This is a genomic window from Mumia sp. ZJ430, assembly GCF_011751845.1.
GTDB lineage: Bacteria > Actinomycetota > Actinomycetes > Propionibacteriales > Nocardioidaceae > Mumia.
The window spans coordinates 1,187,349-1,243,532 of record NZ_JAAHFK010000001.1 but is presented as its reverse complement, the minus strand read 5'-3'; the positions used below and the strand labels follow the sequence as shown (position 1 = coordinate 1,243,532).

At 70.9% G+C, this 56,184-nt stretch carries 55 protein-coding genes (2 of these 55 running past the window's edge); 23 read left to right on the top strand and 32 right to left on the bottom strand.

The window, feature by feature from the left end; all coding sequences use genetic code 11:
- Positions 1-851 carry the 3' portion of a sulfotransferase gene (locus HCT63_RS06045; RefSeq protein ID WP_167002000.1) on the top strand. Its footprint begins 118 nt before the window's first position, so only the last 851 of its 969 coding nucleotides appear in the window; its start codon lies beyond the left edge, outside the window; the stop codon is at positions 849-851.
- 13 nt (positions 852-864) lie between these two features.
- Here HCT63_RS06045 and HCT63_RS06040 read toward each other — a convergent pair whose 3' ends face one another.
- The 9 genes from HCT63_RS06040 to HCT63_RS06000 form a co-directional block, all read right to left on the bottom strand.
- On the bottom strand, positions 865-1,770 hold the full coding sequence (locus HCT63_RS06040) for a hypothetical protein (RefSeq protein WP_243842902.1): 906 nt from the start codon (positions 1,768-1,770) through the stop codon (positions 865-867).
- Positions 1,771-1,868: 98 nt separating this feature from the next.
- Positions 1,869-2,711 carry a PHP domain-containing protein gene (locus HCT63_RS06035; protein ID WP_167001997.1) on the bottom strand — a complete coding sequence of 281 codons (843 nt, stop codon included), beginning with the start codon at positions 2,709-2,711 and terminating at the stop codon, positions 1,869-1,871.
- A gap of 118 nt (positions 2,712-2,829) precedes the next feature.
- Entirely contained in the window at positions 2,830-4,443 is a 1,614-nt protein-coding gene (locus tag HCT63_RS06030) for a DHA2 family efflux MFS transporter permease subunit (protein ID WP_167001995.1), read from the bottom strand.
- A complete protein-coding gene (locus tag HCT63_RS06025) occupies positions 4,440-4,904 on the bottom strand; it encodes a MarR family transcriptional regulator (protein WP_167001993.1) in 465 nt (154 codons plus the stop codon). The genes HCT63_RS06030 and HCT63_RS06025 overlap by 4 nt, the downstream gene beginning before the upstream one ends.
- A gap of 58 nt (positions 4,905-4,962) precedes the next feature.
- Positions 4,963-5,496, bottom strand: coding sequence for a MaoC family dehydratase (locus tag HCT63_RS06020; protein ID WP_167001991.1), 534 nt, complete (start codon positions 5,494-5,496; stop codon positions 4,963-4,965).
- Positions 5,497-5,536: 40 nt separating this feature from the next.
- Positions 5,537-6,742 carry a cation:proton antiporter gene (locus tag HCT63_RS06015; RefSeq protein WP_243842901.1) on the bottom strand — a complete coding sequence of 402 codons (1,206 nt, stop codon included), beginning with the start codon at positions 6,740-6,742 and terminating at the stop codon, positions 5,537-5,539.
- Between the two features lie 15 nt (positions 6,743-6,757).
- Positions 6,758-7,327, bottom strand: a complete 570-nt coding sequence (locus HCT63_RS06010; RefSeq protein WP_167001989.1) for a histidine phosphatase family protein — start codon at positions 7,325-7,327, stop codon at positions 6,758-6,760.
- Between the two features lie 10 nt (positions 7,328-7,337).
- Entirely contained in the window at positions 7,338-8,393 is a 1,056-nt protein-coding gene (locus HCT63_RS06005) for a DUF2332 domain-containing protein (protein ID WP_167001987.1), read from the bottom strand.
- Positions 8,390-8,944: a general stress protein gene (locus tag HCT63_RS06000; RefSeq protein WP_182397144.1), complete on the bottom strand. Its 555-nt coding sequence runs from the start codon at positions 8,942-8,944 to the stop codon at positions 8,390-8,392. The genes HCT63_RS06005 and HCT63_RS06000 overlap by 4 nt, the downstream gene beginning before the upstream one ends.
- Positions 8,945-9,120: 176 nt before the next feature.
- Here HCT63_RS06000 and HCT63_RS05995 point away from each other — a divergent pair, with 176 nt between their 5' ends.
- From HCT63_RS05995 to HCT63_RS05985, 3 genes are all read left to right on the top strand, one after another.
- The gene (locus tag HCT63_RS05995) at positions 9,121-10,368 is read left to right on the top strand and encodes an acetate kinase (RefSeq protein WP_167001985.1); all 1,248 of its coding nucleotides are present in this window, start codon (positions 9,121-9,123) and stop codon (positions 10,366-10,368) included.
- The gene (locus tag HCT63_RS05990; protein WP_167001983.1) at positions 10,365-12,755 is read left to right on the top strand and encodes a phosphoketolase family protein; all 2,391 of its coding nucleotides are present in this window, start codon (positions 10,365-10,367) and stop codon (positions 12,753-12,755) included. The genes HCT63_RS05995 and HCT63_RS05990 overlap by 4 nt, the downstream gene beginning before the upstream one ends.
- 98 nt (positions 12,756-12,853) lie before the next feature.
- A complete protein-coding gene (locus HCT63_RS05985; protein ID WP_167001981.1) occupies positions 12,854-13,249 on the top strand; it encodes a hypothetical protein in 396 nt (131 codons plus the stop codon).
- 7 nt (positions 13,250-13,256) lie between these two features.
- Here the strand turns inward: HCT63_RS05985 and HCT63_RS05980 are convergent, their stop codons facing one another.
- The 4 genes from HCT63_RS05980 to HCT63_RS05965 form a co-directional block, all read right to left on the bottom strand.
- Positions 13,257-15,449: a DEAD/DEAH box helicase gene (locus HCT63_RS05980; protein ID WP_243842900.1), complete on the bottom strand. Its 2,193-nt coding sequence runs from the start codon at positions 15,447-15,449 to the stop codon at positions 13,257-13,259.
- Between the two features lie 122 nt (positions 15,450-15,571).
- Positions 15,572-16,768: an acyl-CoA dehydrogenase family protein gene (locus tag HCT63_RS05975; protein ID WP_167001979.1), complete on the bottom strand. Its 1,197-nt coding sequence runs from the start codon at positions 16,766-16,768 to the stop codon at positions 15,572-15,574.
- Between the two features lie 52 nt (positions 16,769-16,820).
- Complete coding sequence (locus HCT63_RS05970) at positions 16,821-17,789, bottom strand: CoA ester lyase (protein ID WP_167001977.1); 969 nt, start codon at positions 17,787-17,789, stop codon at positions 16,821-16,823.
- Between the two features lie 106 nt (positions 17,790-17,895).
- Positions 17,896-18,774, bottom strand: coding sequence for a DMT family transporter (locus HCT63_RS05965; protein WP_167001975.1), 879 nt, complete (start codon positions 18,772-18,774; stop codon positions 17,896-17,898).
- Between the two features lie 78 nt (positions 18,775-18,852).
- Here HCT63_RS05965 and HCT63_RS05960 point away from each other — a divergent pair, with 78 nt between their 5' ends.
- The 7 genes from HCT63_RS05960 (at position 18,853) to HCT63_RS05930 (ending at position 26,020) form a co-directional block, all read left to right on the top strand.
- Positions 18,853-19,407 carry a hypothetical protein gene (locus HCT63_RS05960; protein WP_167001973.1) on the top strand — a complete coding sequence of 185 codons (555 nt, stop codon included), beginning with the start codon at positions 18,853-18,855 and terminating at the stop codon, positions 19,405-19,407.
- Positions 19,404-21,689, top strand: coding sequence for an FdhF/YdeP family oxidoreductase (locus tag HCT63_RS05955; RefSeq protein ID WP_167001971.1), 2,286 nt, complete (start codon positions 19,404-19,406; stop codon positions 21,687-21,689). The genes HCT63_RS05960 and HCT63_RS05955 overlap by 4 nt, the downstream gene beginning before the upstream one ends.
- A 94-nt stretch (positions 21,690-21,783) precedes the next feature.
- Positions 21,784-22,575, top strand: a complete 792-nt coding sequence (locus HCT63_RS05950) for a hypothetical protein (protein ID WP_167001969.1) — start codon at positions 21,784-21,786, stop codon at positions 22,573-22,575.
- Between the two features lie 102 nt (positions 22,576-22,677).
- A complete protein-coding gene (locus HCT63_RS05945) occupies positions 22,678-23,925 on the top strand; it encodes a CBS domain-containing protein (RefSeq protein ID WP_243842899.1) in 1,248 nt (415 codons plus the stop codon).
- On the top strand, positions 23,922-24,467 hold the full coding sequence (locus tag HCT63_RS05940) for a DUF1003 domain-containing protein (protein WP_167001967.1): 546 nt from the start codon (positions 23,922-23,924) through the stop codon (positions 24,465-24,467). Before HCT63_RS05945 ends, HCT63_RS05940 begins: the two co-directional genes overlap by 4 nt.
- A 28-nt stretch (positions 24,468-24,495) precedes the next feature.
- Positions 24,496-25,641 (top strand): Mrp/NBP35 family ATP-binding protein, encoded by a 1,146-nt coding sequence (locus HCT63_RS05935; RefSeq protein WP_167001965.1) that lies wholly within the window; start codon positions 24,496-24,498, stop codon positions 25,639-25,641.
- A 31-nt stretch (positions 25,642-25,672) separates the two neighbouring features.
- Positions 25,673-26,020, top strand: a complete 348-nt coding sequence (locus tag HCT63_RS05930; protein ID WP_167001963.1) for a sec-independent translocase — start codon at positions 25,673-25,675, stop codon at positions 26,018-26,020.
- On the opposite strand, the gene HCT63_RS20215 is transcribed toward HCT63_RS05930, so the two are convergent.
- Together HCT63_RS20215 and sigE are read right to left on the bottom strand one after the other, a co-directional pair.
- A complete protein-coding gene (locus tag HCT63_RS20215; RefSeq protein WP_208322278.1) occupies positions 26,021-27,373 on the bottom strand; it encodes a zf-HC2 domain-containing protein in 1,353 nt (450 codons plus the stop codon). It abuts the gene before it with no gap.
- Complete coding sequence (gene sigE / locus HCT63_RS05920; RefSeq protein ID WP_208322277.1) at positions 27,373-27,978, bottom strand: RNA polymerase sigma factor SigE; 606 nt, start codon at positions 27,976-27,978, stop codon at positions 27,373-27,375. Before sigE ends, HCT63_RS20215 begins: the two co-directional genes overlap by 1 nt.
- A gap of 262 nt (positions 27,979-28,240) precedes the next feature.
- Between sigE and HCT63_RS05915 the strand changes: the two genes are divergently transcribed.
- Positions 28,241-28,870, top strand: coding sequence for an O-methyltransferase (locus tag HCT63_RS05915; RefSeq protein ID WP_167002409.1), 630 nt, complete (start codon positions 28,241-28,243; stop codon positions 28,868-28,870).
- A gap of 7 nt (positions 28,871-28,877) precedes the next feature.
- Here the strand turns inward: HCT63_RS05915 and HCT63_RS05910 are convergent, their stop codons facing one another.
- A complete protein-coding gene (locus HCT63_RS05910) occupies positions 28,878-31,628 on the bottom strand; it encodes a helix-turn-helix transcriptional regulator (protein ID WP_167001959.1) in 2,751 nt (916 codons plus the stop codon).
- A 126-nt stretch (positions 31,629-31,754) separates the two neighbouring features.
- On the opposite strand from HCT63_RS05910, the gene HCT63_RS05905 reads away from it, so the two are divergent.
- The gene (locus HCT63_RS05905) at positions 31,755-32,831 is read left to right on the top strand and encodes a class I SAM-dependent methyltransferase (protein WP_167001957.1); all 1,077 of its coding nucleotides are present in this window, start codon (positions 31,755-31,757) and stop codon (positions 32,829-32,831) included.
- 89 nt (positions 32,832-32,920) lie between these two features.
- Positions 32,921-35,056 (top strand): alpha/beta hydrolase, encoded by a 2,136-nt coding sequence (locus tag HCT63_RS05900; protein WP_167001955.1) that lies wholly within the window; start codon positions 32,921-32,923, stop codon positions 35,054-35,056.
- Positions 35,057-35,149: 93 nt separating this feature from the next.
- On the opposite strand, the gene HCT63_RS05895 is transcribed toward HCT63_RS05900, so the two are convergent.
- Both HCT63_RS05895 and HCT63_RS05890 read right to left on the bottom strand, forming a co-directional pair.
- Positions 35,150-35,500 carry a hypothetical protein gene (locus HCT63_RS05895; RefSeq protein ID WP_167001953.1) on the bottom strand — a complete coding sequence of 117 codons (351 nt, stop codon included), beginning with the start codon at positions 35,498-35,500 and terminating at the stop codon, positions 35,150-35,152.
- Positions 35,501-35,662, bottom strand: a complete 162-nt coding sequence (locus tag HCT63_RS05890; RefSeq protein WP_167001951.1) for a DUF3117 domain-containing protein — start codon at positions 35,660-35,662, stop codon at positions 35,501-35,503.
- Between the two features lie 100 nt (positions 35,663-35,762).
- On the opposite strand from HCT63_RS05890, the gene HCT63_RS05885 reads away from it, so the two are divergent.
- A complete protein-coding gene (locus tag HCT63_RS05885; protein ID WP_167001949.1) occupies positions 35,763-36,560 on the top strand; it encodes an enoyl-CoA hydratase-related protein in 798 nt (265 codons plus the stop codon).
- 18 nt (positions 36,561-36,578) lie between these two features.
- On the opposite strand, the gene HCT63_RS05880 is transcribed toward HCT63_RS05885, so the two are convergent.
- The 3 genes from HCT63_RS05880 to HCT63_RS05870 are packed head-to-tail and all read right to left on the bottom strand — an operon-like array spanning position 36,579 to position 38,274.
- Positions 36,579-37,388, bottom strand: coding sequence for a M14 family zinc carboxypeptidase (locus tag HCT63_RS05880; protein WP_167001947.1), 810 nt, complete (start codon positions 37,386-37,388; stop codon positions 36,579-36,581).
- Between the two features lie 15 nt (positions 37,389-37,403).
- Positions 37,404-37,979 (bottom strand): DNA-3-methyladenine glycosylase I, encoded by a 576-nt coding sequence (locus tag HCT63_RS05875; RefSeq protein WP_167001946.1) that lies wholly within the window; start codon positions 37,977-37,979, stop codon positions 37,404-37,406.
- A complete protein-coding gene (locus tag HCT63_RS05870; RefSeq protein ID WP_243842898.1) occupies positions 37,972-38,274 on the bottom strand; it encodes a DivIVA domain-containing protein in 303 nt (100 codons plus the stop codon). Before HCT63_RS05870 ends, HCT63_RS05875 begins: the two co-directional genes overlap by 8 nt.
- A gap of 15 nt (positions 38,275-38,289) precedes the next feature.
- On the opposite strand from HCT63_RS05870, the gene folP reads away from it, so the two are divergent.
- On the top strand, positions 38,290-39,153 hold the full coding sequence (gene folP / locus HCT63_RS05865; protein ID WP_167001944.1) for a dihydropteroate synthase: 864 nt from the start codon (positions 38,290-38,292) through the stop codon (positions 39,151-39,153).
- On the opposite strand, the gene HCT63_RS05860 is transcribed toward folP, so the two are convergent.
- The 4 genes from HCT63_RS05860 to HCT63_RS05845 all read right to left on the bottom strand — a co-directional run bounded on the left by HCT63_RS05860 (position 39,120) and on the right by HCT63_RS05845 (position 42,418).
- Entirely contained in the window at positions 39,120-39,731 is a 612-nt protein-coding gene (locus HCT63_RS05860; RefSeq protein ID WP_167001942.1) for a TetR/AcrR family transcriptional regulator, read from the bottom strand. The two genes, folP and HCT63_RS05860, sit on opposite strands and share 34 nt — an antisense overlap.
- Before the next feature lie 97 nt (positions 39,732-39,828).
- Positions 39,829-40,590, bottom strand: coding sequence for a TIGR00730 family Rossman fold protein (locus HCT63_RS05855; RefSeq protein ID WP_167001940.1), 762 nt, complete (start codon positions 40,588-40,590; stop codon positions 39,829-39,831).
- Positions 40,587-41,663: a succinyl-diaminopimelate desuccinylase gene (gene dapE / locus HCT63_RS05850; protein WP_167002405.1), complete on the bottom strand. Its 1,077-nt coding sequence runs from the start codon at positions 41,661-41,663 to the stop codon at positions 40,587-40,589. Before dapE ends, HCT63_RS05855 begins: the two co-directional genes overlap by 4 nt.
- Positions 41,664-41,707: 44 nt before the next feature.
- Positions 41,708-42,418, bottom strand: coding sequence for a VOC family protein (locus HCT63_RS05845; RefSeq protein WP_167001938.1), 711 nt, complete (start codon positions 42,416-42,418; stop codon positions 41,708-41,710).
- A 53-nt stretch (positions 42,419-42,471) separates the two neighbouring features.
- On the opposite strand from HCT63_RS05845, the gene dapD reads away from it, so the two are divergent.
- Both dapD and HCT63_RS05835 read left to right on the top strand, forming a co-directional pair.
- A complete protein-coding gene (dapD, locus tag HCT63_RS05840; protein WP_167001936.1) occupies positions 42,472-43,407 on the top strand; it encodes a 2,3,4,5-tetrahydropyridine-2,6-dicarboxylate N-succinyltransferase in 936 nt (311 codons plus the stop codon).
- Between the two features lie 95 nt (positions 43,408-43,502).
- The gene (locus HCT63_RS05835) at positions 43,503-44,390 is read left to right on the top strand and encodes a hypothetical protein (RefSeq protein WP_243842926.1); all 888 of its coding nucleotides are present in this window, start codon (positions 43,503-43,505) and stop codon (positions 44,388-44,390) included.
- A gap of 62 nt (positions 44,391-44,452) precedes the next feature.
- Here the strand turns inward: HCT63_RS05835 and HCT63_RS05830 are convergent, their stop codons facing one another.
- The 3 genes from HCT63_RS05830 to fdxA all read right to left on the bottom strand — a co-directional run bounded on the left by HCT63_RS05830 (position 44,453) and on the right by fdxA (position 46,978).
- Positions 44,453-45,364: a hypothetical protein gene (locus HCT63_RS05830; protein WP_167001934.1), complete on the bottom strand. Its 912-nt coding sequence runs from the start codon at positions 45,362-45,364 to the stop codon at positions 44,453-44,455.
- 136 nt (positions 45,365-45,500) lie between these two features.
- Positions 45,501-46,655: a succinyldiaminopimelate transaminase gene (dapC, locus tag HCT63_RS05825; RefSeq protein ID WP_167001928.1), complete on the bottom strand. Its 1,155-nt coding sequence runs from the start codon at positions 46,653-46,655 to the stop codon at positions 45,501-45,503.
- On the bottom strand, positions 46,655-46,978 hold the full coding sequence (gene fdxA / locus HCT63_RS05820) for a ferredoxin (protein ID WP_139086403.1): 324 nt from the start codon (positions 46,976-46,978) through the stop codon (positions 46,655-46,657). Before fdxA ends, dapC begins: the two co-directional genes overlap by 1 nt.
- Before the next feature lie 121 nt (positions 46,979-47,099).
- Between fdxA and HCT63_RS05815 the strand changes: the two genes are divergently transcribed.
- Positions 47,100-48,095, top strand: a complete 996-nt coding sequence (locus tag HCT63_RS05815) for a GNAT family N-acetyltransferase (protein WP_167001926.1) — start codon at positions 47,100-47,102, stop codon at positions 48,093-48,095.
- Positions 48,096-48,110: 15 nt separating this feature from the next.
- On the opposite strand, the gene HCT63_RS05810 is transcribed toward HCT63_RS05815, so the two are convergent.
- The 4 genes from HCT63_RS05810 to mshB are packed head-to-tail and all read right to left on the bottom strand — an operon-like array spanning position 48,111 to position 51,826.
- Entirely contained in the window at positions 48,111-49,877 is a 1,767-nt protein-coding gene (locus HCT63_RS05810; protein WP_167001924.1) for a VanW family protein, read from the bottom strand.
- A gap of 35 nt (positions 49,878-49,912) precedes the next feature.
- Entirely contained in the window at positions 49,913-50,524 is a 612-nt protein-coding gene (locus tag HCT63_RS05805) for a flavin reductase family protein (protein ID WP_167001922.1), read from the bottom strand.
- Positions 50,521-50,934, bottom strand: coding sequence for a DUF6113 family protein (locus HCT63_RS05800; RefSeq protein WP_167001920.1), 414 nt, complete (start codon positions 50,932-50,934; stop codon positions 50,521-50,523). The genes HCT63_RS05805 and HCT63_RS05800 overlap by 4 nt, the downstream gene beginning before the upstream one ends.
- Positions 50,909-51,826, bottom strand: a complete 918-nt coding sequence (gene mshB, locus HCT63_RS05795; protein WP_167001918.1) for an N-acetyl-1-D-myo-inositol-2-amino-2-deoxy-alpha-D-glucopyranoside deacetylase — start codon at positions 51,824-51,826, stop codon at positions 50,909-50,911. Before mshB ends, HCT63_RS05800 begins: the two co-directional genes overlap by 26 nt.
- A gap of 24 nt (positions 51,827-51,850) precedes the next feature.
- On the opposite strand from mshB, the gene HCT63_RS05790 reads away from it, so the two are divergent.
- The 4 genes from HCT63_RS05790 to HCT63_RS05775 all read left to right on the top strand — a co-directional run.
- Positions 51,851-52,855: an AraC family transcriptional regulator gene (locus HCT63_RS05790; protein WP_167001916.1), complete on the top strand. Its 1,005-nt coding sequence runs from the start codon at positions 51,851-51,853 to the stop codon at positions 52,853-52,855.
- A 93-nt stretch (positions 52,856-52,948) separates the two neighbouring features.
- Positions 52,949-54,454 (top strand): NAD(P)/FAD-dependent oxidoreductase, encoded by a 1,506-nt coding sequence (locus tag HCT63_RS05785; RefSeq protein ID WP_167001914.1) that lies wholly within the window; start codon positions 52,949-52,951, stop codon positions 54,452-54,454.
- The gene (locus HCT63_RS05780) at positions 54,451-55,614 is read left to right on the top strand and encodes a zinc-binding dehydrogenase (RefSeq protein ID WP_167001912.1); all 1,164 of its coding nucleotides are present in this window, start codon (positions 54,451-54,453) and stop codon (positions 55,612-55,614) included. Before HCT63_RS05785 ends, HCT63_RS05780 begins: the two co-directional genes overlap by 4 nt.
- A 32-nt stretch (positions 55,615-55,646) precedes the next feature.
- Positions 55,647-56,184: the 5' portion of a prolyl oligopeptidase family serine peptidase gene (locus tag HCT63_RS05775; protein ID WP_167001910.1), read on the top strand. 1,574 nt of this gene lie beyond the right edge of the window; only the first 538 of its 2,112 coding nucleotides appear in the window; the start codon lies at positions 55,647-55,649; the stop codon falls past the right edge of the window.

The window sequence follows — 56,184 nt, the reverse complement described above, 5'->3', positions numbered from 1 at the left end:
AGGAGCCGAAGTACTACATGTGCGCCGACGCCCCGCCGCCTGGCTATCGGGGCCCGGGAGACGCGCACAGCCAGCAGGAGTGGATCTGGCGCCGCGAGGAGTACGAAGCGCTGTTCGCCGAGGCGCCGGGCGACCAGGTCCGCATCGAGAGCACCCCGTTCTACCTCTACCTGCGCAACGCCCGCCGACGGATCGCCGAGGAGCTCCCGAACGTTCGAGTGATCGCCGTCGTCCGCGACCCGGTCGACCGTGCCTACTCCAACTGGATGCACCTGTGGTCCGACGGGCTCGAGCCGGTTGATGACTTCGTCGAGGCGTTCGGCAAGGAGAGCGAGCGGATCGCCGCGGGGTGGGCGCCGTTCTGGCACTACCGCCGGCTCGGCCTGTACGGGGCACAGCTCGACGACCTCTATCGGCACGTCGAGGGCGACCGCGTGCTCGTGCTGCGCTATCGCGAGCTCGTGTCGGAGCCCGTCGAGACTCTCGACCGTATGTGCGTGTTCCTCGGCTTGGAGCCGGGGCTCGTCACCTCGATCCCGCGGGACAACTCGAGGCCGTACGTCGCACCGGGCGCATTCACGCAGGTCGCCTCTCGGGTCTTACGGCTCGGGGCCCGGGCGGGTGCGTACGTCCCGCCGCAGGTATGGCGTGCCGCCAGCAAGCCGCTGATCGCGTCGCTGCACTGGCGCGGTGAGCCGGCACGCCCCAAGCTCGACCGCGCAGCCAGAGCGGGCCTCGTCGAGGGCTACCTCGAGGACATCGAGCTCCTGGAGAAGGTCACCGGCCAGTCCTTCGCGGACTGGCGTACGGACGAAGGGCTCGGCTCCTTCAGCGACCGCGCTGCCTCCTGACCAGCCGCGAGAGTCAGTCGTTGCGCGTCAGCGACGTCATGAGGTCGTGAGCGCCGTCGGGGCGAGCCGCCTCGAAGTAGAACCGGGTCGTGCCGTCGGGCAACGGCACCGCCGAGGCGTACCGCAGCGCTCCGTCGGACTCTGAGGAGTGCGCGACCGGCGCACCGTCGACCGGCTCGAGCTCCCCGTCGATCCCGTGCGCGCGGGCGAGGCCTGTCTGCTCGAACCAGTTGGACGCGGCGTCCGCGCGCCCGTCGTACAGGACGGTGAGCGGCTCGCGGTCGAGCACGGTCGTCACACGAGCGCCGCGCGCATCCCACGAGCCCGCGGTCGGGGCGAGGACGATGCCATGGTCCGCCCACGTCAGACCGTCCGTGCTCGTCGCGTAGCGCGTGGCCATCCGATCCTCGGCTCCACGCACGTCGAGCGGATGACAGCAGACCCACAGGTGCCACCCGTCCTCGTCGAGGAGCACCACGGGATCCTTCACACCGACAGTTTCGTCTCCCGGCAGCACGACCGTACGACGGCCGCGGGGGAGGTCGCGCACGGTCGGAGCGTCGACCGCCTCGATCCACCAGTGCTTCGACCCCGGCGTCGCGCAGCTCAGATAGATCCGCCACCCGGCGTCGCCCATGAAGACCAGCGCGGGGCGCTCGAACGACTCGGCGCCGAAGTCCTCGCGGTGGATCTCCGTGACCTGCTCGAACCGCAGCCCGTCCTCCGAGCGCGCCACGACGACGCTGACCCCGCGTCCGGAGTCGAGCGGACGGCGGACCCGATAGGCGAGCCAGAACGCGCCCTCGGCATAGATCGCTGACGGGGCGCCGGCCCAGTTGCCGGGGCCGGGTGCGGGTGCGGACACGACGACCTCCGCGCCCTCGAAGCGCGGAAGGGTGGGTTCGACAGTGATGCTCACCATTAAAGTCTACTGACCCACTCCAGATGGGTCGTGGGTTTCTCTCACCCAGCGCGCCGGCAGAAAGTGACCCGGCGAGGGCAGAAAGTGACCCGGGGTCAGCGGAAGAGGGTGACCCGGTCGCCGAGGAGCCGTACGGCCTGGTCCGGGCCCGTCGTGTTGATCCCGAGGTCGTACCCGACCTTGCCCGTCCCGTGATAGTCGCTCGACCCCGTGACGACGAGGTCGAGGTCGCCAGCGATCGCCCGCAGCGCCGCACGCGTGTCGGCGTCGTGGTCGTTGTGGTCGATCTCGAGCCCGGCGAGCCCGACGTCGGCGAGCTCGCCGATCGTCTCCGCCGTGAGGACCGAACGGCTCTGTCGCGTCCACGGATGCGCGATCACCGCGCGTCCCCCGGCGGCGACCAGCAGCCGGATCATGTGCTCGAGGTCGGCCGCGTAGCGGTCGACGTACGCCGGGCGCCCCGGCATCAGGAACCTCTCGAACGCCTCGTCGCGGCTCGCGACCACGCCCGCGATCCGCAGCGCGTCGGCGACGTGCGGGCGTCCGGTGGCCGCGGCGTCACCCGAGACGGCGAGGACGTCGTCCTCGGTGATCGGGATGCCGAGCTCGTTGAGCTTGGCGAGGGTCTTGGGGAGGCGGTCCTGCCGCCCCCGCAGCACCTGCTCGAGCTCGGCGAGCAGCGCCGGGTCGGACGGGTCGGGCTCGTAGCCGAGCAGGTGCACCCCGCGGTGACGGAACGTGCACGAGATCTCCAGACCCTTCACGAGGGTGATGCCGACCCGGTCGGCAGCGATCTGCGCCTCGTCCCACCCCGTCATCGCGTCGTGGTCGGTCAGAGCGACCACAGCGAGTCCGGCGCGAGCCGCGTTCTCGACCAGCTCCGTCGGGCTGTCGGTGCCGTCGGACCGGCGCGAGTGGGTGTGGAGGTCGATGAGCACGCGGTCAGGTTACCGGCGACGTCCGGCGCCAGACACACCAACGGCGGTGGGCCCGCTGTCACCGACCCCCGTTCGGTGACAGCAGACCCACCGCCGAAGCAGAGGTGTCAGCTCCTCGTCAGTGCATGACCACCGGAGCCTGCGCAGCACCCTCGTCCTCGCGCTCGATCCGCTTGCGCGGAAGGAAGAACGCGGGAACCATCGTCAGCGCGATCAGCACCGTCGCCAGGACGAACGCGACGCCGAACGCATCAGCAGCCTCGGCGAGCCCCTGGGTGATCAGGTTCGCAGGGATCAGGTCGAGCAGCTCCGGCTTGCTCCACGAGCCGATCGCGGCCTCGGCGAGCGAGGTGTCGGCCAGTTCGGCGGGGGTGTTCGGCGGGAGGGCCAGCAGCTCGCCGAGCGACTTGCCACTCGCCAGCTGGTTGGTCAGCACCACCGAGAACACCGCCGTACCGATGGATGCCGCGACCTGCTGGATGATGTTCATCAGCGTCGAGCCCCGAGCGATCGTGTGGTCGGTGAGCGTGGCGAGCGCCGCCGTCATCGTCGGCATCATCGTCAGACCCATGCCGAGGCCCATCACGAACAGCGCGCCCAGCAGGAACGGGTACGAGGTGTCGGCGCCGACCTGCGTGAAGCCCGCCATGCCAAGCGTCGTCAGCGCGAGACCACCGAGCACGACCTTGCCGGGGCCGATGCGGTCGGTGAGTGCGCCACCGATCGGCATCGTGAGCATTGCTCCGATGCCCTGCGGCGCCAGCAGGAGACCGGCCATGAGGGTCGTCTCTCCGCGGATCTGCAGGAAGTACGCCGCGAACAGGATGCTCGCGCCGAAGAACGCGACCGCGAAGAACGCCATCGTGACCACCGCGACCGTGAGGTTGCGGTGCTTGAAGAGCCGCAGGTCGACCAGCGGGTGCTCGGGACGGAACGCGTGGAAGACGAAGGCCACGATGAGCACGGCTCCGATCGCCGCGGTGACGAGCACCTTGGTCGCCCAGATCGTGCCCTCCTCGGGGATCGAGGAGACACCGAACAGGAACAGCGCGAGGCCCGGCGACAGGAGGATCATGCCGGTCCAGTCGAACGACTCCGATGGCTCCGGCGAGTCCTTCGGCAGCACGCGCCATGCGTAGACGAGCCCGATGATGCCAATCGGCAGGTTGATCAGGAAGATCCAGTGCCAGTTGAGGCTCTCGATGAGCCAGCCGCCGAGGATCGGGCCGGCGATCGGGCCGAGCAGCATCGGGACCCCGAGGACGGCCATCACGCGGCCGATCCGGTGCGGACCGGCGGCGCGGGTCATGATCGTCATGCCCAGCGGCATCAGCATGCCGCCGCCGAGGCCCTGGATCACACGGAAGGCCACGAGCTCGGTGATGCCACCGGCGAGGCTGCAGAGCACGGAGCCGGCGGTGAAGAGCACCAGCGCGGTCATGTAGAGACGCTTCGTGCCAAATCGGTCGGCAGCCCACCCTGTCAGCGGGATGACGGTCGCGAGCGCGAGCGTGTACGCGGTCATCGACCACGCGACCTCGGCGTACGAGGCGTCGAACTCGTTCTGGAAGGTCGGGAGGGCGACGCTGACGACGGTGATGTCGAGGATCGACATGATCGCGCCGAGCACGACCACGCCCGCCACCTTGAGGACGGCGGCGTCGAGCTTGTCACTGCCGTCAGGCGTGCTGTGGGGACCAGGGCCGGGTGGCGTCTGGGTGTCTTGACTCATGAAGAAGGGTCCTTACCCGGGGGTGTGGGTTGGCGTTCGGCGAGGGCGGCTCGTAGCGCGCGATCAAGAAGGCTACGTGTCGGGTCCGACAGATCGCGAACGATTTCTTGGAGGGCCGCCCGCTTGGTCTTCAGCTGACGTCCGACGAGGTCACGCCCCTCGTCGGTGAGGGTGACGACGCGGACACGACGGTCCTTCGCGCACTCCTGCCGGCGGATCAGTCCGAGCCCGACCAGCTGGTCGACGGCGCGGCCGGCCGCGGCCACCGAGATCTCGAGCGCCCGGGCGACGTCGGTGATCTGGGTGTCCTCCGACCGGCTCGCCACGGTCAGCAGCGTGCGTACCTGCGTGGCGGAGAGGTCGGCGGCGCGGAACGCATCGATCCCCTCCTCCTCACAGCACGCGGCCACCTGGAGGAAGAACTCCTCCAGGCGGCCGGCAAGGGATTCGGGTGTCGTCACCCGAAGATGTTAACCCAAATGCAAATGTTTCTGAAAAGCGATTATTGCGTGACGTACATCACTCGGCGTTCGGGCCGGGCCAGTTCTTGTCCGGCACCGGCACGGGACGGCCGGGCTGCTCGCCGCCGCGCTCCTCGAGGTAGCTGTCCTTCGGGACCATCACCTTGCGACGGAAGATGCAGACGACCTTGCCGTCCTGGTTGTAGCCGATCGTCTCGACGTAGACGACTCCGCGATCGTCCTTGCTCTTGCTCTCCCACTTGTCGAGCACGGTCGTCTCGCCATAGATCGTGTCGCCGTGGAAGGTCGGGGCGACGTGGCGCAGCGACTCGATCTCGAGGTTCGCGATGGCCTTGCCCGAGATGTCCGGCACGCTCATGCCGAGCAGCAGCGAGTAGACGTAGTTGCCCACGACCACGTTCTTGCCGAACTGCGTCGTCTTCTCGGCGTAGTTGGCGTCCATGTGGAGCGGGTGGTGGTTCATCGTGAGCAGGCTGAAGAGGTGGTCGTCGTACTCGGTGACCGTCTTCCCTGGCCAGTGCTTGTAGGTCGCGCCGACCTCGAACTCCTCGTAGCTGCGGCCGAACTGCATGGGCACTCCTCACGTCGATGAACCGGCGGTGCGCCTGTCATCATGACCGATCCGGCTCCGGCGTCCCGGGTCGGGTGGCCCCATCCCGGGCGAGCAAAGTCGCCGTCGTCGGCAGCAGTAGGACGGTGATCGCGCCGCCCGCGACGAGGATCGACGCCGTCGTCTGGGTCATCTCCCCCGCGTCGACCGCGACCGTGCTCACCGCGACCATGATCGGTAAGCCGGTCGAGGCCCACAGAGACACCCGTACGGAGTCACGCACGCCGAAGCTGCGGGTGCCGTCGGGCTCGCGCTGCAGCAGCGTCGCCACCAGTACCGGCCCTCCGCGCACCAGCAGGATGAGGAGGACGAAGGCGATGAGGACGACCGGCTCCTTCGACACAGCAGCGGGGTCGATCGCCATTCCGGAGGTCACGAAGAAAACGGGGATGAGGAGGCCGAAGGCGAGCCCGTCGATCTTGGTCTCGAGTCGCTCGTCCCCTCCGGGAAGTGCCCGCCGGAGGATGAAGCCGGCCGCGAAGGCGGCCAGGATGGTGTCGAGCTTGACGGCCAGAGCGAGAGCGCTCAGGGACACCAGGAGCAGCACGGTGAAGCGTACGGTCGTCTGTGCCGTCGTCTCGGCGCCGGCGCGCACGAGGCCCGGGATCACCGACGCCGGCGGCAGGAGTTTCGTCGGTACGACCGCGACCAGGACAGCCGCCACGCCGAAGAGCAGGAGCGACAGCACTGCTCGCTCCGGCCCGTTGACGCCGAGCAGGATGACCATCGCCACGACCGGCCCCAGCTCCCCGAACGTCCCGTGGTTGACGACCGTCCGACCGAACCGCGTCCTCGTCAGCCCCGAGTCCTTGAGGATGGGGAGCAAGGTCCCGAGCGCGGTGGAGGTCAGCGCGATCGCCACGGCCGTCTCGGCGTGCCTCGCCAGCGCGGTCGCCGAAAGGAGCGCGACGGTCGCGAACGCCAGCGCCAGGCAGACGAGCCAGGTCACCAGAGCGCGGCGTCCGCCCCTGCCACGCAGCTCGTCCACCTCGATCTCGTAGCCCGCGAGCAGGAAGAGGAAGCCGAGACCGAGCTCACGCAGGAGGTCGATCGGCGGCTCGACCCCGGCGAGGTCGAGCACGAAGGGGCCGACGACGATCCCTCCGACGAGCAGCAGCACGACCTCCGGCACCAGCCGTCGCGGCATCGCCGCCGCGACGACCGGGGCGATCGCGGCCACCAGCATGATCCAGAAAAGCGACTCCACGCGTCCCCCTCGCGCTCAGCAGTTCCAGCGCTCAATCACCGGATCCGTGTCGTGCTCATACCCGAGCACCGACAGTGTGGCGGTGTCGAGCGCGAGTCGCGCGCCGAACCGGACCGGCTCCCCGAGGTATCGCGCCGCGAGCGCACGCAGCGCGTGGCCGTGCCCGAAGACCAGCACCGGGCCGTCCTCGGCACGGACCCGGGCGACGACCCGGTCGAGGCGCGCCGCCACCTCGTCCGCGGTCTCACCTCCGACCTCTCCCGCGCCGTGCGTCCAGGTCGTCCACCCCGGCACGTCCTCGCGGATCTGTGGCGTCGTCAGTCCCTCGTACGCCCCGTAGTCCCACTCGGCCAGCTCCGGCACGACCACGGCGTCGGGGAAGCCCGCGAGCTCGGCCGTGCGCCGTGCGCGCATCCGCGGGCTCGTCAGGACCAGCGCGAAGGACGTGCCTGCCAGTCGCGGCAGGAGGTCGCGTGCGCGTTCCTCGCCGTCAGGCAGCAGCGGCAGGTCCGTATGGCTCGTGTGGCGTCCGTTTCGCGCCCACTCGGTCGGCCCGTGCCGCACCATCCACAGCTGCGCCGGCATCGCTGACTCCTCAGGCCGTCCACGTGACGGGAAGGCCGTGCGGCGGCGCGGACCCGATCTCCGTCGCCTCGCCGAACGGCCACGTTGTCAGGATGACCGGGTACGGGCCGGCGAGCACGTCAGCGGGCTCGAGCCGGACGTGCGCCAGGACACGATCGACATCTGCGGTCGCACCGAGCGCGTCGAGCCGCTCGACGATGCGCCGCTGCTCGTCGTCGTCGAGGTACGGCCACGTGATCGAGTGCCAGACCACCGTGGCCGTCCCGTCGACGAGCTCGAGCGCGTCGAGTCCGTCGGCGGCGCTGCGCTGCTCGAGCCGTACGGGCACCTCCTGCGCGATCGTCGTCGCGGCGCGCAGGCGGGAGAGTCGTTCGGTCATGTCGGGCCAGGTGTACGCCTCGAGGACACGCCGGTCGTCCGCCTGTCCGATGTCGAGCGGGGTGAGGTCGAAGCCGGTGCGCTCGACGATCTCGAGCGGGGCATCGACGGGTGGCGAGAGCCCTTTCCACGCGCCGCGCATCGCGACGCGGGAGTCGACGGGTCCCCACCAGCCCGAGGGCGATCCGAAGCGGTAGTGGTCGACGCGCAGGTTGAGTCCGGCGCTCGCACCGATCTCGATCAGCCGCACGGGCAGCGCGAACCGGTCGGCGACACGCAGAACGCCGCCGGCGAGGGCGGCGGAGCGGCCGACCTCGTTGGTCTGCAGGGGGTGGTCGAGCGACGCGTGCAGCCGCTCGCGGTGCTCCACGAGCGCCGCGCGTACGTGGGGCCACGCAACGTCGCGATCCCACACGCCGCCGACACTCGGGTACGACGCAGCGAGCGCGGGCACCTCGTCGTCGAGGACGAGGCGGTGAAGCCCGCCCACCAGCCTCAGCGCGAGCAGGACCGGCGGAGCAGCACCGTCGTCCGCGAGGGGGCCGAGCACGTCCTTCGTCGGGCCGCCGCCGGCGAGGTCGTCGGCCAGCGCGCCGATCAGGTCGCCGTACATCGGCGACCCGAGCGACGCGCAGATCTCCGCCTGCCGCCGGAACGCCGTGACGGCTCGGGTGTCGGAGCTGCTCACGCCTCGGGGGGCGCCTGCGCGGGCGGCGGCTGCGGCGGAGCTGTCGGTGCCTGCGGGGCGGACTGCCCCGCGCCAGCCTGGTGGGCGCCTGCCAGCAGGCGCTGCCCGTCCGCGAGGAGCTTGTGCTCGACGAGCAGCTCGTACCGCGACGCCACCACCTGCGTCACCGAGGTGAAGTCACGACGCCCGCCGGTGAACGCGTACCCGATCAAACCCCAGACGACACCGAACACCAGGCCGAAGAGGATCGCCGACAGCACGATCGGGAACCAGTCCCCGGGCTCAGCGAAGATCCCCACGATGAGTCCGAGGAGCAGGCCGAACCACGCTCCGGTGGCCGCGCCGTACCCTGCCGCCTTGCCCCACGTCATCCGGCCGGTCACACGCTCGACCTGCTTGAGGTCGGTGCCGACGATCATGATGTTCTCGACCGGGAACTTCTGGTCGGATAGGTAGTCCACCGCTCGCTGCGCGTCGGCGTACTGGTCGAAGAACGCCAGGTGCTGGGGATACTCCAGCCTGAACCCCTGCCTGCCCTGCTGCTGCGCCATGCGATTCCTCCTCATCGACTGCAGATCACCCTAGTGACTCGGAGCGGCGTGCGCCTTGTGTGACGCGCTCGTGCGGGAGGATCTACTCAGAGTGCGGCGACCAGCCCACGGAGACAGACTGAGCGGGTGGCCCCGCGGATCGCGCCGCAGCAGCTGCCCGTGCGAGGAGGGTAACGATGCCGGACGAGACGGTGCTCGTCATCAATGCGGGCTCGTCGTCACTGAAGTACGAGCTTCGTGACGCGACGTCGGGTACGCGGCTGGGACGAGGGATCGTCTCCCGTATCGGGCACGACGGCACGTCGTTGCGCTATCAGGTCACCGGCGAGGAGCCGACCGAGCGGCCGCTGCCCGGTGCCTCGTACGCCGACGCGATCGCCGCGATGTTCGGACGCTTCGACGAAGCCGGTGCGCGCCTCGACGGGCTGATCGGCGTCGGCCACCGTGTCGTGCACGGCGGCACGACCTTCAGCGCACCTGTCGTGGTCGATGACGACGTGCTCGCGCAGATCGACGCATTGTCGTCGCTCGCGCCGCTGCACAACCCGGTCGCAGTCGAGTGCCTGCGGCTGATGAAGGAGCGCGATCCCGACCTCCCCCAGGTCGCCGTCTTTGACACGGCGTTCCACGCGACGCTGCCGTGGGAGGCCTACACGTTCGCGATCCCGCAGGACCTCGCCCAGACCCACCAGCTGCGCCGGTACGGGTTCCACGGGACGTCGGTCGAGTACGTCACCGGCCGGACCGCGGCGCTGCTCGGGATCCCTGAGGCCGAGGTCAACCTCATCGTCTGCCACCTCGGCAACGGCGCCTCGATCACCGCGGTGCAGGGCGGCCGCAGCGTCGACACGTCGATGGGCTTCACGCCTCTGTCCGGCCTTGTGATGGGGACGCGCTCCGGAGACTTCGACGCGTCGGCGGTGCTGTTCCTCCAGGACTCGGCCGGGATGACGACGCGAGAGGTCGCCGAGCTCCTCGAGCGTCGCAGCGGGCTGCTCGGGCTGACCGGCGACTCCGACATGGCCGTGATCGCCGATCGCGCCGCCGACGGGGACGAGGCCGCCCTTGGCGCCGTACGCCTCGCCGTGTACCGGATCCGTCAGTACGTCGGCGCCTACCTCGCCATCGTCCCCGGTGTCCACGCGCTGGTCTTCACCGCCGGGATCGGCGAGAACGACGCCAACCTTCGTGTCGAGGTCTGCGATCCGCTCGGCCACCTCGGGATCGAGATCGACCACGACCGCAACGTCTCCCCTGTGCCTCCCGAGGGCCTCGTGATCGGCGGTGGACCGATCCGCGTCGCGGTCGTCCCCACCGATGAGGAGGCCGAGATCGCTCAGCACACCGTCGCCCTGGTCCGGACGGGCTCACCCGCCCGCCCGGCGTCGACGGCGGACCACTCCGGAGCAAAGGAGCACGCATGACCGAGTCGTCCTTCGACGTGACCGCGTTCGCGAACCCGTCCGACCAGGAGGTCGCGACGGTCGACGCGTGGTGGCGGGCGAACAACTACCTGACGGTCGCGCAGATCTACCTCAAGAGCAACGTGCTCCTGCAGCGCCCGCTGTCTGCTGACGACATCAAGCCGCGCCTGCTCGGTCACTGGGGCACGAGCCCCGGGCAGTCCTTCATCTACGCCCACATGAACCGGCTGATCCGCCAGACCGGTCAGTCCTCGATCTATCTGTCCGGGCCCGGCCACGGTGGCCCTGCGATCGTCGCTGCGGGCTATCTCGAGGGCACCTACTCCGAGGTCTATCCCGAGGTCTCGCTCGACACCGAGGGCCTCACCCGCCTCTGCCGGCAGTTCTCGACCCCCGGCGGGATCCCCAGCCACGTCTCGGTGACGACGCCGGGCTCGATCCACGAGGGCGGCGAGCTCGGCTACGTCCTCATCCACGCGTTCGGGGCGATCTTCGACAACCCCGACCTGCTGGCGGTGGCGGTCGTCGGTGACGGCGAGGCCGAGACCGGTCCGCTCGAGGGGTCCTGGAAGGGCATCTCCTTCGTCAACCCCGAGCGCGACGGCGCCGTGCTGCCGATCCTGCACCTCAACGACGGCAAGATCGCCAGCCCGACCGTGCTTGGCCGCAAACCTCCCGAGGAGGTACGTGAGCTCTTCACCGGTCACGGCTACGACGTGCTCGAGGTGGAGGGCGAGGACCTGCCGGGCATGCACCTGCGCTTCGCCGCGGTGCTCGCCGAGGCGTACGGCAAGATCAAGGCGATCCAGGATGCGGCACGCGGAGGCACCTGGGACGGTGAGATGCCGCGCTGGCCGATGATCGTGATGCGGACCCCCAAGGGATGGACAGGCCCGCACGAGATCGACGGCGTCGTGGTCGAGGGCACCTGGCGCGCACACCAAGTGCCGTTGTCCGGCGTCCGCGACAACCCCGAGCACCTCGCGATCCTCGAGGCGTGGATGAGGTCGTACGGTCCAGACGAGCTCTTCCCAGACGGCCGGCCGAGTGCCGAGGTCGACGAGAACAACCCCGAGGGCGACCACAGGATGAGCGCCAACCCGGCCGCGAACGGCGGGGTGCTCACTCAGGACCTCGCCCTGCGGCCGTTCTCCGACTACGCGATCGAGGTGCTGAACCCGGCCGCGGAGCGCTTCGAGAACACCCGCGTGCTCGGTGCGATGATGGCCGACATCTATCGCGACAACCCGCACAACTTCCGGCTGTACTGCCCGGACGAGACCAACTCGAACCGGCTCGGTGCCGTCTTCGAGGTCACCGACCGCGCGTTCATGGAGCGCATCACACCGGACGACGTCAAGATCTCGCGCGACGGTCGGGTGATGGAGGTCCTCAGCGAGCACAACTGCCAGGGCTGGCTCGAGGGCTACAACCTGACCGGACGCCACGGCCTCTTCGCGACGTACGAGTCCTTCGGCATGGTGAGCGCGTCGATGACCGTCCAGCACGCGAAGTGGCTCGAGGAGGCCGGCCACCTGCCGTGGCGCGCCACGATCCCCAGCCTCAACGTCCTGCTGACGTCGACGACGTGGCGCAACGACCACAACGGCTTCTCCCACCAGGGACCGGGTCTGATCAACGTGGTGCTCAACATGCGCGGGACAGTGTCGCGGGTCTACCTGCCGCCGGACGCCAACTGCCTGCTCTCCGTGGCCGACCACTGCTTCAGGTCGCGGTCGTACGTGAACCTCATCGCCATCGACAAGCAGCCGCACCTCCAGTACCTGTCGATCGACGAGGCTGCTGCGCACTGCGAAAAGGGTGCGGGGATCTGGGACTGGGCCGGCAACGACGACGGCACGACGGAGCCCGACATCGTGATGGGGTGCGCCGGAGACGTCCCGACCGCGGAGACGGTCGCGGCGGCGCAGCTGCTGAAGGAGTGGGTCCCGGACCTGTCCGTACGGGTCGTCAACGTCGTGGACCTCATGACGCTGCCGCGCCAGAAGGACCACCCGCACGGGATGTCCGAGGCAGAGTTCTCCGCGCTGTTCACCGACGACGTCGACGTGGTGTTCGCGTTCCACGGCTACCACGGAGCGATCCACAAGCTCGTCCACGGCCGACCGGACGCCGACCGGTTCCACGTCCGCGGCTTCATCGAGCAGGGCACCACGACCACGCCATTCGACATGACGGTGCTCAACGGGATGTCGCGCTACCAGCTCGTCGAGGACGTGCTCAACAACACCAGGGTGACTCCGGCCAACTCGCAGGAGCTGCGCGAGCACTGCGCGCAGATGCTCGAGAAGCACTACCACTACGTGCGCGAGCACCTCCAGGACATGCCCGAGGTCCGGGACTGGGTCTTGAACCCGGCCACCTGAGCCCGGCCCCCGTCCGCGTGGCGTCCGCGGAAGAGCGGACGGGGGTTGACGTCCGTTCGTGTGACGCAGATGTAACACACCGCAACTAGCCTCCCCGAATGGACAGCCAGGCACGAGAGAACGTCCAGTCGTTCGTCACCGCCTGCGAGTACCGCCACATCCCCTTCGAGGACGTGTACACGCGGGTCCAGTCGACGCAGGGGCGGCTGCTGACCTACACGACCTCGCGCAAGCCGGTCACCGCCGGCTGGATCCTGCCGACCGCGGTGCCCGTCGACGACGCGACCCACGCGCTCGTCCTGCCGGTGGGGCTGGTCTATGGCGCGACGACCGTACGGCGCAAGCTGGGCCGCAACGACCGCGGCAACGGCACCTCACCCGAGGCGTGGGTCATGCTCGACGTGTGGTGGAGGCCGTCGTCGGCGCACGACCACGGGCTGACGCAGGCGATGTACGACTTCGTCATCGGCTGGGACCAGACGCACCTGCGGTGAGGGGCCGTCACACGCGTCGGTGCAGGAGCAGTGGCAGGACCGCTGACGCCCCCGCGGCCCGCAGCGCACCACCGACGACGGTCACGGGCCACTGCGACGCGGTGGCGTCGATGACCAGGAGCACCGTCCGGCCAGAGATCGCGGCGGCCGTCTCCGCCGGCACCTGCACGGCGTCGCGCCACAGCGCGGCCTCGGCTGCGGACGTCAGGTCGCGGAGGTCGCCTCGGACAGCGGCGGGGTCGACCGGCACCGTCGCCCGCTCGAGCCGTCCGACCTGGGCGAGGTGGTCGGCGACGCTCGCGGTGAGGACGGGGAAGCCTGCGGCCGCGAGGTCGACCGCGACCTCCGGACGGGAACGCCAGTCACCCTTCCAGCGCGACAGCACCCCCACGCACGCGTCTCGCAGCTCCTGCGGTGCCGGTGCGTCCGTCGAGAACGCCTCACGGACGACCTCGCGCCACTCCGGCGCGTCCGCGTGGATCACCGCACGCCCGGGCTCGACCGTACGGTCGGGACCGATGCGTCCGCGCGACCCGAAGGTGCCGCCCGGCCACATCTTGCGCGGCTCGAGCAGGTTGTCCTGGCCGCGCAGCACGCCGGCCACCGCGCGTACGGTCTCGGGCTGCGGGGCCGCGGCCAGTGCGTCCGGGAGCGTGTCTCGGCACACCGAGCACCGCCCGCACGGCGTCGCCTCCGGGTCGTCGAGCGACTCCTGCAGGAGCTGCATCAAGCACCGCTCGCCCCGCGTATAGGCGCGCATGATGTCGGCCTCGCGGCGGCGTACCGCCACCACACCGTCAAAGTGCTCGGCGTCGTACGACCACTCCCGTCCAGTGCGTACCCATCCCCGCTCGACGCGCTCGGTGACCTCGTCGACCGCGAGCTGCTTGAGCATCAGCTCGACACGGCCACGGCGCAGGCCCGTCTCTGCCTCCAGGCTCACGACCGTGGCGGGGGCGTCGGGCGTCGCGTCGCCCATCGCCGCGAGCAGCCGCGCGACCTGGTCGGCGACAGGGATCGTCGCCGTGGCGAAGTAGTCCCAGATGCCGTCGTCCGCGCTCGACGGCAGCAGCACCGCGTGCGCGTGGTCGATGGCGCGTCCGGCACGCCCGACCTGCTGGTAGTAGGAGACCGGCGACGGCGGCGCACCGACGTGGACGACGAACCCGAGGTCAGGCTTGTCGTAGCCCATGCCGAGCGCGGACGTGGCGATAAGCGCCTTGACCTCGTTGCGGCGCAGTGCGTCCTCGAGGCGCTCGCGCTCGGCCGCCTCGAGCTGACCTGTGTAGGCCGCGACCGGCACCGCCTCACCGTGCACGGCGCGGATCGCCGAGGCGAGCCGACCGGCGTCGGCGACCGTGAGGACGTACACGATGCCGGACCCCGGAAGCGTCGGCAGGTGGTCGACCACCCACGCGTAGCGCTCCAGGGGTGACAACCGGTCGACCACGGACAACTCGAGGCTGGAGCGCGCGAGCGGTCCGCGCAGCACGAGCGTCTCCTCTCCGAGCTGTCGCGCCACGTCCTCCGTCACCCGCGCGTTGGCGGTCGCCGTCGTCGCGAGCACGGGGGTGTCCGGGTTGAGCCGCTGGAGAACGTCGGAGACGCGGCGGTAGTCGGGACGGAAGTCGTGGCCCCAGTCGGAGACCGCGTGCGCCTCGTCGACGACGAGCAGGCCGATCTGGCCCGCGAGCGCGTCGAGCACCCGTCGGCCGAAGCCGGGGTTGGCGAGCCGCTCGGGCGACACGAGCAGCACGTCGACGTCGCCGGCGCGCAACGACTCCTCGATGCGGGACCACTCCTCGATGTTGGACGAGTTGAGCGTCTCCGCCCGCAGACCCGCTCGGCCAGCCGCCGCCACCTGGTCGCGCATCAGCGAGAGCAGCGGCGACACGACCAGCGTGGTCCCCGCACCTTCGTCGCGACGGATCGCGGTCGCCGCCCAGTAGACCGCGGACTTGCCCCAGCCGGTGGCCTGGACGACCAGCACGCGCGCCTTCGGCTCGGACAGCGCGGCGACCGCACTGACCTGGTCGTCGCGCAGCGTCGCGCCCGGGCCTGCAAGGGCACCGATCACGCGATCGGCGACCGCAGCGCGGGACGGGGTCAGGGTGGGCGGCGCGGTGGTGGACGGCATGTCGTCCACCGTACGCAGCCGCGCCAGCACCCGTCGTACGGCGTCCACAGGCTCCTCGGCCACGACCCCTCGTTGGGGTACCCCAACGAAACACCACTGCCCCCAGCGTGTGCGCTAGGGGCAGTGGCGTTGGCGTGGGGTACCCGAACGGAGGTACGGCCGGCGGGCCGCACACCGCGACGTGATCAGCGCTGCTTGTAGTCCTTCAGCAGGCTGCGACCGATGATCATCTTCTGGATGTCGCTCGTGCCCTCGCCGATCAGCATGAACGCCGCCTCGCGATAGAGGCGCTCGATCTCGTACTCCTTGGAGTAACCGTAGCCGCCGTGGATCCGGAACGACGCCTCGACGACCTCGTTGCAGTATTCCGAGGCGACCATCTTGGCCATGCCGGCCTCGACGTCGTTGCGCTCGCCGGCGTCCTTCTTGCGGGCGGCCCGCACGACCATCGCGTGCGCGGTCTCGACCTTCGTGCCCATCTCCGCGAGACGGAACAGGATCGCCTGATGCTGCGCGATCGGCTTGCCGAAGGTCTCGCGCTGCTGGGCGTACGCGATGCCGAGCTCGAAGGCACGGTTGGCGATGCCGACCGCACGGGCACCGACGTTCACACGGCCGACCTCGACGCCGTCCATCATCTGGTAGAAGCCCTTGCCGGGCTCGCCGCCGAGGATCTGGTCGGCCGCGATCTCGTGCTTGTCCAAGATCATCTCGGTCGTGTCGATGCCCTTGTAGCCCATCTTGTCGATCTTGCCCGGGATGGTGACACCCTGAGCCGTCTCGCCGAAGCCGGGCTCCTTCTCGATCAGGAACGTCGTCATGTTCTTGTAGACCGAGTCGGCACCTTCGTCGGTCTTGGTCAGCACCGCGACGAGGTTGGACGAGCCGCCGTTGGTGAGCCACATCTTCTGGCCGGTGATCGAGTACGACCCATCGGCCTGCTTGGTCGCCTTCGTCGAGACCGCCGAGACGTCCGAGCCCAGTGCCGGCTCCGACATCGAGAACGCCCCGCGCACCTCGCCCGTGGCCATCCGCGGCAGGTACTTGCTCTTCTGCTCCTCGGTGCCGTGCTGCACGAGCATGTACGCCACGATGAAGTGCGTGTTGATGACGCCCGACACGCTCATCCAGCCGCGGGCGATCTCCTCGACCACCAGCGCGTACGTCAGCAGCGACTCGCCGAGGCCCCCGTACTCCTCGGGGATCGTCAGCCCGAACAGCCCGAGCTCCTTGAGGCCGTCGACGATGGCCTGCGGGTACTCGTCCTTGTGCTCCAGCTCGGTGGCGACCGGGATGATCTCCTTGTCCACGAACTCGCGGACGGTCTTGAGGATCTCCTCCTGGACGTCGGTCAGACCGTCGGTGGTGACCAAGCGACCCATGTTCTTCTCTTCTCTGTCTCTCGTACGACGGCGGCTGAGGTGTCGTACGACCTCAGTCGGTCGGCGCTTCCCACGTGGTGGTGCGCTGCATGCCGGCAGCGCGTCCCTTGGCCGAGATCACGAGGGCCATCTTGCGCGAGGCCTCGTCGATCATCTCGTCGCCGAGCATCGCCGAGCCTTTCTTGCCGCCGGCCTCGGAGGTGAACCAGTCGTATGCGTCGAGGATGTTCTCGGCGTGGTCGTAGTCCTCCTGGCGGGGGCTGAAGACCTCGTTGGCGACGTCGACCTGGCCGGGGTGCAGGACCCACTTGCCGTCGAAGCCGAGCGCAGCCGCGCGCGACGCCACGCGGCGGTAGCCCTCGGTGTCGCGGATCTGGAGGTAAGGCCCGTCGATGGCCTGCTTGTCGTACGCCCGTGCCGCCATGAGGATGCTCATGAGGATGTGGTGGTAGGCGTCGCCGACGTCGTAGCCCGGGGGCTGCTCGCCCACGACGAGCGACTTCATGTTGATGCTCGCCATGAAGTCGGCGGGGCCGAAGATGATGGTCTCGACACGCGGCGACGCGGCGGCGATCGCGTTGACGTTGGTCAGGCCGAGCGCGTTCTCGATCTGCGCCTCGATGCCGATGCGGCCGACCTCGTAGCCCATCGTCTTCTCGATCTGCGTCAGCAGCGTGTCGAGCGCGACGACCTGCTCGGCCGTCTGCACCTTCGGCAGCATGATGCAGTCGAGGTTGGCGCCGGCGCCCTCGACGACCTCGATCACGTCGCGGTAGGTCCACTGGGTCGTCCAGTCGTTGACCCGCACCACGCGGACCTTGTCGCCCCAGCCACCCTCGTTGAGCGCGGCGACGATGTTCTTGCGGGCGTCGGGCTTGGCCAGCGGCGCGACCGCGTCCTCGATGTCGAGGAAGACCTGGTCGGCGGGCAGACCCTTGGCCTTCTCGAGGAAGCGCGGGTTCGAGCCGGGAACGGCGAGGCAGGAGCGGCGCGAGCGAAGCGCCTTGTTTTCGACGGACACGGGTCACCTCGGTGCAGCGGGGACGGGATCAGGCCTGACTGTACCTACGAGTAGTGTTAACGACTAGTAACATGCGTACGAGTGTGACCTGCTTCTCACGCCTGCCTCAGTCGGAGTCCGGGACGTCTGTACGACGCGGTGGCCGGCGCGTGACGACGACCGCGAGGCCGGCGAGGATCAGTCCCAGCCCCACGTAAACGCCCATCCCCGGCGCCTGTCCGAGCAGCGCCGCCGCGAGCAGGGCAGCGCCGGGCACCTCGAGCAGCAGGAGCAGCGAGACGAGCATCGGGCTCATCACAGCGAGCAGGTGGTTGATCACCGAGTGCCCGAGCAGCTGCGCGGTGACCGTGACCGCGATGATCCCGGCCCATGCTCCCGCCCCGAACCCCGTCAACGGCACTCCCCCGACGAGGCACGCCACCAGGAGAAGGACGGCGCAGACGCCGTAGCAGAGCAGCGTGTACGAGGTCGTCGTGAGCGTCTCGCGCGCCCGCGCCCCCGTCACGGTGTAGATCGCGGCGCTGAGCCCGCCGACCACGGCCAGCAGGTCGCCGACCAGCGCGTCCCGCGAGAGGGCCAGGTCGACTCCGGTGATCACGAGGACGCCCCCGAACGAGATCAGCAGCCCCAGGACGACGGTGAGCGGGATGCGCGTCCCGCGCAGCCGTCCGATCAGCGCGACCCAGCCGACCTGCATCGAGACCAGCGCCGTCGCCGCGGCGACGGACGTCAGCTTGAGCGCGCTGACCCACGTCGCGAAGTGCACGGCCAGCGCCACGCCCGCGAGGACGCAGGTTCGGACGTCGGCGCGGGTCAGCGACCGCAGCTCGCGCCGGTTCCGGGTGGCGGCCACCGGGAGCAGGACGACCTCGGCCAGCGCGTTGCGCCAGAACGCGATCGCGAGCGCCGGCGCCTGTGTCCCGGCCACCAGGGGGCCGGACAGGGAGACGCCGAGCACGGCGACCGTGGCCAGGAGGACGTTCACGTCCGCAGTATGCGCTGCCGTACGGGCCCGTGGGTCGAAGCCCTGTGTCCTGGCGGAGAGAGGCCTATGCTGGCGCTCATGGACCCCGCCGAGCCGTCCGACGAAGAGTTTGACGCCCTCTTTCGCAGGGCGTTCGTCGCCGAGGTCGCCAAGAAGTCGGGCCTGATGTGGATCGTGTACGACGGCACGTGGCACCCCGTCTGGCACGCGTGGCACGAGGACGCGGCGTGCGTCGTGGCCGGTGGTGACGAGCAGCCGCTCCCGGGGATCAAAGAACAGCCCGACGTCGTGCTCGACCTGCGGGCGAAGTCGACGCGCGCCCAGGTCGCCCAGGTCCGCGCGACAATCGAGGTCATCGACCCGGAGCACCCCGACTGGGTCGAGGTGACGGCGCTGCTGGCCTCGGAGCGGCTCAACCTCTTCGAGCCCGACGAGGCGGTCGCGCGCTGGGCCCGCGAGTGCGTCGTCGTCCGTCTCCGCCCGACGGACCTCCTCGCGTCGCCCGGCCATCTCGGACACTCCGACCAGCGCCAGCAGCCGCTCGAGTCCCCTGCCCGTACGGTCCGCGGGCGCCCGTTCGCGCTCCACCGCCAGCGCCGCGCCCCGCACCTGTCGCCCCGGAGCGAGTCGTGAGCGAGCCACCGGCACCCGAGCCAGACCTGGAGGTCAGCCACCCCAAGCACGCCGCCGCCGGGGTCACGGGTGTCGCTGTCGCGCTCGACCGTGCCGTCCGCGCCATGGGGCCGGTCCGCGCGACGAAGACGCTGCGCCGTCTCAACCAGGTCGGCGGCTTCGACTGCCCGAGCTGTGCGTGGCCCGACCCGGAGCACCGCTCGGTCGCGGAGTTCTGCGAGAACGGCGCAAAGGCGGTCGCCGAGGAGGCCACCCGGGCCCGCGCGACGCCGGACTTCTTCGCGCGCCACTCGATCGCCGACCTCGACGCCCACGACGAGCTGTGGCTGGGTCAGCAGGGCCGCCTCACGCACCCGATGGTGAAGCGCCCGGGCGCGACGCACTACGAGCCGATCGGCTGGCACGACGCGTTCGCGCTGGTCGCCGACCATCTGAACGCGCTCGACTCCCCCGACCAGGCGGCGTTCTACACCTCGGGGCGCACCTCCAACGAGGCCGCGTACTCCTACCAGCTCTTCGTCCGCGCCTTCGGCACCAACAACCTCCCCGACTGCTCCAACATGTGCCACGAGTCGACGAGCGTGGCGCTGCTCGAGACGATCGGCATCGGCAAGGGCAGCGTGCAGCTGCGCGACCTGTACGACGCGAAGCTGATCGTGGTCGCCGGCCAGAACCCCGGCACCAACCATCCCCGCATGCTGTCGGCCCTGGAGACCGCCAAGCGGCGTGGCGCCAAGATCCTCAGCATCAACCCGTTGCGCGAGACCGGGCTGGTCGCCTTCAAGAACCCCCAGAAGCCCCGTGGTGTCGTCGGCTCCGGGACGCCGCTGGCCGACCTGCACCTGCCCGTACGAGTCAACGGCGACCTCGCGCTGCTCCAGGCGATCGGCGCGCTGCTCGTGGAGTGGGACGCGATCGACCATGTGTTCGTCGCGCAGCACACGACCGGGTACGCCGCGTGGGCCGCGCACGTCAGCGCGGTCGACTGGGACGTCGTCGAGGTGGCGACCGGCCTGTCGCGCGCGCAGATCACCGAGGCCGCCCAGATGCTGCGCGAGTCGGACGCGACGATCTGGTGCTGGGCGATGGGTCTGACCCAGCACCGCAACGCGGTCGCCACGATCAAGGAGGTCGTCAACCTCGCGCTCGTCCGCGGCGACCTCGGGCGGCGCGGCGCCGGGCTCTGCCCCGTACGCGGCCACTCGAACGTCCAGGGCGACCGTTCCATGGGCATCTGGGAGCGCCCGCCGCAGCACTTCCTCGACGCGCTCGCGGCCGAGTACGACTTCGCGCCGCCCCGCGAGCCCGGCTACGACACCGTCGACACCATCCGCGCGATGCGCGACGGCCTGGTCTCGGTCTTCGTCGCGCTCGGCGGCAACTTCGTCCACGCCGCTCCGGACACCGACGTGACCGCGGACGCGCTGCGCCGTACCGACCTGACCGTCCACGTCGCCACCAAGCTCAACCGCTCGCACCTCGTGTGCGGGCGGACCGCGCTGATCCTGCCGACGCTCGGCCGTACCGAGATCGACCGCCGGCCGTCCGGTGAACAGCACGTGACCGTCGAGGACTCGATGTCGGTCGTGCACTCCTCCCGCGGCAACCTGGAGCCGGCAAGCGAGATGCTCCTGTCCGAGACGGCGATCGTCTCGCACCTGGCCGAGGAGACGCTGTCGCGCCGCGCGTCGGCGCCGGTGATCCCGTGGGCGCAGATGCGCGACGACTACACCGTGGTGCGCCAGCACATCGCGCGCGTCGTGCCGGGGTGTGCGGGGTACGACGTCAACACCGAGCGTCAGGGCGGCTTCGTCATGCCGCACCCGCCGCGCGACTCGCTGACGTTCGCGACCCGTGAGCGCGCTGCGGTGCTCACCGTGTCGCCGATCGAGGTGCTGCACGTGCCCGACGGTCACCTGCTCCTGCAGACGCTGCGCAGCCACGACCAGTTCAACACGACGATCTATGGGCTGTCCGACCGCTACCGCGGCATCGAGGGTGGTCGCCGAGTGGTGTTCGTGCACCGCGAGGACCTCGCCGCGCAGGCCCTGGACGACGGCGCGGTCGTCGACGTCGTCTCGGTCTGGTCGGACGGGTCGACCCGCCGCGTCACGGACTTCAGGACGGTCGCGTACGACGTGCCGCGTGGCACCGCCGCGGCGTACTACCCGGAGACGAACCCGCTCGTCCCGCTCGACTCCGTCGCCCTCGGCTCCAACACCCCGACATCGAAGTCCGTCGTGGTCCGTCTCGAACCCCTGGGTTCCGCCCGCACTCGTTGAAGCCTCTACCACCAAGAAGTGGGTTCGACCTGCACCTTTCATGGGTTATGTTGCTGTCGCACTATTCGTCTTGCCCCAGGAAGGCACCCCCTCTGTGAAGACCCTCCTCAAGAGCGCCGCGGTCACCATGACCGGCGCCGCGCTCGTCTTCTCGGGCGCCCTGCTCGCGCCGGCGTCCGCTGCGATCGACATCACCCCGCAGTCGGCCAACGCGCGGTCGGCCGCAGGCCCGCTCGACATCTCTCGGATCAACGTCGGCTACAGCTACGGTGGCTCGGCGATCAACGCCTCGACCAAGACCGTCAAGGTTGGCACCGTGGGCCAGGTCGTCAACGGCGCCCTGCTGGGCCAGTACGGCAACGCCAAGGTCTACGCCGACGTCTACCGCGGCTCGACCAAGCTGCAGAGCAACCTCCAGATCGCGTACGTCTCGTCCTCGGGCTACACGTGGGCCGAGACCTCGTTCTCGTTCCGCAACGGATGGGGCCGCGGCGCGTTCCGCATCGCCAACGTCCGGGTCACCTGGTACGACGGCACGAACACCTACACGGCGACCGATCCGAGCGTCGCCGGCGGCGGTTTCGCGATCAAGTCCGACCTCCGCGCGTCGGGCAACATCCGCAGCTGGTCCAACTCCAGCCGCAAGGTCGCCAAGATCACGCTGAAGAAGTACAACACCAACGGCAAGTGGGGCCGCTACAAGACCAAGGTCGTCCTGCAGCGCAAGGCCGGCGGCAAGTGGAAGAAGGTCAAGACCCTCAAGCTCAACCGCAAGGGCAAGGTGACCTACTCCTTCCGCAGCTCGAAGCGCTACAAGTACCGCTTCGTCGTCAAGGGAACGCGCACCACCTCGGCCGGTATCTTCACCACCAGCGGCAAGAGCTGATCTCGCGCTCACCCGGCAGCATCCGACGCCCCGTCACCGCACTGCGGTGGCGGGGTGTCGTACGTGCGCGGGTGAGGGGGCTTCCGGGTCTAGGCTGACCCCGTGACCTCGACGAGCCGCATCTTCCTCGCCAGGCTGGCCGGGCACGCCGTCTTCGACCCCGCGGGGGACCAGGTGGGCAAGCTGCGCGACGTCGTCGTCACGCAGCGCAGCGCCGGCCGGCTCCCCCGAGTGCTGGGGCTGGTGATCGAGGTGCTCGGCCGTCGACGCGTGTTCCTGCCGATGACCCGCGTGACGTCCCTCGAGGGTGGCCAGATCATCACGACGGGCGTGCTGAACCTCCGGCGGTTCGAGCAACGCCAGACCGAGACGCTCGTGTTCGGCGAGCTGTTCGACCGTACGGTCCGCGTGCCGTCGCAGGAGCTCGAGGGCATCGTGTACGACGTCGCGATGGAGCAGGACCGCACCCACGACTGGTATCTCACCGACGTCGCGGTCCGCGAGCGCTCCAAGAGGTTCAGCCGCCGGGGCCACGGGGTCGTCGTGGCCTGGAACGACGTGGCCGACCTCGCGGGCGAGCAGCCGTCCCAGGGGGCCACTCACCTGCTCGCGACGATGGACACGATGCGCCCCGCTGACCTCGCCAACGCGCTGCGCGAGCTCCCGATCCAGCGCCGCACGCAGATCGCCGCCGAGCTCGACGACGAGAGGCTCGCCGACGTCCTCGAGGAGATGCCCGAGGTCGCCCAGGTCGAGATCCTCGGACGCCTCGATCCCGAGCGCGCCGCGGACGTCCTCGAGGAGATGTCGCCCGACGACGCCGCCGACGTCATCGCCGAGCTCCCGCTCGCGACGGCCGAGGAGCTCCTCGCGCTCATGGAGCCCGAGGAGGCCGACGACGTACGCCGCCTCATGGTCTACGAGGAGGGCACGGCCGGTGGTCTGATGACCTCCGACGCCGTGATCCTGCCGCCGGACGCGACGCTGGCCGAGTGCCTGGCCCGCATCCGCGAGCCCGAGCTGTCGCCGTCGCTGGCCGCGCTCGTGTACGTCGCCCGTCCTCCGGTCGAGACGCCGACCGGGCGGTTCCTCGGGATCGTGCACTTCCAGCACCTGCTCCGCGAGCCCCCGTCGTCGCTGGTCGGTTCGATCGCCGTCAACGACATCGACTGGCCGCGTCCCGACACCTCCTTGCACGAGGTCGCCCGCATCCTCGCCACGTACAACCTCGTCGCCTGCCCGGTCGTCGACGAGTCCCAGCACCTGGTCGGCGCGATCACCGTCGACGACGTCCTCGACGAGCTGCTGCCCGAAGGCTGGCGCGACCACGAGTCCGAGGTGGCGCGATGAGCGACCGCGACGACCGCCGCGTCCGTCTCGACCAGCCCCGCGAGGCCGGCCGGGGCTGGCGGCGCGAGGGCCGTCGCCGGATGGACGCGGAGTCGTTCGGCAAGTTCGCCGAGGGCTTCGCGCGGTTCATGGGGACGGCGACGTTCATCGCCTGGATGACCGTCTTCGTCGCCGCCTGGTTCCTCTGGAACACGCTGGCTCCCGACGATCTGCGCTTCGACCCGTTCCCGTTCATCTTCCTCACGCTGATGCTGTCGCTCCAGGCCTCGTACGCGGCCCCGCTCATCCTGCTCGCCCAGAACCGGCAGGAGGCCCGTGACCGGGTCACCCAGGAGCAGGACCGCGAGCAGACCGCTCGTGCGCACGCCGATATGCAGTTCCTCGCCCGCGAGGTCGCGAGCCTGCGGCTGGCGCTGGGCGAGGTGGCGACGCGCGACTTCATGCGCTCGGAGCTGCGCGGGCTGGTCAGCGACATCGAGGAGCGCCTCGCGGGGCCCGAGGACGAGCAGGCCGACGGCCAGGTCGACCCGACGCCGAGGTGACTTCCCCCACGCACGTAGCATCGATGTCATGGCCGTAGAGACCGTCGTGAACCCGGACGCCGTCAACGACGCGCTGTCCACCGTCAACGACCCCGAGATCCGCCGTCCGATCACCGAGATCGGCATGGTCGAAGGCGTCGACATCGACGGCGGCAACGTCATCGTGCACCTGCTGCTCACGGTCGCCGGCTGTCCGCTCAAGGACACCCTCACGCGTGACGTCACCGCCGCGGTCATGAAGGTCGCCGGCGTCACCGACGTCGTCGTCGACATGGGCGTGATGAACGACGAGCAGCGCAAGAACCTGCAAGAGGTGCTGCGCGGCGGCCAGACGCAGCGCGAGATCCCCTTCGCCAAACCGGGCTCGCTCACCAAGGTGTACGCGATCGCCTCCGGCAAGGGCGGCGTCGGCAAGTCTTCGGTCACCGTCAGCCTCGCCGCGGCGCTGGCTGCGCAGGGCCTCAAGGTCGGCATCGTGGACGCCGACATCTATGGCCACTCGATCCCCGACATGCTCGGCGTCGGCGACGCCCGTCCGACCCAGGTCGAGGACATGATCATGCCCGTCCCGGTCCGCGGGATGCTGGTGATGAGCATCGGCATGCTCAAGCCCCGCAAGGACCAGGTCGTCGCGTGGCGTGGCCCGATGCTCGACCGCGCACTTGTCCAGATGCTCTCCGACGTCTACTGGGGCGACCTCGACGCGCTGCTGCTGGACCTGCCTCCGGGCACCGGTGACATGGCGATCAGCCTCGGCCAGCACCTGCCGAACGCCGAGGTCGTCGTCGTCACCACCCCGCAGGACGCCGCCGCCTCGGTGGCCGAGCGCGCGGGCACGATGGCCTCGATGATGCACCAGCGCGTCGTCGGCGTCGTCGAGAACATGTCGTGGCTCGAGCTCCCCAACGGCGAGCGCATGGAGGTCTTCGGCTCCGGTGGCGGCCAGAAGGTCGCCACGACGCTGAGCCAGCGCCTGGGGTACGACGTGCCGCTTCTCGGCCAGATCCCCCTCGACGAGCAGATGCGGGTCGGCGGAGACGCCGGCGTACCGATCGTCGACTCGGCCCCGCAGAGCCCCGCAGGCAAGGCGCTCACGCAGATCGCGTCGACATTGTCGGGCCGTACACGCGGTCTTGCCGGCATGCAGCTCGGGCTCGCGCCGACCGGTCGCTGACCGTACGCCTCATCGCGGCTAGGCTTCGCGCATGTTCAGCGACATCGGCGTAGCGGAGATCCTCGTGATCGCCATCGTCGCGATCGTGGTGTTCGGGCCCGACCGCTTGCCCGACTTTGCACGGCAGCTCGGACGCTTCGTCCGTACGGTCCGCCAGATGGCCGACAACGCGAAGTCCGACCTCCAGCGCGAGATGGGCGATGACTTCACGACGCTGCGCGACGAGCTCAAGGGCCTCGACCCGCGCGAGATGGTCAAAGGGGCAGTCGACGACGACGAGTCGGCAACCCCGTCGGCCCCGTCAGGAACGACGGCGTCGCCGGCCCAGAAGCGTCTCGAGCCGGGCGAGCCGCCGCCGTTCGACGTCGACGCGACCTGATCAGCGCGTCGGGCTCTCGCCCGGGGTCACCCAGGACGTGAGCCGGGCCAGCCCCGTACGGACGCGGTCGAGCGCGCCGTCTCGACGCGGCTGCTGAGGCAGGTGGTCGAACGCCTCGCGGAGGCGGTCGACAGGGCCGTCGGTGACGACCGTGAAGACGATGCCCTGCGAGTCCCAGGTGGCGACCGACGGCGTCCCCGGCCGGACCCACACCGACGTCCCTGCGACGTTCCTGTGCTGGAATCCCGCGGTGGCGCTGTCGTCGAGCGCGCCGTTCTGCTCATAGACCGTGAGGGTCGAGACGCCGTCCGTGTAGGTGAGAGCGATCGCCTTGTCGCCGGCGAGATCGACCCAGCGGGCGGAGACGCGCTCGAGCGCGGTGCCGAGCCGGTCGTGGCACGGCCACCCGACCGAGGCGAGCTCGTGGATCGTGGCCGCATCGATCCGATCGGCGAGGGACGCCCTCATCGGCGTCCCGTCGACGGCGCTCTCGCCGGAAGCCGCCTCGCGGGACGCCTGCGCGTCGGAAGCATCCTCGACGACGGAGTCCACCGACGCCGGGATCGCCAGCATGGCGGCCTGCACGCCCGTCTCTCGCGAGACGGGCAAGATCGCGCGCAGCGCCGCGTCGTCGCGCGCCGACTGCGCGTAGCGCACGACCCGCTGGAGCCGCCCCTCGACATCGTCGAGGATGTACGAGGCGATGCGGTGGCCGGCAGAAGCAACGACCACCTCGGTGCGCCCGGGCACGTCCGACGGCGCGACGGACAGGTCGTAGCGGTGGGCCAGGAGGCGGACGCTGACCGCGGACCCCAGCGCCTGCTCGAGGAGCGAGACCGCCTCGGCGGAATCGGTGCTCGCCGGAGCGATCGCATGCCCCGGGGCGATCGCCAGGGAGACCTCCGTGCCGGGGTCGGTCGCGGAGCGGACAGTCTGCTGGACGGGATCGGCCTCGCCGCGGAACTGCGCGACGAACCGGTCGACCGGTGGCAGGACGGTGTCCACGGGAGCGTGGGGCGCGCCCACGACGTAGGCGAGCCCGACCAGCACGGCCGAGGCGCCGGACGCGGCGATCGACGCCCGCAGGAGGGCGTGGTCGAAGAGCAGGTGCAGGCGTGAAGGGGGCGCGGCCGCAGCGAGGCGCGTCGGGTCGGACAGCGCCGACAGCAGGCTCGTGGACGGCGTCGGCGCAGCCGCCCCGAGCCCGGTCATCCGGCGCTTGAGCGTGCGCTGGGCGAGCACGGCCTCGCGGCACGCCTCGCAGGCCGCGAGGTGGTCCTGGGCACGCTCCGCCTCGTCGGGGGGCAGCTGCCCGTCGACGAAGGCGGCGACGCGATCTCCCAGGTGTGCCATCAGCGCGGCGCCACCACCGGGTCAAGAGGGCCGGCGAACCGGGTCCGGGAGCCGGACGGCGCGCGGTGCTCGAGGGAGACGCGCAACTGCTTGCGCCCGCGGTGGATGCGGGAGCGGACGGTCCCGAGCTTGACCCCGAGGACGTCGGCGATCTCCTCGTACGACAGTCCTTCGATGTCGCAGAGGACAACGGCGACGCGGAACTCGTCGGGCAGCGCCGCCAGGGCGCCCTCCACGTCGGCGTCGAGCGTCGCGTCGTTCCAGACCCGCTCGGGCGAGGGGTCGGCAGCTGTCAGGCGCTCCTCGGCGCCCTCGGCGAAGCGGTCGAAGCGGAACTTCGACTTCCGGCGAACGCGGTCGAGGAACAGGTTCGTCGTGATGCGGTGGATCCAACCCTCGAAGGAGCCGGGCTTGAACGACTCGAGGGAGCGGAACACACGGATGAAGACCTCTTGGGTGAGGTCCTCGGCGTCGTGCTGGTTGCCGGTGAGGCGGTAGGCGAGCCGGAAGACACGCGCGGAGTGCTGCTCCACGATCTCTTCCCAGGTGCCGACGCCCCCGTCGTTCGAGGGCTGGGTGTCGGCGGGCTGCGTGGTCGTGCCCATCGTCTGACGACCTCCTGTGTTGGTCGGACCCTGATCGTCTCCCAACAATCTGAGACAACGATGAGACGGCCCTGGAGGTTCCCTATGACGCCGATCCGCTCTTCTGCGGCCCGACGTGGCGCATCTCACACGCCGTCGGAGCGCGGGACGCCACGTCTGTCGTTCCGGTCCACGGTGCCCGGCCGGACCGTCCTGATGCCCTAGGCTGTGGCGCAGTGCCGGGTGTCCCGGCGTCCGAGAGGAGTTCGTCATCGCCACCGCGATCACACCGCAGAGCTGGCTTTACGCCGAGGAGTTCGTCATCGAGGACGAGCACCTGCTCAACGCTCGCGCGCGTGCGGACGAGGTCGGCGTCGCCCCGATCGGACCGGGCGGAGGCGCCGCTCTGCGGCTGCTCGCCTCCGTCTCCGGCGCCGGAGCCGTCGTCGAGGTCGGGACCGGCACGGGGGTCTCCGGTCTCTGGCTGCTGCGCGGGATGCGCCCTGATGGCGTCCTCACCTCGGTGGACCGCGAGGCCGAGCACCAGCGTCTGGCTCGTGCCACGCTGACCGAGGCAGGCATCGCTCCCAACCGCTTCCGACTCATCTCCGGCTCCGCGCTCGACGTGCTGCCCCGGCTCGCCGATGGCGGCTACGACCTGGTGTTCGTCGACGCCGACAAGCGCGACTACCCGCTCTTCGTCGAGGAGGCGGTACGCCTGCTGCGCCCCGGTGGCGTGCTGGCGTTCGACAACGCGCTCTGGCACGACCGCGTCGCCGATCCGGCGCGTCGCGACGAGGACACGGTGGCCATCCGCGAGCTCGGCAAGGCGCTGCTCGACGACGAGCGGTTCCTCCCGGCGCTGCTGCCGGTGGGCGACGGTCTGCTCGTCGCCCAGCGACGCGCGAGCTGAGCCACCCTCACTGCCGCAGCTCGGCGTCCTCACTGAGCCGTTCGGCCAGCTCGGCGCGCGAGGAGATCCCGAGCTTGATGTAGACGTGCCGCAGGTGGTACTCGACGGTCTTGGGGCTCAGGAAGAGCGCCGCGGCCGCCTCTCTCGTCGTCCGTCCGTCGCCCAGCAACCGGGCCACTTGCAGCTCCTGGGGCGTCAGCGGCTGCTCGGCCCCGACCGCGCGGCGCTGCGCGCGCTCCCCTGTGGCCGCGAGCTCGGCCGACGCCTGCTCGGCCCACGGGGCGGCCGTGAGGCGGTCGAAGGTGTCGAGCGCCTCGCGCAGGACCGTCCGAGCCTCGGTCCGCCGCCGCGCGCGCCGCAGATAAGCCCCGTACGCCAGCTGGGTCCGGGCCCGCTCGTACGTGTCGGGGCTGTGGGCATGCTGCGCCAGCGCGGCCTCGTACCGCTCCTCGGGGTCGATCCCGACGAGCGCGACCGCCCGGTGTGCGCGGGCCTGCGACCAGGGCTGGCCCTTGGCGTCGGCGAGCGCCTCGAACGCGACCGCTTCCGCGTGCGCGGCGCCGACCTCGCCCACCCGCAGGAGGCAGTCCACGAGCTCGGGCGCCGGTGACAGGTCGGCATCGTCGACGCCGAGGTGCCGTACGAGGGACTGCTGGTCGCGGTAGGAGGTGACGGCGTCGTCGTACCGGCCGAGGCCCGCGGCGAGGTCGCCCCACGCGAACCGCAGCCACGTACGACCGAAGTTGAGCCGGCTGCGCACGCACTGGCGTTCGGCCTCCTCCGCCTCCGCCCGCATCTCGTCCTCACGACCGCGACGGGCGAGCAGCCAGGCGAGGCCCGCGTGGGAGATCGCCTCGTCGGTGCGCTGGCCGGACTCGCGGGCGAGGGCGATCGCCTCGCGGTACGCCGCCTCCGCCGAGGTCCAGCGGTCGGTCGCCGCGTCGTCGCGCGCCGCGTGGAACAGCAGGAAGGGCAACGTTCCTGCGGCCGCCTGCTCGCGCGCGTCGGTCACGACCGCCTCCACCAGCGCCCTCGCCTCGCCCGACTCGCGCAGCCACATCGGGCCGAGCAGCACCCAGGCCCGCCAGCGCGGGTCGTCGACGAGGTCACCGGTGCCCGACGCCGACACGGCCCGCCGAATCCGCTCGGCTCCTGCGTCTCCCTCGCCGATGATCACGCGGCCGATGCCCGCGGCGAGGTCACCGAGGATCCGGCTGCGTGGATGCTCGGTCCTGTCCTGGTAGGCGTCGAGCCGCGTGAGGACGGTACGGACGGCCGCCGCATCGCCCAGGTAGACGCAGGCGTACACCGCCTCGGCGAGCAGGAGCACCGCCAGATCGGGGTCGTCGGCAGAGATCGGGAGCGACGCCTCGAGCAGGAGGTCACGCGCCTCGACGAGCGAGCCGCACCTCGCGCTGACCACGCCGCGCAGCGCGAGGGCCCGGCGTCGCGCCTGCTCGTCCGGCGCCGCGGCGACCGCCTCACCGAAGATCTCGAGCGCGCGGTCCGCGAGGCCGCCGAGCCAGGCGTGCTCCCCCGCCAGCGTGAGGCGCCGGGCGCGCTCGCCCGCATCGGCGCTCGCGTGCGCCGCACGCTCGCCCCAGCCCGAGGCGACCGCGTACGCGCGCCTGCGGGCCGCTGAGGCGGTCGCCTCGTCGAGCACCGTCGCCGCGTCCGCGTCGGCCCCGATCGTCGACGCGGAGATGTGGAGCGCGCGCCGGTCGAGATCACCGGCGGGCAGCACCTCCGCGAGGGTGCGGTGGAGGCGACGCCGCAACGCAGGGGCGGTCGCCTGCACGAGCGACGCCCGCATCAGGGGATGGAGAAACCGGACCCGGCCGGGCCCCACCTCGACCAGCTCGGCCTCCTCGGCCTCGGCGAGGCGGTCGAGGTCGCTCCCTGTTGCCGCGCATGCTCTCCCGACGGTCGCGAGGTCGAGGTCACCCGCGAGCGCGGCGACGGTCAGCGCGGTCCGTGCGGGAGGGCTCAGAGCGTCCAGCCGGCCCGTGAAGGCCTGCTCGATGAGCCGCGGCACCGGCACCGCACCGAGGTCTCGCGCCAGCAGGTCGGGGCGGCGGGCCATCTCGAGCGCCGCCAACGGGTTGCCGCCGCTGACGACGTGCAGCCGGTCGACCTGCGTGGACGACAGCCCGCGCGGGGCGACGAGCGTACGGCACTCGTCGTGCGTCAGGCCGCCCAGGTCGAGCCGGTCGAGATCGGCCACGAGCTCGTCGACCCCTTCGCCGGGCCGTGCCGCGAGGACGACCGCGACGGAGTCGGTGAGGAGGCGGCGTGCGGCGAACAGGATCGCGTCGACCGACGGCCGGTCGAGGTGGTGCAGGTCGTCCACGAGCAGCAGCAGCGGGTGGTCCTCGGCCGCACGGCTCACCAGCCCCAGGGTCGCCGCGGAGACCGCGAACCTCTCGCCCGGGCCCGCCGGCCCGTTGCCCCGCTCCCCGGGCTGGAGGGCGAGCGCCTGCGCGAGCGCGTCGGCCTGCACCGCCGGCAGCGTGTCGAGGTGGCCGAGCACCGGACGGAGCAGCTGCGCCAGCCCGGCGAACGGCAGGTCGCGCTCCGGCTCGGCGCCAGCGGCCGCGAGGACGTGCAGATCGGCGGCGGTCTCACGCGTCTGGTCGAGCAGCGTCGACTTGCCGATCCCCGCCTCTCCGAGGACGACGAGGACACCGCTGGACCCGCGCCGAGCGCGCGCCAGCAGGTCCGCGATCGCGGCCGACTCCCGCGCTCGTCCGACGAGCATGCTCCGAGGCTAGCCATCCGCGAGGCCGTGCCGGGCCGGTTTGGGACCAGGGGGGTCACCTGATGCGACGGGCCGCTGCCCGCTCCTAGCGTTCACGGCATCGCACAGCTCACCTAGGAGGGTGACATGACCGCACAGATCGACACAGAGCCGATCGACGAAGGCGTCCTGATGGGGTTCGTCTTCCGGGCAGTCGACGAGGTGGGGGCGACGCTCAACGCCGCCCTGGTAGTGCTCGGAGACAAGCTCGGCTACTACCGCGCGCTGGCCGACGGCGGCGCACTCACACCGTCGGAGCTCGCCGAACGCACCGGGACGGCCGAGCCGTACGCCCGGGAGTGGCTCAACGCGCAGGCCGCCGGGGACTTCGTCCGGTACGAGCCAGACACCGGCCGCTACGTGCTCCCTGCCGAGCACGCGATCGCGCTCACCGACGAGTCCAGCCCGGCCTTCCTGCCGGGCCTGTTCCAGATCGCGCTCGGCACGGTCGCAGACTCGGCGCACATCGTCGAGGCGGCGCGTGACTCGGCCGGTCTCGGCTGGCACGAGCACAACTCGGACGTCCACGTCGGCTGCGAGCGGTTCTTCCGTCCCAGCTACCTGGCCCACCTGGTCGACGACTGGCTGCCGGCCGCGGGCGCGGCGGACAAGCTCCGTGACGGCGCGACGGTCGCCGACATCGGCTGCGGGCACGGCGCGTCGACGATCCTCATGGCCGAGGCGTTCCCTCGCTCGAGGTTCGTGGGCTCGGACTACCACGCGGCGTCGATCGACGTCGCGCGCGAACGGGCGGAGGCCGCCGGCGTCGCCGACCGGGTGCGGTTCGAGGCGACGTCGGCGCAGAAGCTCGACGAGACCCCGTACGACGTGGTGACGACGTTCGACGCGCTCCACGACATGGGCGACCCCGTCGGCGCCGCCCGGCACGTGCACCGTGCCCTCGCCGACGACGGCGTGTGGATGATCGTCGAGCCGATGGCCGGCGACCGTGTCGAGGACAACCTCAACCCGGTCGGGCGGGCGTACTACGGGTTCTCGACGCTCCTGTGCACCCCGGCGTCGCTGTCGCAGGAGGTCGGCCTGGCGCTGGGGACCCAAGCCGGTCCGGCCAAGATCCGCGAGATCACCTCGGCCGCCGGCTTCTCGCAGTTCGAGTCGGTGGCGCAGACGCCCTTCCACCGGGTGCTGGCCGTACGGAAGTGAGCCGCTTCCCGATCGGGCTGACAACGCGGGGCCGTCGCACCCGTCTGCAAGGGCAGACTGGGTGCGACGGCCGCTGACGGAGGGGGACGATGCGCGCCAGGGAGCCCGACGACCACGGTTCCGTCGTCCGCGACGGGGTCCGTGTCGCGTACGAGGTGTTCGGGGATGCCCCGCACACGATCTTGCTGATGCCGACCTGGTCGATCATCCCGTCGCTCACGTGGAAGGCACAGGTGCCGACCCTCGCCCGCCACTTCCGTGTCGTCACCTTCGACGGCCGCGGCAGCGGAGGCTCGGACCGCCCGGCGGGGCCCGAGGCCTACGCCGACGAGGAGTTCGTCGCCGACGCGCGGGCCGTCCTCGCGCGAGTGCGCCGTGGCGCCGACCCCGATCCGGCGCTCGTCGTCGGCTTCTCCTGCGGCGTGGCCTGGTCGCTCGCGATGGCCCTCGAGGCACCCGAGGAGGTGGCCGGCGTCGTCGCGATCGGCCCCGCCCTCGGACTCGTGCCCGGGATCGAGGAGCGCGAGCGCCAGGTGTTCCTCCAAGAGCCCGCCGACCCCGCAACGACGCCCGAGGGGTGGGCCACCTTCACCCGTCACACCTGGCTCCACGGCGACTACGACCACTTCCTCCGGTTCTTCTTCGGGCGGATGTTCACCGAGCCGCACTCCACGAAGCAGATCGAGGACTGCGTCGCCTGGGGACACGAGATCGGACCCGAACGCCTCGTCGACACCGAGTTCGCCCGCACCTCGTGCCGGGCCCCCGGATTCGCCCAGCGCGTGGTCCAGGCGGACGTGCCGCTCCTCGTGATCCACGGCGATGACGACCACGTACGCCCGTACGCCGAGGGGATCGCCCTCGCCGACGCGACAGGCGGCACCCTGCTCACGATCGCTGGCGGCGGTCATGCCCCTCACGCACGCTCCCCGGTCGCGGTCACCCGGGCCGTACGAGAGTTCGCCGAGCGCCTGTGGCCCGAGACCTCCGTACGCCGCACGTGGACACGGGGTCGCCGCAGACCACGGCGCGCGCTCTACCTCACCTCGCCGATCGGGCTCGGCCACGTCCGCCGCGACCTGGCGATCGCCGACGCCTTGCGCAAGCACCACCCCGACCTCCAGATCGACTGGCTGACCCAGGAGCCGGCGACCGGGGTCCTCGCGCGTGCCGGGGAGCACGTCCACCCCGCCTCGGCGTTCCTGGCGAGCGAGTGCGCGCACGTGGAGGACGAGGCAGCCGAGCACGACCTGCACGCGTTCCAAGCGATCCGGCGGATGGACGAGATCCTGGCCGCCAACTTCGGCGTGTTCGACGACCTCGTGCGCGAGGAGCCGTACGACCTCGTGGTCGGCGACGAGGCGTGGGACGTCGACTACTTCCTGCACGAGAACCCCGAGCTCAAGCGGTTCGCGTTCGCGTGGTTCACCGACTTCGTCGGGTGGGTCCCGATGGCCGACGGCGGGCCCGCCGAGGCAGCGCTCACCGCCGACCACAACGCCGAGATGATCGAGCACCGGGCGCGGTTCCAGCGGGTGCGCGACCGGTCGGTGTTCGTCGGCAACCCTGACGACGTGGTGGACGAGACCTTCGGCCCGGGCCTGCCGGGGATCCGCGAGTGGACGGAGGAGAACTTCGCGTTCTCGGGCTACGTCACCGGCTTCGACCCGATCGGGGAGGCCGACCGGCAGGCCGTACGGGCGTCGCTCGGGCTGAGCCCCGAGGACCTGTTCTGCGTCGTCACGGTCGGCGGCTCCGGGGTCGGCGAACCCCTCCTGCGGCGGGTGCTCGACGCGGTGCCGATGATCAGGCGGGTCGAGCCGCGGATGCGGTTCCTCGTGGCCACCGGGCCCCGGATCGACCCGCGCGGTCTCCCGCGCAGGCGCGGTGTGCGCCTGAGGGGGTTCGTCCCCGACCTGCACCGGACACTCGGTGCGGCGGACGTGGCGCTGGTCCAGGGCGGACTCACGACCTGCATGGAGCTCACGGCGCAGGGGGTGCCGTTCGTCTACGTCCCGCTGCGCCACCACTTCGAGCAGAACGTCCACGTGCCGCACCGGCTCAGGCAGTACGGGGCCGGACACAGGCTCGCGTACGAGGAGGCGTGCAACCCGGACGCGCTGGCTCACGCACTGCTCGCCGAGGTCGGACGCACACCCGCGACGAGGCGCGTCGAGACCGACGGCGCCGCACGCGCAGCCGCCCTGCTCGCCGATCTCCTGTGAGCGGTGCCGCTCCGTTCGGTCCCCCGTCGCGGGCCCCGCTGCGACGACAGCGGGGCCTGCGACGAGGGGGCCCTAGCGATCACCCGAAGGCGATCACCCGAAGGACGCGGCGGGCGCGAAGCCCGCTACACCCTCCGCGATCGCCACGATCTCGCACTCCTCGATGAGCACCGGGCTGCTGCCGATGATCTGCGATCCAGGAGCCGTGTCCGCCGAGGCGGTGAACGACTCCTGGAACGCTGCCCGCTCGGCATCGTCGGCAAAGACGTACACACCCTCGAACCAGGCGCCTTCACGTGCGCGCCAGGTCTTGAAGGCGAGGCCGTCCTTGCCGGCGAACCGCTCGTACGAGGTGTCCCGGACGTACTCCTTCAGCCGGTCGAGCGTGCCGACGGGGGCGTCACGCAGCGACCAGCGGACGGTCAGACCGGGGTGCGAGGCCACTCAGACAGCCTTCAGGGCATCACCGAGGTCGGAGGCCTCGTTGTTGGTGAGCTCGACGACGAGCCGCCCACCACCTTCGAGCGGAACCCGCATCACGATGCAACGTCCTTCCTTGGTGACCTCCAGCGGGCCGTCCCCGGTCCGAGGCTTCATGGCCGCCATGCGTTCCCCTCTCCTTCGTGCGCAGCGCCGACGCGTGCACCTTGAGTGGGTCCATTATCGCGCACGGTCGCGTCATCGGTGAATGCGGCAGACTGACGCCATGACCGAGCCCGCCTCTTCTGTGACGTACGACCTCTCTGAGGCCGTCGCGACGATCACGCTCTCACGCCCCGAAACGCTCAACAGCTTCAACGACGAGACCAAGGTCGCGTTCCGTGACGCGCTGCAGAAGGCGGCTGCCGACGACACCGTCCGGTGCGTCGTCGTGACCGGTTCGGGGCGGGCGTTCAGTGCCGGTCAGGACCTCAAGGAGCACATCGCGGCGCTCCGCAGCGGCGAGGTCTCGCTCGGCAACACCGTCGAGGAGCACTTCAACCCGATGGTGCTCGCGATCACGCAGATGCCGAAGCCGGTGATCGCTGCCGTCAACGGGATCGCCGCGGGCGCCGGGGCCTCGATCGCCTTCGCGGCGGACTTCCGGATCGTCGGCGCCTCGGCCGGGTTCAACCTCGCGTTCGCCAGCATCGCCCTGTCGGCCGACACGGGCGCGTCGTGGACACTCCAGCGGCTCGTCGGCCTCCCGAAGGCGACCGAGCTGCTGATGCTGCCCCGCACAGTCGGCGCCGAGGAGGCCGCCTCGCTCGGTCTCGCGACCCAGGTCGTCCCCGACGAGGAGCTCGCCGAGACCGTACGGAGCCTCGCGACCCGTCTGGCGTCCGGCCCGACGATCGCGTACGCGTCGCTGAAGCGGGCGCTCGCGTTCTCTGCCACCCACTCGCTCCCCGAGTCGCTCTCCAACGAGGCGCGGCTGATGGCGCTCACGGGCGCGACCGAGGACCACACGGCCGCCGTCGAGGCCTTCGTGGCCAAGGAGAAGCCGACCTTCGTCGGTCGCTGACCTTCCTCTCGCGGCCCGTCAGACGCGGCGACCGCCGAGCGCCTTGAGGAGGCCGTGCGGCGCGGTCCCGGTCAGGTAGGCCCGGGACGGTCGCCGGCTGAGCTCGACGGTGACCAGCTGGCCGTCGAGCCGATGGTTGAACCACTGCGAGAGCGTGCCGTGGCAGCCCGACCCGCAGGAGAAGGAGCGCCTGGGCAGCTTGAGGTGCTTCGCCAACCTGCGGGCGAGCGGGCGGTTGCCGGTGCCGCTGGTGTCGATCCCGTAGAGCGGCTGGTGGAACGACACCACCTGATCGGGGTCGACGCGGCGAAGGAACCGCATCATCGCCTTCGTCTCGGGCTCGGACGCCGCACGCGGCCCGGACCAGGTCGGCCCACGCTTCGAGCGCTTCCACCTGCGTGGGTAGTTGCGGTTGAGGTCGACGCCGCGGGCGTTGCGGCGGGCCTTGCGGGCGACTCCGTCGGGGTTGGCGTTGGGCACGATCCACAGGTCGAGGCCCTCGATCGGCCTCCCGTCGCGCAGCGTACGGAGGATGGCCTGCGGCTTGCGCTCGTCACCGTGCATCGCGGCGATCACGACAGCGGAGCGGGTGGCGTCCGGGTCGCCGAGCCGGTACGCCACGAGGTCACGCCCCCGGCGTGACTGGCCGAAGACGACCCGCTCGACCACCGCCGGGCGCGGAGCGGCCCGCACTGCGGTGTCCGCGATAGCGACGGAGGCCGGTGCGCCGGACGTCGGGGCCGCGACGGCGCCGGGCACGACCAGCGCCGGGACGGGCAGCATCGCGAGTGCGACGCCGATTCGGACAGCACGCGCGAGGGTCGGCATGCGCCCGATCCTCGCTCAGACAGGCTCCGTCCGCACGTGGCAGCCGGCGAGGTGGTCGTCCACCATGCCCGTGGCCTGCATGAGGGCGTATGCCGTCGTAGGACCGACGAACACGAACCCGTGACGCTTCAGCGATGCCGCGAGCGCCTTCGACTCCGGCGTCACCGCCGGCACGTCGGCCACCGACGCCGGGCGGGGCCGAGCCGGCGGCGCGAACGACCAGACGAGATCGGCGAACCCGCCCTCGAGCGCCCGCACCGCGGCCGCGTTGGCAATCGTCGCCTCGACCTTGGTGCGGTTGCGGATGATGCCGGCGTCGTCGAGCAGCTCCGCGACCCGCGCACCGTCGTACGCGGCGACGACCTCCGGGTCGAAGTCGGCGAACACCTCGCGGAACCGCGGGCGCTTGCGCAGCACGATCGCCCACGACAGCCCCGACTGGAACGCCTCGAGGGTCAGCCGCTCGAAGAGCCCGCGCTCGTCGCGGACCGAGCGCCCCCACTCGGTGTCGTGATAGACCCGCATCTCGTCCGACGACTCCGCCCAAGGGCAGCGCGCGAGGCCGTCGTGGCCGACGATCGCGTCACTCATCACGCTCTCCCGTCTCGTCGGCCGTACGCGGCGCCTCGTCGGCGGCGGCCGCGCGGGCGTCGACGTCGGCCTCCAGCCGCGCGAGCAGGGCGTCGACCTCGTCGCGGGCGTAGCCGCGCCAGGCACGGGTGAACCGCACCGCACGCAGGTCGCGAGCTGTCAGCTCACCCTCAGCGGGCACCAGGACGTCGCGCCGCGTCGACACGGGCGGCCCCAGCGCCCCTGTGCGCCCCGCCACGACCGTGACGGCAGCACCGACGATCAGCGCACCCACGAGGACTCCGATCCAGATCACGCCTACGATCGTGCCATGGAGCTCCGACTGCGCGACCGCGTGTTCGCGCCGGGAGAGCACGCGGTCATGGCGATCGTGAACCGGACCCCCGACTCCTTCTACGACCGTGGCCGCACGTTTGCGTTCGAGGACGCCCTTGCCTACCTCGACGCCGTGGTCGCCGACGGCGCTGACATCGTCGACATCGGAGGCGTCAAGGCCGGGTACGGCGACGCGGTCGGCCCCGCCGAGGAGCTGCGCCGTACGGCGGACTTCGTCGAGGCCGCGCGTGCGCGCTACCCCGACCTCGTGCTCAGCGTCGACACCTGGCGCAGCGAGGTCGCCGACGTGTTGTGCGCGCGGGGGGCCGACCTGGTGAACGACACGTGGGCCGGCCACGATCCCGAGCTCGTGCACGTCGCCGCGCAGCACGGCGCCGGGATCGTCTGCAGCCACACCGGCGGCCTCGCGCCGCGTACGGACCCGTTCAGGCCCGCGTACGAGGACGTGGTGGCCGATGTCGTCGCGCGGACGACCACGCTGGCACAGCGCGCGATGGACGCCGGTGTCGCGCCCGAGGGCGTGCTGCTGGACCCCACGCACGACTTCGGCAAGAACACGCGCCACTCGCTGATCCTCACGCGCCGGATCGGCGAGCTCGTTGCGACGGGGTGGCCGGTGATGGTCGCGCTGTCGCGCAAGGACTTCATCGGCGAGACGCTCGACGTCGAGCGGGACGACCGGCTGCCTGGCACGCTCGCCGCGACCGCCTGGTCAGCGGCGGCTGGCGTGAGGGTGTTCCGGACGCACGACGTCACGGCGACCCGTCAGTGCCTCGACATGGTCGCCTCGATCGCGGGGACCCGTCAGCCCGCCGTCTCTCGACGCGGACTGGCGTAGGACGCGACCTCGCGGACGAACGCGGCATAGACCTCGCGGGCCTTCTCGCTGTCGCGGTCGACGAGCCACGACAGCACCACGCCGTCGTTGATCACGACGAGCATGCGCGCCAGCACGTCGAGGGGCAGCGTCCACTCGACGTCGCACACCTCGGCGACGCGCTCGAGGACCCGCTTCGCCGTCTCGCGGTAGGTCGCGTACTGCCACTGGGCGAGGTCGTTGAACCCGGCGTTGCGCAGGGCGTGCGCGGCGACCTCGAAGGTGAGCAGGTGACCGTCGGGGTCGTCCTCGACGGAGGTCCACAGCTGGGTGAAGCTCTGAACGAGGAGCGAGGTGGCGTCGTGCTCGCCGGCGACGGCAGCGTCGGTGACGGTATCGATGTACTGCTCGGCCATCCGCCCGATCATCGCGCGCAGGAGCTCGTCCATCGACGCGAAGACGTAGTGGACGATGCCCGGCGTGGCGCCGGCCTCGGCGGCGACGGTGCGGGTGCTGACCGCGCCGACGCCATCGCGCTTGGCCACGACGAGCGCTGCCTCGATGAGCTGCTCACGACGCTGCTGTGACGAGACCCGCACGTGTTCTCCGTCCCTCGGACTGTCCGGCCAATTCTGCCGTACGGCGGGCTCGCACCGCTCGCGGCGCGCCAGGCGTCGGCGCCGGGGTCGGCCGGGCTCAGGAGCCCTGGAACTGCGCGACGACCTCGTCGACGTCGTCAGTCACGATCAGCCGGTCCACGTCGTCGGAGACGATGGCCCCCTCCTCGAGGACGGCGCCGTGCAGCCAGTCGAGCAGGCCGTTCCAGTACGAGGTGCCGTAGAGCACCACCGGGAACTGCGTGACCTTGCGGGTCTGGGCCAGCGTGAGCGCTTCGAACAGCTCGTCGAGCGTGCCGTAGCCACCGGGGAAGACCACGAACCCCTGCGCGTACTTGACGAACATCGTCTTGCGGGCGAAGAAGTAGCGGAAGTTGACCCCGAGGTCGACCCACGGGTTCATCTTCTCCTCGAACGGCAGCTCGATGCCGAGGCCGACGGAGACCCCGCCGCCCTCACAGGCACCGCGGTTCGCCGCCTCCATGATCCCCGGCCCACCGCCGGTGATGACTCCGATCCCGGCGTCGGCGAAGCGGTGGCCGACCTCGCGGGCGGCCTCGTACCAGCGCGATCCCGGAGCCATCCGGGCCGAGCCGAACACGCTCACTGCGGGGCCAAGCTCGGACAGGGCGCCGAAGCCCTCGACGAACTCAGCCTGGATCCGCAGCACCCGCCACGGGTCGGTGTGGAGCCAGTCGGCGCGTCCACGCGTGTCGAGGAGCCGCTGGTCCGTCGTCGTCGGCGTGATCTGGCCCCGTCGCATGACGACAGGCCCCTTGACCCGCTCGTTGTTCTCGCGCTCCGATGCAGGCGGAGCTCCGCCCGGCCAGTCGTCACTCATCGTTGTCCTCCCTCGCCCCTCAACCACGCGTGTAGACGCTGCTCGACCGCGAGCAGCTGGGCCACCGGCACCCGCTCGTCCTGCTTGTGGGCCAGCAGCGGGTCCCCGGGGCCGAAGTTGACCGCCGGAACGCCCAGCCGGGTGAACTGCGCGACGTCGGTCCAGCCGAACTTCGGATTCACCTCGACGCCCATCGCCGCGACGAACGCCGCTGCGGCCGGCCGGTCGAGCCCGGGCATCGCACCTGGCGCCGTGTCGGTCACGGCGAGGTCGTACCCGTCGAAGACCTCGTGGAGGTACGCGAGCGCCTCCTCCTCCGTACGGTCGGGCGCGAAGCGATAGTTCACGCTCAGCCGCGCCTCGTCCGGGACGACGTTGGAAGCGACGCCGCCGCTGATGCCGACCGCGTTGAGGCCCTCCCGATAGGTCAGGCCGTCGATGACGGGGCTGCGGGCCTGGTGGTCGACGAGCCGCTGCAGGACCGGGGCGAGCCGGTGGACGGCGTTGTCGCCCATCCACGAGCGCGCTGCGTGCGCCCGCTCGCCGCGGGTGACGACGTCGACGCGCAGCGATCCCTGGCAGCCTGCCTCGATGACACCGTTCGACGGCTCCATGAGGATTGCGAAGTCACCGGCGAGCAGCTCGGGACGCTCGCGCGCCAGCCGACCGAGACCGTTGGCGGAGGCCTCGATCTCCTCGGCCTCGTAGAAGACGTACGTGACGTCACGCACCGGCTGCGTGACGTGCGCGGCGGCGCGCAGCGCAACGGCGACGCCGCCCTTCATGTCGCAGGAGCCCAGACCCCACAGGTCGTCGACGACCAGGCGCGAGGGGAGGTTGTCGTTCGCCGGGACGGTGTCAAGGTGGCCGGCGATCACGACGCGGCTGTCGCGGCCGAGCGCCGTCCGCGCGACGAGGGTGTGCCCGTCGCGGACGACCTCGAGGTGGGGTGCGTCGCGCAGGGCAGCCTCGACGGCGTCGGCGATCGTCGCCTCGTCGCGGCTCTCCGAAGGGATGTCGACGAGGGCGGCAGTGAGGTCGACGACGTCTGCGTCGAGGTCGAGCGAGCTCATGGTGTCCATCCCATCACGCTCCGCTCCGTACGAGGGACGCGGCATCATGGCTCCTCCGAAAGTGCCTCGTCCCCGAAGACGCAGAACTCGTTGCCCTCCGGGTCGGCCATGACCGTCCACGAGACCACGGCGTCGGGTGCACGAAGCACGCGCGCGCCACGGCGTACGAGCGCGTCGACGGCATCCGCTCCACCCGTCACGTCCCAGTGGATGCGGTTCTTGACGGTCTTGGGCTCGGGCACGGTGGCGAACACGAACGCGTCGAACGGTGCTCCCGGTGGCGCGACCGCGCTGACACCGTCCTCGTCGGCCGCGTCCGTGCCGAGGACGTCGGCCCACCAGGCCGCGATCGCCGGTGCATCGGCGGCGTCCACGGCGACCTCGTACAGGCGGTACGGGTCCTTGCGCTCCGTCCACCAGTCCTCTGGTCGGACGAACGCACAGACCTCGCCACCCTCGGGGTCGGCCATCACCGTCCACGGGAGCGACCCCCACTCCGGCAGGACGCGCGCGCCCGCGGCCTCCATCTCGGCGACGGACCACGCATGCACGTCGAGGTGGACCCGCGCCTTGGCCGTACGGGGCTCCGGGACGCGGTTCACCCAGATCGTGTGCTCGGGGGTCGACCCGCGCAGCACCGCGTCGCCGTCGTCGAGGGCCTCGGCCGTGAGCGCGAGCACGCGGGCCCAGAACCGCGACGCCTCGGACGGGTCGCGCGTGTCGATGCAGAGGTCCTTGAACTGTACGAGGGCCATCACCGCACCCTAGGGCACCGGGGCGCGTGGAGCCGCTCGATAACCTGGGCCGCATGACCTCCTCCCCGCAGCCCGCCTGGGCGTACGGCATCGCCACGCTCACCGAGGACGGCACGGTCCTCGACGTCTGGTACCCGAACCCCGCGCTCGGCGCCTTCGATGGCACCGCCGAGCCGAGCGGACTCACTGCCCTGGAGGGCGAGGACGAGGTCCGTCAGGTCCGCCGCACGGTCGTCCGGACCGAGATCGGCGACCTCGCCGCACCTCCGGCCGACGCGTACGACGCCTACCTGCGGCTGCACCTGCTGTCGCACCGTCTCGTACGCCCGCACGGCGCGAACCTCGACGGCCTGTTCGGGCTGCTGTCCAACGTCGTCTGGACCACGATCGGCCCCTGCGCCGTCGAGGGGTTCGAGCAGACGCGGCTGCGCGCGCGCGCCGCCGGCCTGAACGTGGCCGTCACGAGCATCGACAAGTTCCCGCGGATGACCGACTACGTCGTGCCGTCCGGCGTACGGATCGGCGACGCCGACCGTGTCCGCCTCGGCGCGCACCTCGCCGACGGCACGACCGTGATGCACGAGGGATTCGTGAACTTCAACGCGGGCACGCTCGGCCACGCGATGGTCGAGGGCCGCATCAGCGCCGGAGTGGTCGTCGGGGACGGCACCGACATCGGCGGCGGCGCCTCGATCATGGGCACACTGTCGGGTGGGGGCAAGCAGGTCGTCAGCCTCGGCGAGAACTGCCTCCTCGGCGCCAACGCCGGCATCGGCATCTCGCTCGGCGACGACTGTGTGGTGGCCGCGGGCTGTTACGTCACCGCCGGCTCGAAGGTGACGCTGCCTGACGGTTCCGTCGTGAAGGCCGCCGAGCTGTCCGGCCACGACAACCTGCTGTTCCTCACGAACACCGAGACGGGGCGGCTCGAGGCTCGCCCGCGCCACGGCAGCGGCATCACGCTCAACGCCGCGCTCCACGCGAACTGAGCGCCGTGGACGCCACCACACAGCGCTCGGGGCGTGGCGGCGTGCTCGTGCTCGTCCTCGTCCTCGTCATCGCGGTTGTCGCGGCGGGGGTCGTCGTGCTCGCCCGCAGCGGGTTCGTCCCGCAGCTGCGCGGCGAGGAGTGCACGGTCGAAGTCGGGGAGACGTACGCGACCCTCGACCTCGAGCAGGCCGAGCACGCGTCGCTGATGGCGGCGATCGCGAAGCGCCGGGACCTGCCGGCGCGCGCCGTGACAATCGCCCTCGCGACGGCGTACCAGGAGTCGAAGCTGCGCAACATCGACTACGGCGACCGCGACTCGCTGGGTCTCTTCCAGCAGCGGCCGTCGCAGGGCTGGGGCACCCCCGAGCAGATCTTGCAGCCCCGGTACGCGATCAACCGCTTCTACGACGGGCTCGAGAAGATCGAGGGCTACCGCTCGATGTCCATCACGGACGCGGCGCAGGCCGTCCAGCGGTCAGGCTTCCCCGAGGCGTACGCGGACCACGAGGCGTACGGGCGGGCGCTCGCCTCGGCGCTCACCGGCAACTCCCCCGCCGCGTTCACGTGCGTGGTCGACCCGGCCGCCGACGGCGAGGAGGCGCTGGGCAAGAACGGGCTGACGCCGGCTGCCGAGGCGGTGCGGGTGGACCTGCGCCAGGCGTTCGGGCGGCTGTCCACCGGCGGGTACGCCCCCGAAGGCGTGAGCACCGGGCACTCCGCAGGCTCGAAGCACTACGAGGGCAGAGCCGTCGACGTGTTCTTCCGGCCGGTCACCGCGCAGGCGAACAAGGACGGCTGGGCGCTCGCGCAGTATCTCGTCGCGAACGCGAGCCGCCTCGACGTCGCGACCGTCATCTACGACGCGAAGATCTGGACGGCGCGTCGGGCGCCGCAGGGCTGGCGCGACTACACCCCGCCGGCGCGCGGCGGCGACCGCGCGATCCTCGAGCACCGCGACCACGTCCACGTCGACGTGGCCTGAGCCCGGACGTCATACGGATCGGGGGTCGTTGCCCACGATGCGTATGACGTCCGGGCGGCGGGTCAGGCGATCGGCTGCTGCGTCAGGAACTTGAAGCTGTACGCGGTCGCGATCAACGTCACCGGGATCGTCACCAGGAGGCCGATGCCGCAGAGGCAGGCACCCACGATGTTGATGCCGATCAGCGCGAGCGCGAGCAGGAACACCGGGCCCAGGTTGTTGCCCACCAGGCGGAAGCTCGCCTGCAGCGCGTCGAGCGGGTTGAGCCCCTGGTCGAGCACGAACCACAGCGTGTACCACGCGAAGAACGTGAAGATGATGCCCGGCAGGATGCACAAGATGATGCCGACGAACGTCAGTGCGGCGAGCATCAGCAAGGTGAGGATGACCGCGCCCGCGCGGTCGCCCCACTTGAAGAAGTCGCCGAACGACGGCTTGTTGCCGGTCGTCTCTTGCAGACCACCACGGGTCTGGGCGGCCTGCATCAGCCACTGGACGATGGTGCTCGCGATCGCGGCGATCACGCCGAGGACGGTGAGCCCGGTCGCCAGCGTGTAGCCGCTGTCGTCCCACGCGTCCGAGCTCGAGTAGTCGAACCCGTTGCTGATGCCGCTGAGCAGCGCCTGGATCACGAAGAACACCAGGGTGACGAGCACCCAGACGCCCCAGTTCGCGCGGAACTTGTCCCAGCCGTACGAGATCGCGGAGCCGACGCTCAGGTGCTGCGGGCCGGGGCCTCCCGGACCACCGGAGTATGAGGGCGGACCCTGCGGAGGAGGTGCTCCGTACCCTCCGGGCGGGCCGTACCCACCACCGCCGGGCGGCGGCCCCTGGGGCGGCGGACCGTAGCCGCCTGCACCCGACGGTGGGCCCTGTGGCGGCGGGCCCTGCGGAGGAGGTTCGTACGGGGGCGGACCACTCGGGGGCTCGTTGCCAGGCGGCTGACCGCCTGGAGGCTGCTGCGGGTCACTCATGGACCGTCTCCTCCGTGTCCGTTCAGAGCACCTCAGGGCACTCGTCACTTCGGAGGCTAGTCACTCTCGCGGCTAGGCGCTCGCTTTGTGCCACGCGTCGTGCCCGGCGTGGCGTGCGCGAGGAGGTCCTGCTCGGTCAGGACCAGGCGGCGAGCCGCGCGGCGGCAGCGGCGATCCGGTCGTCGGTCGCCGTGAAGCCGACGCGTACGTGCTGAGAACCGGCCGCTCCATAGAAGTCGCCCGGAGCGACGAGCACGCCGATCTCGGCGAGTGCGGCGACCGTCTCGCGGGCAGGCTCACCCCGCGTCGCCCACAGGTAAAGCGACGCCTCGGAGTGGTCGATCCGGAAGCCCGCGCGCAGGAGCGCGTCACGCAGGATCGCCCGTCGGGCCGCGTACACGGCGTGCTGGGCATCGGCATGCGCGTCGTCGTCCAGGGCGGCACGCATGGCGTCCTGGACGGGCTGGGGGACGATGAGGCCGAGGTTCTTGCGGACCTCGAGCAGCTCTCTGACGATCAGCGGGTCGCCGGCGACGAAGGCGGCGCGATAGCCGGCCAGGTTGGAGCGCTTCGACAGCGAGTGGACGGCGAGGATCCCCTCGTGGGAGCCGTCGCTGACGTCGGGGTGGAGGACCGAGAGCGGCTCCGCCTCCCACGCGCACTCGAGATAGCACTCGTCGGAGACGAGGAGGACCCCGCGCTCACGCGCCCACTGGACGGACTTGCGGAGGTGGTCCACGCCGAGCACGCGCCCCGACGGGTTGGACGGGGAGTTGATCCACATCAGCGCGGGCCGCTGTGGGCCGAGCGCGACGGTCGAGTCGGAGACGAGCACATCGCATCCGGCGAGCCGGGCCCCGACCTCGTACGTCGGGTAGGCGAGCTCGGGGGACACGACCGTGTCACCTGGCCCGAGCCCGAGGTGCAGCGGGAGGGCGGCGATGAGCTCCTTGGAGCCGATCGCCGGGAGCACCCCGTCGATCCCGAGGCCGTCGACGCCGTGACGTCGGGCGAGCCAGTCGACCGCCGCCTGTCGCAGCGCGGGCGTGCCGATCGTCTGCGGGTAGCCGGGCGCGTTCGAGCCCGCCGCCAGCGCAGCGCGGGCGACGTCCGGGGTGTCATCGACGGGCGTGCCGATCGACAGGTCGACGATCCCGTCGGGGTGAGCGGCCGCCCGAGCCTTCAGCGCGGCCAGCGAGTCCCATGGGAAGTCCGGGAGGCGTCGCGACACCGAGCGCGACGCCAGCCGCTCCGCCACGCTCACCGGGGCGACCGGACTCCACTCAGGCATCAGTCCTGGTTCTGCGGGGGCAGCGCGGCGATCATCGGGTGGTCCTTGTCGATCGGACCCATCTTGGCTGCACCGCCGGGCGAGCCCAGATCGTCGAAGAAGTCGACGTTGGCGGTGTAGTAGTCCTTCCACTCCTCCGGGGTGTCATCCTCGTAGAAGATGGCCTCCACCGGGCACACCGGCTCGCACGCGCCGCAGTCGACGCACTCGTCGGGGTGGATGTAGAGCATCCGCTTGCCTTCGTAGATGCAATCCACCGGGCACTCGTCAACGCACGCACGGTCCTTCAGGTCCACGCACGGCTGAGCGATGACATACGTCACGAGGGGTCCACTCCTTCGATCGACCTTTTCAGAACTAGTATCACCCTCTCCCCGGAGTGCCTCGTGGTGAGGTCCACCTAATAGACGAAACACCGTTCCAAACTTGGTCAGGAGCCACGTGGTGAGCCAGTTTGACGCCCTCGTCGGTCATCGCGTGGTGATCCGTTCGACCGTGCCCGGAGAACGAGGTCCGAGCGGGGGTCCGGCGCTCACCGACGTGATCGGTCGGCTGCTCGCGCACGATGGGACACGGCTGCGGATCCAGCGTCGCGACGGCTCCGAGGTCGAGGTCGCGGTGTCCACGGTCGTCGCCGCGAAGACCGTGCCCGAGGGGCGCGCTCGCGCCCGTACGCGTCCGGCGCTCGACTACTCGCCGGAGGAGCTCGCCGAGATCTGCACCCGCGGCTGGCCGCCGCGCGTGCTCGAGAAGCTTGGCGCCTGGACCCTACGGGCGGCAGGCGGCTTCACGGGCCGTGCCAACTCGGCGGGGATCCACGGCGACCCCGGGACCGACTTCGCAGACGCGGTCACACGGATCGAGGAGTTCTACGCCGCGCACGGGCTGCCGCCGAAGGCGCAGGTGATCGACGAGACGCCGTGGGCGCGTCGCTTCGCCGATGCCGGATGGGTCGGCATCGGGGGCACCCACGACCACGCCGTCGTGCAGGTCGCCGACCTCGCCACCGTCCTCTCCGCTCCCCTGGCTCCCCCGACCTCGGCGGAGGTGACGCTCGAGCCGACGCTCAGCGACGCGTGGCTCGCCGCCGCCGAGCGCGACGCGAGCAGGTACGAGGAGCACGACGTCCGCCACGTCCTCGCCTCGCCGCCGATCGTGAGGTTCGCGTCCGTACGGGGGGACGAGGGTCTCGAGGCCGTGGCGCGGATGGTCGTCACCGGGGAGTGGGCGGGACTCTCCAGCGTCCACACCACCCCGTACGCGCGCCGGCGGGGGCATGCGGGCCGGCTCCTGGAGGTGTGCGCGGCGTGGGCCCGCGACGAGGGCGCCGACAAGGTCTTTCTGCAGACGATGCGGCACAACGCTCCCGCGCTTGCGCTGTACGCGAGGTATGGGTTCGTCACGCACCACTCGTACCGGTACGTGACACCGCCGGCGTGAGGCCTGACGGGCGCCTCAGTCGCCCTTGCCCTTGGGCGCTGGACGGCACTGGACGTTGTCGGCCGCGTTGTAGTGCGCCGTGATCGTCTCGCGCTTGACGACCTTGCCGTCCTTCTTGAAGGTCCGGTAGACGTCCACGTCGAAGCCTGCGACGCCGGCCTGCGGCACACACTTGTCGGTCGCGTCGTAGCGGGTCGCGGGCTCGCGCGGGTTGCGGCGCGAGGACAGCCCCGCACTGATGTCCCACTGCTTCGTCCCCCACAGCACGACGTTCATCGAGCCCTGGCGGCCGGGCGTGCTCTTGTTGACCCACGCCTGGATGAAGATGCCGTGGTCGGTGGTGTTCTTGAACTTCAGGTCGACGCTCGGCCACGCCACCGTCGCCTCGCGCCCCACCGGATAGCGGCTGATGTAGAAGCTGTGCGGCTTGTGCGTCACGTCCTCGAGACCACCGAAGAAACCCGCGTTGTAGAGCGTCGTCGCGACCTGGGAGACACCGCCGCCCAAGTCCTCGCGGAACACGCCGTTGCTGATCATCGTGCCCGTGGTGAAGCCGTTGGCCGCCGTACGCTCGCCGACGGTGTCGTTGAAGCTGAACGTCTCGCCCGGCTTGAGGAGCGTCCCGTTGACCAGCGCGGCCGCACGGCCCTGGTTGACGTTGCGGTACTCGGCGTACGGGAAGTTGGTGGTGAAGGAGCTGACCTTCTCGACGATGCCGAGCTTCGCGACCTCCTTCGTCGTGATGTCGGGCTGCTTCTCCTTCGGCTCGACCTCAATCGCGCGCTCGTCGCCTGACTTGGTGAGGACGGGCACGATCTTGGCGGCAACCTCGGTGGGCGCGACGCCGACGCCGGACTTGCCCGGCACCACGAACGGCCTGCCGCTGCGGATCACGACCGTCGCGTCCTTCGCGGGCGTCCCGATCGCCTTGGTCGCCTCCGCCAGCGGCTTCGCCAACTTCTTGGGGTCGACCACCGGCGTGAGTGCGCCGTCCTTGACCTGCACCGACAACGCGCGCGCGTAGTCGTCGGGATCGAGGTCGGCGGATGTGCTGCCGGCGACGATCTTGACCGGCGCGTCCATCGCGGGCTCGGCGAGGTCGGTGACGGCCTTGGCAAGGTCGTCGCTGCTCACCGCGGGCTCGACCGGCTCGACCGGGAGCTCGAGCGCGGTGTGCTTCAGCGGGTACGACTCGCGCACGAGCGCCACGGTCGCCTTCTGGTCGACGGCGCGTCCGGCCTTCGGCTCGGTCACTTCGGGCTTGGCGTCCGGGAAGTCGATGCGGCCCTCAGCCACCTCGCGATCAGTGTCGTCGGCGATCGAGGCGACCGCCGACGTGAGGGCCGTCTCGTCGACGTCGAGGGCGACGCGGTACGACTGCGAGCCCACGAGGATGTCGACCATCGTGAACGGGTTCCAGACGGAGCTGTCGGCGCCGGTCTGCGCGATGGACGCGTCGACGTCGACGGCGAGACCCGCCTCCTTGGGAGTCAGCTCGAAGGTCTTCTTGCCACGGACGATGCGTACGGGCTCCTTCGCCGGCGCGGCGAGCTCGTCGGTCAGCGCGGAGCGCGCATCCGAGATCGAGGTCATCCCGACGTCGACGCCGCCGATCGTCGTCCCCGACGGGACCTTGTCGGACGTGGCGAAGTGGAGCACAAGGTAGAGACCGGCGAGGAGCAGCACGAACCCGCCGAGCACGGCGAGCACGATGCGGTTGGTGCGCGTGCTTCGCTGCTGGGCGATCGGGTCCTGCTCAGAGAGCATGGGGGGCGGGAGCATGGGTTCCTCGTGGTCAGGGGTCGAACGTGGCCTGGTCAGCGTTGCTGCTGTGCCGGGGTCGGGCCTGAGTTCTTCTCGCTCTCCGGAGAGCGGACGAGGGCCCCATAGTGTGAACGGTAGTAGAGCAGCGGCTCGCCCAGGCGCGACTCGGCGAATCCTGAGCCGAGATCCTGCGGGACATCATCGTCTGCGCGCACCGACGCGTCGAGCACCTCGCCGACGACGATCGTGTGGTCGCCGCCGTCGTAGGTCTGCCACGTCCGGCACTCGAGCCAGGCGATCGCGCGGTCGAGCAGCGCGGCACCGGTCTTGTCGCCGCGGCGGTGCGGCACGCGGTCGAGCTGGTCCTCGAGCGGGCGCCCACGGCGCGCGAGCCAGGACGCGTCGTCCTGACCGTCCTCGGCCAGCACCGACACCCCCCACGTCTCCGAGTCGAGCACCGCGTCGTGGAAGCGGTTGCGACGGTCGACGACCACGAGCACGAGGGGCGGCTCGAGCGACACCGAGCAGAACGCGCTCGCCGTCATCGCGTGGTCGACACCGTCGGCGACGGTCGTCACGACGGTGACGCCGCTGGCGAAGCGCCCGAGGACGTCTCGGAAGGCGCGCGACGTGGCGGGATCGAGCGGATGCGGCGCAGAACTCACGAACCCAGGGTACGGGGATGACCTGCCGGACCGGGGCTGGTGTGACGCGCGCCGCTCACCGAGAGAACCACCGCGATGCCGAGCACCGCGATCGCGCCGAGCAGGAACGAGTATCCCAGCGCGTCCGCCGCGACGAGGTAGTCGCCCTCAGGACGGCTCGACATCGTCAACGCCAGCACCGCGCCGTACCCCGCCGCGAGCGCGACCGCGGCCGCCCTCCCGCCGAGCATCCCCGCGGCGCGGGTCGCGAAGAACGCGGCGGCGAGGGCGAGGACGAGCCCCCACGGGAGGCCCGCGTCGACGTGGCGGTGGACGGCGAGACCGGCGACGGCCAGGACGGCGCCGAGGACGGCGGCTGCGACCCAGGCGAGCGCGAGGCGGGATCTACCGCGTGCCCGCGAAGAGGTCATGCTCGAACCCGTCGTCGTCGGGGACCGGGGTGCCCTTGGCGATCCGGAAGAACTCGGACCCCCACACGTACGCCCCGAGGTTGTTGGACAGGGCGAAGAACGGGCTGTCGACCTGGATCTGGGTCGGATACGCCCGCATCGCCTCGAGCTTGGTCTCCGCGTACTCCTCGGCGGTGACCACCGCCGCGATCTTGTCGTCGGGCACGGCCATGAACGAGAGATCGCCCTCGGGATCCATGCCCTCGAACGTCGTGTGGTCGCCGGCCTCGCGCAGCCGCCGCAGCCCATCGCGCAGCCACGACTCCGACTGGGTCGTCCAGTAGACCTTTGCGACGTCCCACGGCTCGCCGAGGTCGCGGCGGTACGACGGCACCGCGGCCAGCGCCACCGCGTACGTCGCGACGCGATGCGCCTGCACGTGGTCGGGGTGTCCGTAGTTGCCGAAGTCGTCGTACGTCACGAGGACCTGCGGGCGTACCTCGCGGATCACGGCGACGAGGTGGTCCGCCGCCTCGCGGAGGTCGGCGAGCCAGAACGCGTTGGCGGGCACGTCCGGCGCGACGGTGGCCGCGCCCGTCTCCGACCAGACCATGCCGGAGTCCCGGTAGGTGCCCGCACCGCCGAGCCAGCGGGCGTCGGTGACGCCGAGAATCTTCATCGCGGCGTCGCGCTCGGTGATCCGGTGCGCGCCGAGCTGGTCGTCACGGTCCGAGGCGAGGTGCGCGAGCTCGGGGACGAGGACCTCGCCCTCCTCGCCGAGCGTGCAGGTCACGAGCGTGACACCGACCCCCTCGGCCGCGTACTTCGCCATGATCACACCAGTCGCGATCGTCTCGTCGTCAGGATGCGCGTGCACGAGCAGCAGACGCCGGTCAGGAAGGTCTTCGGGCATGTCCTCCAGCCTAGACTCAGATCCGTGGCGACCATCCGATCGGCGGGGGTACGAGGGTTCCGCGACGTGGTCACGTCCCTGGGCGCGGACGCCGACGCGCTCGCCGTGCGGGTCGGGCTGGACCCCACCGTCCTGGACCAGGACGACGTCGCGGTCCCCGACTGGAAGCTCGCCGAGCTCCTCGAGGTGAGCGCCCAGGTGCTCGGCTGCCCCGATCTCGGCCTGCGGATGGCGCAGCGCCACGGGCTCGACATGCTCGGCCCGCTCGCGGTGATCATCGCGAACTCACCGACGGTGGACGACGCACTGACCTCGGTGTCGCGCTACCTGCGCTTCCACACCGACGGGATCTCGGTGTCGCTGCGGGCCGACCCGCTGCACGACCCGACGACGGTCGCGCTGGTGTACGCGGTCAGCCTCGCCGAGCCGGTTCCCGTCCAGGCGCTCGACTCGGGGATCGGGTTCCTCCACCGTGCGGTCCAGAGCCTCGTCGCGGTGGACTACGAGCTGCGGTCGGTCCACCTCCCGTACGAGCCCGTGGCACCGCTCGCGGTGTACGAGGAGTTCTTCGGCGCGCCGGTCCACCCGCGTGCCGAGGCCGCGTACCTGCGTATCCCCGCCACCCTCGGCGACACCGCGATCGCCGGCGCCGACGAGTCCAACCGGCGCCGGGCGCTCGCGTACCTCGAGGAGGCGATGCCCGCCGAGTCCGAGGACTTCGCGGGACGCACCCGCACGATCGTCCACCACACCCTCGCCTACCTTCCCCCGCAGATGTCGTACGTCGCCCGCCTCCTCAACATGCACGAGCGCACGCTCCAGCGCCGTCTCGCAGCGGAGGGCACGGGCTTCGCCGAGATCGTCGACGACGTCCGTCGCCAGAAGGCGCACGAACTGCTGACCCGTACCGACCTGCCGCTGGCAAGGGTCTCGGCGGCGCTTGGCTTCTCCGAGCAGGCCACCCTGACCCGCAGCGCACGGCGGTGGTGGGGGTCGCCACCCCGCGAGATCCGCGGCGCCCTCCGCTGAGGTTTGTCGCCGAAAGTCAAGCCAGCGGACGTGGCGCGCGTCACAATCGACACGACGCGTGCCGTACGCACGAGGCACGACCGGAGGAGCACCATGGCCGACCACACCCCCGACACACGCAGTGTCGACGTCCTCATCGTGGGCGCGGGCCTGTCTGGGATCGGGATGGCCTACCGCCTCCAGGAGCGCCTCCCCCACCTGTCGTACGCGCTCGTCGAGGCGCGGGACGCGATCGGCGGCACGTGGGATCTGTTCCGCTATCCCGGCGTGCGCTCGGACTCGGACATCTTCACCCTCGCCTTCCCGTTCCGTCCGTGGAGCGGTGACGACTCGATCGTCCAGGGCGACGACATCCGCGACTACCTCGAGGACACCGCGCGTGAGAGCGGGATCCTCGCGCACACCCGCTTCTCTACGAGGGTCGTCGCCGCCGACTGGTCGTCCGAGGACGCCCGCTGGAGGGTCCGCGTCGCGACGGGTCCCGACAGCCACGAGGAGACATACGAGGCGCGGTTCGTGTCGTTCTGCAGCGGCTACTACGACTACGAGCAGCCGTACGACCCCGGCTTCGCAGGCGTGGACGACTTCGAGGGCACGCTGGTCCACCCGCAGTTCTGGCCCGACGACCTCGACTACGCCGGCAAGAAGGTCGTCGTGATCGGCAGCGGCGCCACCGCGATCACGATCGTCCCGGCGATGGCCCAGGACGCCGGCCACGTCACGATGCTCCAGCGCACCCCGACCTACGTCCTGGCACAGCCCAAGCAGGACGTAATCGGCAACGCGATCCGGAAGGTGCTCCCTGCGCGCGGCGGCCACCTCACCGTCCGCGCGAAGAACACCGCGCTCCAGTGGGGGCTCTACCAGGCCTGCCGCCGACTGCCCGACCAGATGGCGTCGCTGTTCCGCAAGGGCGCGGTCGCCGCAGTGGGCTCGGAGGAGATCGTCGACGCCCACTTCACGCCCCCGTACGCGCCGTGGGACCAGCGCCTGTGCATCTCGCCCGGCGGCGACCTGTTCGAGGTCGTGCGCGAGGGCACGGCATCGGTCGTCACCGCGCACATCGACCGGTTCGTCGAGAACGGTGTGCGACTGACCGACGGACGGGTCGTCGAGGCCGACATCGTCGTCACCGCCACCGGGCTCTCGCTCAAGCTTCTCGGCGGTGCCGCGCTGAGCGTCGACGGCGCGCCGGTGGACCTGTCGCAGCGCTACGCGTACCGGGCCACGATGCTCAGCGGGGTCCCCAACCTGTCGTTCTGCATCGGCTACATCAACCTGTCCTGGACGATGCGCTCGGACATGACCGCGCGCCTCGTCAGCCGCATCATCGAGCGCCTCGACCGCTCCGGCGACGACACCGTCACGCCGGTCATGGACGGCACCCCGGCCTCGCGGCCGCTGTTCGACATGGACTCCGGCTACATCCGCCGCGGCGAGCACCTGCAGCCGCGTGCGGTCGCCTCGTATCCGTGGGCGATGAAGCAGAACGTCGTCGTGGACGCCTGGCACACCAACCACGCCGGGCTCGACGACGGGCTCGCATGGACCTCGTCGCGCACCCGCCGCCCCTCCTCCCGTGCAGCGGCCGGCGAATGAAGGCCGTCACCTGCCACGAGGGCCGGCTCGCGCTCGAGCACGTCCCCGACCCCGTACCAGGGCATGGTCAGGTCCTCATCGAGGTCACGCGCTGTGGCATCTGCGGCTCCGACCTGCACGCCCGTACGCACAGCGACCTCACGGCCGACGGTGCCGCCGAGATCGGCTACGACGCGTTCATGCGCTCATCGCAGTCGGTCGTGATGGGCCATGAGTTCACCGGACGGATCCTCTCGTACGGACCGGGCTGCCGCGAGGCCTGGCCGGTCGGCACCCGCGTCGTCTCGCTGCCCGTGCTCGAGCAGGAGGACGGCGTCCACCTGACCGGGCTGTCCGTACGGGCGCCGGGCGGCTTCGCGGAGCGGATGCTCGTCTCGGAGGCGCTGACGATCCCGATCCCCGACGGTGTCAGCGACGACCGCGCGGCCACGACAGAGCCGCTCGCGGTCGCGCACCACGCGGTCCGCCGCGCCGAGATCGGCAAGCGCGAGGTCGCGATCGTCATCGGGTGCGGCCCGATCGGCCTCGCGGTGATCCTCATGCTCAAAGCCGCCGGCGTCCGTACGGTCGTCGCGAGCGACCTCTCGGCCGGACGCCGCGCCCTCGCACGCGCCTGCGGCGCCGACGTGGTCGTGGACCCGCGCGAGCAGTCTCCGTGGACCTCGTACGGCGAGCGCCGCGGCCACCTGCGGACGGCGCCGAGCCTGATGGAGCTCGGCCTCTCGACGATGAAGACCCTGCGCCGCGTCCCGGGCCTGCCGTGGTGGCGGGTGATGCGGGCGGCGGAGAAGGTCGGCGCGACACCGAAGGGCCCGGTCGTCTTCGAGTGCGTCGGCAAACCGGGGATGATCGAGGACCTCATCTCCCATGCCCCGCTGCTGTCGCGGATCGTCGTCGTCGGCGTCTGCATGGAGGCCGACACGTTCCGCCCGTCGATGGCGATCAACAAGGAGATCGACCTGCGGTTCGTCTTCGCGTACGGGCCGGACGAGTTCTACGAGACCCTGCGCATGATCGCCGACGGCACGGTCGACCCGACTCCTCTCGTGACCGGGACCGTCGGGCTCGCGGGCATCCCCTCGGCCTTCGACGCGCTGGGCGACCCCGACCGGCACGCCAAGATCCTCGTCGATCCCACGAGCGACGCCACCGCGCCCTGACCGGAGCACCCCGCCTCGATACCCTCGGAGGCATGACGACCCCCTCCTCGGAGTCCGTGTCCTTCCCGCGTCTGCAGGCACGGTCGCTGCGTTTCACCCTCGGCGTCCCCCGCAACCTGACCGTGAGCCCGGACGGCTCCCGTGTGTTCTTCGTCCGCACGCCCGACGGCTCGACGCGGACGGGATCGCTGTGGTCGTACGACGCCGACAGCGGGCAGGAGACGTGCCTCGTCGACGCCTCGGCGCTGCTCGGTACCGGTGGCGAGGAGCTGTCTCCGGAGGAGCGGGCCCGGCGCGAGCGCAGCCGTGAGTCGGCGGCGGGCATCGTCGCGTACGCGATGGACGAGGCGTGCGAGGTCGCGACGTTCGCGCTGTCCGGCAGGGTCTGGGTGAGCCGTACGGGCTCCGCAGGGGCTCGCGCGCTCCCGACGGCCGGCTCCGCGATCGACCCTCGGGTGGACCCGACAGGACGCCGCATCGCCTACGCGACCGACGGCGCGCTGCGGGTGATCGGGGTGGACGGGACGCTCGACTACCCGATCGCCGAGCCTGACGGCGAGCACGTCGTGT

Bases quoted from the DNA above. Each gene is read 5' to 3' on its own strand.
- HCT63_RS06030 (WP_167001995.1), bottom strand. From the start codon at position 4,443: ATGAGTCAAGACACCCAGACGCCACCCGGCCCTGGTCCCCACAGCACG.
- HCT63_RS06020 (WP_167001991.1), bottom strand. From the start codon at position 5,496: ATGCAGTTCGGCCGCAGCTACGAGGAGTTCGAGGTCGGCGCGACCTAC.
- HCT63_RS06010 (WP_167001989.1), bottom strand. From the start codon at position 7,327: ATGCCGGCGCAGCTGTGGATGGTGCGGCACGGGCCGACCGAGTGGGCG.
- HCT63_RS06000 (WP_182397144.1), bottom strand. From the start codon at position 8,944: ATGGCGCAGCAGCAGGGCAGGCAGGGGTTCAGGCTGGAGTATCCCCAG.
- HCT63_RS05995 (WP_167001985.1), top strand. From the start codon at position 9,121: ATGCCGGACGAGACGGTGCTCGTCATCAATGCGGGCTCGTCGTCACTG.
- HCT63_RS05990 (WP_167001983.1), top strand. From the start codon at position 10,365: ATGACCGAGTCGTCCTTCGACGTGACCGCGTTCGCGAACCCGTCCGAC.
- HCT63_RS05985 (WP_167001981.1), top strand. From the start codon at position 12,854: ATGGACAGCCAGGCACGAGAGAACGTCCAGTCGTTCGTCACCGCCTGC.
- HCT63_RS05975 (WP_167001979.1), bottom strand. From the start codon at position 16,768: ATGGGTCGCTTGGTCACCACCGACGGTCTGACCGACGTCCAGGAGGAG.
- HCT63_RS05960 (WP_167001973.1), top strand. From the start codon at position 18,853: ATGGACCCCGCCGAGCCGTCCGACGAAGAGTTTGACGCCCTCTTTCGC.
- HCT63_RS05940 (WP_167001967.1), top strand. From the start codon at position 23,922: ATGAGCGACCGCGACGACCGCCGCGTCCGTCTCGACCAGCCCCGCGAG.
- HCT63_RS05935 (WP_167001965.1), top strand. From the start codon at position 24,496: ATGGCCGTAGAGACCGTCGTGAACCCGGACGCCGTCAACGACGCGCTG.
- HCT63_RS05930 (WP_167001963.1), top strand. From the start codon at position 25,673: ATGTTCAGCGACATCGGCGTAGCGGAGATCCTCGTGATCGCCATCGTC.
- HCT63_RS20215 (WP_208322278.1), bottom strand. From the start codon at position 27,373: ATGGCACACCTGGGAGATCGCGTCGCCGCCTTCGTCGACGGGCAGCTG.
- sigE (WP_208322277.1), bottom strand. From the start codon at position 27,978: ATGGGCACGACCACGCAGCCCGCCGACACCCAGCCCTCGAACGACGGG.
- HCT63_RS05910 (WP_167001959.1), bottom strand. From the start codon at position 31,628: ATGCTCGTCGGACGAGCGCGGGAGTCGGCCGCGATCGCGGACCTGCTG.
- HCT63_RS05905 (WP_167001957.1), top strand. From the start codon at position 31,755: ATGACCGCACAGATCGACACAGAGCCGATCGACGAAGGCGTCCTGATG.
- HCT63_RS05900 (WP_167001955.1), top strand. From the start codon at position 32,921: ATGCGCGCCAGGGAGCCCGACGACCACGGTTCCGTCGTCCGCGACGGG.
- HCT63_RS05890 (WP_167001951.1), bottom strand. From the start codon at position 35,662: ATGGCGGCCATGAAGCCTCGGACCGGGGACGGCCCGCTGGAGGTCACC.
- HCT63_RS05885 (WP_167001949.1), top strand. From the start codon at position 35,763: ATGACCGAGCCCGCCTCTTCTGTGACGTACGACCTCTCTGAGGCCGTC.
- HCT63_RS05880 (WP_167001947.1), bottom strand. From the start codon at position 37,388: ATGCCGACCCTCGCGCGTGCTGTCCGAATCGGCGTCGCACTCGCGATG.
- HCT63_RS05875 (WP_167001946.1), bottom strand. From the start codon at position 37,979: ATGAGTGACGCGATCGTCGGCCACGACGGCCTCGCGCGCTGCCCTTGG.
- folP (WP_167001944.1), top strand. From the start codon at position 38,290: ATGGAGCTCCGACTGCGCGACCGCGTGTTCGCGCCGGGAGAGCACGCG.
- HCT63_RS05855 (WP_167001940.1), bottom strand. From the start codon at position 40,590: ATGAGTGACGACTGGCCGGGCGGAGCTCCGCCTGCATCGGAGCGCGAG.
- dapE (WP_167002405.1), bottom strand. From the start codon at position 41,663: ATGAGCTCGCTCGACCTCGACGCAGACGTCGTCGACCTCACTGCCGCC.
- HCT63_RS05845 (WP_167001938.1), bottom strand. From the start codon at position 42,418: ATGGCCCTCGTACAGTTCAAGGACCTCTGCATCGACACGCGCGACCCG.
- dapD (WP_167001936.1), top strand. From the start codon at position 42,472: ATGACCTCCTCCCCGCAGCCCGCCTGGGCGTACGGCATCGCCACGCTC.
- HCT63_RS05830 (WP_167001934.1), bottom strand. From the start codon at position 45,364: ATGAGTGACCCGCAGCAGCCTCCAGGCGGTCAGCCGCCTGGCAACGAG.
- dapC (WP_167001928.1), bottom strand. From the start codon at position 46,655: ATGCCTGAGTGGAGTCCGGTCGCCCCGGTGAGCGTGGCGGAGCGGCTG.
- HCT63_RS05810 (WP_167001924.1), bottom strand. From the start codon at position 49,877: ATGCTCCCGCCCCCCATGCTCTCTGAGCAGGACCCGATCGCCCAGCAG.
- HCT63_RS05800 (WP_167001920.1), bottom strand. From the start codon at position 50,934: ATGACCTCTTCGCGGGCACGCGGTAGATCCCGCCTCGCGCTCGCCTGG.
- mshB (WP_167001918.1), bottom strand. From the start codon at position 51,826: ATGCCCGAAGACCTTCCTGACCGGCGTCTGCTGCTCGTGCACGCGCAT.
- HCT63_RS05785 (WP_167001914.1), top strand. From the start codon at position 52,949: ATGGCCGACCACACCCCCGACACACGCAGTGTCGACGTCCTCATCGTG.
- HCT63_RS05780 (WP_167001912.1), top strand. From the start codon at position 54,451: ATGAAGGCCGTCACCTGCCACGAGGGCCGGCTCGCGCTCGAGCACGTC.